The sequence below is a fragment of the Pueribacillus theae genome, assembly GCF_003097615.1.
GTDB classification, from domain to species: domain Bacteria; phylum Bacillota; class Bacilli; order Bacillales; family UBA6769; genus Pueribacillus; species Pueribacillus theae.
The window spans coordinates 1-57,671 of record NZ_QCZG01000021.1 but is presented as its reverse complement, the minus strand read 5'-3'; the positions used below and the strand labels follow the sequence as shown (position 1 = coordinate 57,671).

At 41.3% G+C, this 57,671-nt stretch carries 50 protein-coding genes and 1 pseudogene (1 of these 51 running past the window's edge); 13 read left to right on the top strand and 38 right to left on the bottom strand.

Features of this window, described 5'->3' with window-relative positions; all coding sequences use genetic code 11:
* The 10 genes from DCC39_RS11005 to DCC39_RS10960 form a co-directional block, all read right to left on the bottom strand.
* Positions 1–121, bottom strand: the 5' portion of a protein-coding gene (locus DCC39_RS11005) for an acyl-CoA dehydrogenase family protein (protein WP_116554950.1). The gene continues 1,010 nt to the left of window position 1, outside the view; only the first 121 of its 1,131 coding nucleotides appear in the window; the start codon lies at positions 119–121; its stop codon lies off the left edge, out of view.
* A 13-nt stretch (positions 122–134) separates the two neighbouring features.
* Positions 135–1,322, bottom strand: coding sequence for an acyl-CoA dehydrogenase (locus tag DCC39_RS11000; RefSeq protein ID WP_116554949.1), 1,188 nt, complete (start codon positions 1,320–1,322; stop codon positions 135–137).
* 82 nt (positions 1,323–1,404) lie between these two features.
* A complete protein-coding gene (locus tag DCC39_RS10995) occupies positions 1,405–1,917 on the bottom strand; it encodes a PaaI family thioesterase (protein WP_116554948.1) in 513 nt (170 codons plus the stop codon).
* 221 nt (positions 1,918–2,138) lie between these two features.
* On the bottom strand, positions 2,139–3,125 hold the full coding sequence (locus tag DCC39_RS10990) for an NADPH:quinone oxidoreductase family protein (protein ID WP_116554947.1): 987 nt from the start codon (positions 3,123–3,125) through the stop codon (positions 2,139–2,141).
* Positions 3,126–3,244: 119 nt separating this feature from the next.
* On the bottom strand, positions 3,245–4,414 hold the full coding sequence (locus DCC39_RS10985; protein WP_116554946.1) for an acyl-CoA dehydrogenase family protein: 1,170 nt from the start codon (positions 4,412–4,414) through the stop codon (positions 3,245–3,247).
* A gap of 15 nt (positions 4,415–4,429) precedes the next feature.
* Positions 4,430–5,212 carry an aldo/keto reductase gene (locus DCC39_RS10980; protein WP_116554962.1) on the bottom strand — a complete coding sequence of 261 codons (783 nt, stop codon included), beginning with the start codon at positions 5,210–5,212 and terminating at the stop codon, positions 4,430–4,432.
* Positions 5,213–5,410: 198 nt separating this feature from the next.
* Entirely contained in the window at positions 5,411–6,514 is a 1,104-nt protein-coding gene (locus DCC39_RS10975) for an ABC transporter substrate-binding protein (protein ID WP_240613607.1), read from the bottom strand.
* A gap of 27 nt (positions 6,515–6,541) precedes the next feature.
* The gene (locus DCC39_RS10970; protein ID WP_116554945.1) at positions 6,542–7,321 is read right to left on the bottom strand and encodes an ABC transporter ATP-binding protein; all 780 of its coding nucleotides are present in this window, start codon (positions 7,319–7,321) and stop codon (positions 6,542–6,544) included.
* 16 nt (positions 7,322–7,337) lie between these two features.
* The gene (locus DCC39_RS10965) at positions 7,338–8,162 is read right to left on the bottom strand and encodes an ABC transporter permease (protein WP_116554944.1); all 825 of its coding nucleotides are present in this window, start codon (positions 8,160–8,162) and stop codon (positions 7,338–7,340) included.
* 65 nt (positions 8,163–8,227) lie between these two features.
* A complete protein-coding gene (locus tag DCC39_RS10960; protein WP_116554943.1) occupies positions 8,228–8,413 on the bottom strand; it encodes a hypothetical protein in 186 nt (61 codons plus the stop codon).
* Between the two features lie 61 nt (positions 8,414–8,474).
* Between DCC39_RS10960 and DCC39_RS10955 the strand changes: the two genes are divergently transcribed.
* The 4 genes from DCC39_RS10955 to DCC39_RS10940 all read left to right on the top strand — a co-directional run bounded on the left by DCC39_RS10955 (position 8,475) and on the right by DCC39_RS10940 (position 11,801).
* Positions 8,475–9,710 carry an aminopeptidase gene (locus tag DCC39_RS10955; protein WP_116554942.1) on the top strand — a complete coding sequence of 412 codons (1,236 nt, stop codon included), beginning with the start codon at positions 8,475–8,477 and terminating at the stop codon, positions 9,708–9,710.
* Positions 9,711–9,786: 76 nt separating this feature from the next.
* Positions 9,787–10,131 (top strand): YojF family protein, encoded by a 345-nt coding sequence (locus DCC39_RS10950; RefSeq protein WP_116554941.1) that lies wholly within the window; start codon positions 9,787–9,789, stop codon positions 10,129–10,131.
* A 181-nt stretch (positions 10,132–10,312) separates the two neighbouring features.
* Positions 10,313–10,984, top strand: a complete 672-nt coding sequence (gene bshB2, locus DCC39_RS10945) for a bacillithiol biosynthesis deacetylase BshB2 (protein WP_116554940.1) — start codon at positions 10,313–10,315, stop codon at positions 10,982–10,984.
* Between the two features lie 31 nt (positions 10,985–11,015).
* A complete protein-coding gene (locus DCC39_RS10940; protein WP_240613606.1) occupies positions 11,016–11,801 on the top strand; it encodes an inositol monophosphatase family protein in 786 nt (261 codons plus the stop codon).
* 47 nt (positions 11,802–11,848) lie between these two features.
* Here the strand turns inward: DCC39_RS10940 and DCC39_RS10935 are convergent, their stop codons facing one another.
* Entirely contained in the window at positions 11,849–12,955 is a 1,107-nt protein-coding gene (locus tag DCC39_RS10935; protein WP_116554939.1) for a PRK06851 family protein, read from the bottom strand.
* Positions 12,956–13,088: 133 nt separating this feature from the next.
* Between DCC39_RS10935 and DCC39_RS10930 the strand changes: the two genes are divergently transcribed.
* On the top strand, positions 13,089–14,465 hold the full coding sequence (locus DCC39_RS10930; RefSeq protein ID WP_116554938.1) for an alpha/beta hydrolase: 1,377 nt from the start codon (positions 13,089–13,091) through the stop codon (positions 14,463–14,465).
* A gap of 42 nt (positions 14,466–14,507) precedes the next feature.
* Here the strand turns inward: DCC39_RS10930 and DCC39_RS10925 are convergent, their stop codons facing one another.
* Positions 14,508–15,491 (bottom strand): diaminopimelate dehydrogenase, encoded by a 984-nt coding sequence (locus DCC39_RS10925; RefSeq protein ID WP_116554937.1) that lies wholly within the window; start codon positions 15,489–15,491, stop codon positions 14,508–14,510.
* 158 nt (positions 15,492–15,649) lie between these two features.
* On the opposite strand from DCC39_RS10925, the gene DCC39_RS10920 reads away from it, so the two are divergent.
* Positions 15,650–16,858: an MFS transporter gene (locus tag DCC39_RS10920; protein WP_116554936.1), complete on the top strand. Its 1,209-nt coding sequence runs from the start codon at positions 15,650–15,652 to the stop codon at positions 16,856–16,858.
* A 36-nt stretch (positions 16,859–16,894) separates the two neighbouring features.
* Here the strand turns inward: DCC39_RS10920 and DCC39_RS10915 are convergent, their stop codons facing one another.
* The 9 genes from DCC39_RS10915 to purU form a co-directional block, all read right to left on the bottom strand.
* Positions 16,895–17,641 carry an ATP-binding cassette domain-containing protein gene (locus DCC39_RS10915; RefSeq protein ID WP_116554935.1) on the bottom strand — a complete coding sequence of 249 codons (747 nt, stop codon included), beginning with the start codon at positions 17,639–17,641 and terminating at the stop codon, positions 16,895–16,897.
* An 18-nt stretch (positions 17,642–17,659) separates the two neighbouring features.
* Positions 17,660–18,427 (bottom strand): ABC transporter permease subunit, encoded by a 768-nt coding sequence (locus DCC39_RS10910; RefSeq protein ID WP_116554934.1) that lies wholly within the window; start codon positions 18,425–18,427, stop codon positions 17,660–17,662.
* Between the two features lie 14 nt (positions 18,428–18,441).
* Positions 18,442–19,431 carry an aliphatic sulfonate ABC transporter substrate-binding protein gene (locus DCC39_RS10905; RefSeq protein WP_116554933.1) on the bottom strand — a complete coding sequence of 330 codons (990 nt, stop codon included), beginning with the start codon at positions 19,429–19,431 and terminating at the stop codon, positions 18,442–18,444.
* 79 nt (positions 19,432–19,510) lie between these two features.
* On the bottom strand, positions 19,511–20,314 hold the full coding sequence (locus DCC39_RS10900; RefSeq protein ID WP_116554932.1) for a VOC family protein: 804 nt from the start codon (positions 20,312–20,314) through the stop codon (positions 19,511–19,513).
* Between the two features lie 176 nt (positions 20,315–20,490).
* Positions 20,491–21,687 (bottom strand): M20 metallopeptidase family protein, encoded by a 1,197-nt coding sequence (locus DCC39_RS10895; RefSeq protein WP_407071851.1) that lies wholly within the window; start codon positions 21,685–21,687, stop codon positions 20,491–20,493.
* 2,343 nt (positions 21,688–24,030) lie between these two features.
* Positions 24,031–24,879, bottom strand: coding sequence for a DUF4097 family beta strand repeat-containing protein (locus DCC39_RS10885; protein WP_116554930.1), 849 nt, complete (start codon positions 24,877–24,879; stop codon positions 24,031–24,033).
* 1 nt (position 24,880) lies between these two features.
* Positions 24,881–25,432 carry an HAAS signaling domain-containing protein gene (locus DCC39_RS10880; protein WP_116554929.1) on the bottom strand — a complete coding sequence of 184 codons (552 nt, stop codon included), beginning with the start codon at positions 25,430–25,432 and terminating at the stop codon, positions 24,881–24,883.
* Positions 25,425–25,748, bottom strand: a complete 324-nt coding sequence (locus tag DCC39_RS10875; RefSeq protein ID WP_116554928.1) for a PadR family transcriptional regulator — start codon at positions 25,746–25,748, stop codon at positions 25,425–25,427. The genes DCC39_RS10880 and DCC39_RS10875 overlap by 8 nt, the downstream gene beginning before the upstream one ends.
* Before the next feature lie 145 nt (positions 25,749–25,893).
* Positions 25,894–26,793 (bottom strand): formyltetrahydrofolate deformylase, encoded by a 900-nt coding sequence (gene purU, locus DCC39_RS10870; protein ID WP_116554927.1) that lies wholly within the window; start codon positions 26,791–26,793, stop codon positions 25,894–25,896.
* 168 nt (positions 26,794–26,961) lie between these two features.
* Here purU and DCC39_RS10865 point away from each other — a divergent pair, with 168 nt between their 5' ends.
* Positions 26,962–27,978, top strand: coding sequence for a DUF1646 family protein (locus DCC39_RS10865; protein ID WP_116554926.1), 1,017 nt, complete (start codon positions 26,962–26,964; stop codon positions 27,976–27,978).
* Between the two features lie 100 nt (positions 27,979–28,078).
* Here DCC39_RS10865 and DCC39_RS10860 read toward each other — a convergent pair whose 3' ends face one another.
* Both DCC39_RS10860 and DCC39_RS10855 read right to left on the bottom strand, forming a co-directional pair.
* The gene (locus DCC39_RS10860) at positions 28,079–28,270 is read right to left on the bottom strand and encodes a CstA-like transporter-associated (seleno)protein (RefSeq protein WP_240613611.1); all 192 of its coding nucleotides are present in this window, start codon (positions 28,268–28,270) and stop codon (positions 28,079–28,081) included.
* Positions 28,271–28,279: 9 nt separating this feature from the next.
* Positions 28,280–30,352, bottom strand: coding sequence for a carbon starvation CstA family protein (locus tag DCC39_RS10855; RefSeq protein ID WP_116554925.1), 2,073 nt, complete (start codon positions 30,350–30,352; stop codon positions 28,280–28,282).
* A gap of 432 nt (positions 30,353–30,784) precedes the next feature.
* Between DCC39_RS10855 and DCC39_RS10850 the strand changes: the two genes are divergently transcribed.
* Positions 30,785–31,993, top strand: coding sequence for a CynX/NimT family MFS transporter (locus DCC39_RS10850; RefSeq protein WP_116554924.1), 1,209 nt, complete (start codon positions 30,785–30,787; stop codon positions 31,991–31,993).
* 42 nt (positions 31,994–32,035) lie between these two features.
* Here DCC39_RS10850 and DCC39_RS10845 read toward each other — a convergent pair whose 3' ends face one another.
* Genes DCC39_RS10845 through DCC39_RS10835 form a run of 3 tightly spaced genes read right to left on the bottom strand, consistent with a single transcriptional unit; the run spans position 32,036 to position 34,031 of the window.
* The gene (locus DCC39_RS10845; protein ID WP_116554923.1) at positions 32,036–32,899 is read right to left on the bottom strand and encodes a fructosamine kinase family protein; all 864 of its coding nucleotides are present in this window, start codon (positions 32,897–32,899) and stop codon (positions 32,036–32,038) included.
* Positions 32,900–32,904: 5 nt separating this feature from the next.
* Positions 32,905–33,354 (bottom strand): nucleoside deaminase, encoded by a 450-nt coding sequence (locus DCC39_RS10840; protein ID WP_116554922.1) that lies wholly within the window; start codon positions 33,352–33,354, stop codon positions 32,905–32,907.
* A gap of 59 nt (positions 33,355–33,413) precedes the next feature.
* A complete protein-coding gene (locus tag DCC39_RS10835; protein WP_116554921.1) occupies positions 33,414–34,031 on the bottom strand; it encodes a TetR/AcrR family transcriptional regulator in 618 nt (205 codons plus the stop codon).
* 116 nt (positions 34,032–34,147) lie between these two features.
* Here DCC39_RS10835 and DCC39_RS10830 point away from each other — a divergent pair, with 116 nt between their 5' ends.
* The gene (locus DCC39_RS10830) at positions 34,148–36,391 is read left to right on the top strand and encodes an MMPL family transporter (protein ID WP_116554920.1); all 2,244 of its coding nucleotides are present in this window, start codon (positions 34,148–34,150) and stop codon (positions 36,389–36,391) included.
* A 15-nt stretch (positions 36,392–36,406) separates the two neighbouring features.
* On the opposite strand, the pseudogene DCC39_RS19440 reads toward DCC39_RS10830, so the two are convergent.
* A pseudogene (locus tag DCC39_RS19440) lies at positions 36,407–36,483 on the bottom strand (hypothetical protein); the annotation flags it as partial.
* Between the two features lie 101 nt (positions 36,484–36,584).
* Between DCC39_RS19440 and DCC39_RS10825 the strand changes: the two are divergent.
* Positions 36,585–37,010: a YugN family protein gene (locus DCC39_RS10825; RefSeq protein WP_116554919.1), complete on the top strand. Its 426-nt coding sequence runs from the start codon at positions 36,585–36,587 to the stop codon at positions 37,008–37,010.
* Positions 37,011–37,240: 230 nt separating this feature from the next.
* On the opposite strand, the gene DCC39_RS10820 is transcribed toward DCC39_RS10825, so the two are convergent.
* A complete protein-coding gene (locus tag DCC39_RS10820; protein WP_116554918.1) occupies positions 37,241–39,403 on the bottom strand; it encodes a heterodisulfide reductase-related iron-sulfur binding cluster in 2,163 nt (720 codons plus the stop codon).
* 173 nt (positions 39,404–39,576) lie between these two features.
* Here DCC39_RS10820 and DCC39_RS10815 point away from each other — a divergent pair, with 173 nt between their 5' ends.
* Positions 39,577–41,205: an ABC-F family ATP-binding cassette domain-containing protein gene (locus DCC39_RS10815; RefSeq protein WP_116554917.1), complete on the top strand. Its 1,629-nt coding sequence runs from the start codon at positions 39,577–39,579 to the stop codon at positions 41,203–41,205.
* Between the two features lie 53 nt (positions 41,206–41,258).
* Here DCC39_RS10815 and DCC39_RS10810 read toward each other — a convergent pair whose 3' ends face one another.
* The 9 genes from DCC39_RS10810 to DCC39_RS10770 all read right to left on the bottom strand — a co-directional run bounded on the left by DCC39_RS10810 (position 41,259) and on the right by DCC39_RS10770 (position 52,935).
* The gene (locus tag DCC39_RS10810) at positions 41,259–42,896 is read right to left on the bottom strand and encodes a thiamine pyrophosphate-binding protein (protein WP_116554916.1); all 1,638 of its coding nucleotides are present in this window, start codon (positions 42,894–42,896) and stop codon (positions 41,259–41,261) included.
* Between the two features lie 14 nt (positions 42,897–42,910).
* Positions 42,911–45,742, bottom strand: coding sequence for a bifunctional diguanylate cyclase/phosphodiesterase (locus DCC39_RS10805; protein ID WP_116554915.1), 2,832 nt, complete (start codon positions 45,740–45,742; stop codon positions 42,911–42,913).
* A 23-nt stretch (positions 45,743–45,765) separates the two neighbouring features.
* Positions 45,766–46,515 carry a prepilin peptidase gene (locus DCC39_RS10800; protein WP_116554914.1) on the bottom strand — a complete coding sequence of 250 codons (750 nt, stop codon included), beginning with the start codon at positions 46,513–46,515 and terminating at the stop codon, positions 45,766–45,768.
* Positions 46,516–47,184: 669 nt separating this feature from the next.
* Positions 47,185–47,976 carry an ABC transporter permease gene (locus DCC39_RS10795; RefSeq protein WP_116554913.1) on the bottom strand — a complete coding sequence of 264 codons (792 nt, stop codon included), beginning with the start codon at positions 47,974–47,976 and terminating at the stop codon, positions 47,185–47,187.
* Positions 47,977–47,979: 3 nt separating this feature from the next.
* On the bottom strand, positions 47,980–48,759 hold the full coding sequence (locus DCC39_RS10790) for an ABC transporter ATP-binding protein (RefSeq protein ID WP_116554912.1): 780 nt from the start codon (positions 48,757–48,759) through the stop codon (positions 47,980–47,982).
* A 41-nt stretch (positions 48,760–48,800) separates the two neighbouring features.
* A complete protein-coding gene (locus DCC39_RS10785; protein WP_240613605.1) occupies positions 48,801–49,868 on the bottom strand; it encodes an ABC transporter substrate-binding protein in 1,068 nt (355 codons plus the stop codon).
* Between the two features lie 83 nt (positions 49,869–49,951).
* The gene (gene aspA / locus DCC39_RS10780) at positions 49,952–51,373 is read right to left on the bottom strand and encodes an aspartate ammonia-lyase (protein WP_116554911.1); all 1,422 of its coding nucleotides are present in this window, start codon (positions 51,371–51,373) and stop codon (positions 49,952–49,954) included.
* A gap of 165 nt (positions 51,374–51,538) precedes the next feature.
* Positions 51,539–52,162 carry a cell wall hydrolase gene (locus DCC39_RS10775; protein ID WP_116554910.1) on the bottom strand — a complete coding sequence of 208 codons (624 nt, stop codon included), beginning with the start codon at positions 52,160–52,162 and terminating at the stop codon, positions 51,539–51,541.
* An 83-nt stretch (positions 52,163–52,245) separates the two neighbouring features.
* Positions 52,246–52,935, bottom strand: a complete 690-nt coding sequence (locus DCC39_RS10770; RefSeq protein WP_116554909.1) for a phosphoribosylaminoimidazolesuccinocarboxamide synthase — start codon at positions 52,933–52,935, stop codon at positions 52,246–52,248.
* 441 nt (positions 52,936–53,376) lie between these two features.
* Here DCC39_RS10770 and uraA point away from each other — a divergent pair, with 441 nt between their 5' ends.
* Both uraA and DCC39_RS10760 read left to right on the top strand, forming a co-directional pair.
* Complete coding sequence (gene uraA, locus DCC39_RS10765) at positions 53,377–54,657, top strand: uracil permease (protein WP_116554908.1); 1,281 nt, start codon at positions 53,377–53,379, stop codon at positions 54,655–54,657.
* A gap of 209 nt (positions 54,658–54,866) precedes the next feature.
* A complete protein-coding gene (locus DCC39_RS10760; protein ID WP_116554907.1) occupies positions 54,867–56,342 on the top strand; it encodes a catalase in 1,476 nt (491 codons plus the stop codon).
* An 84-nt stretch (positions 56,343–56,426) separates the two neighbouring features.
* On the opposite strand, the gene DCC39_RS10755 is transcribed toward DCC39_RS10760, so the two are convergent.
* A complete protein-coding gene (locus DCC39_RS10755; protein WP_240613604.1) occupies positions 56,427–57,437 on the bottom strand; it encodes a GTPase in 1,011 nt (336 codons plus the stop codon).
* Positions 57,438–57,671: the final 234 nt, after the last annotated feature.

Here is a 57,671-nt window from a genome sequence, read left to right as displayed (position 1 = left end):
TATTGGAAACCGTTTGTTCCTCCATAAATTTCCGCACATCTTCTGTTTGACAATGTTTCTCCAACATGTTTCTGACACTTTTTTGCACCATTTTTTCTTCTTCTGTAAATCCAAAAAACATGGTAAGCCTCACCTCACTTAGGCATGCCAAGAATCATCTCGGCAATGATATTTTTTTGTATTTGTGTAGAGCCGGCATAAATGGTCGCACCGCGAGAAGTATAGTAAATATCTTGCATTTTTCCACGTCCAACACTCTCTACTCCCCAGTAAGGAGCCTCTTCACCGAGCACTTCCATGGCAACCTCACCGAGTTCCACATGCATTGTCGTCCAAAACAACTTTTGAAGGGAAGATTCTGGCCCAAGTTTTCCTTCATTTAAAAGTTGGCTAATTGTTTTTAAACCGTGAAAACGCAATATTTTTATTTCGTTAAAAACTTCAACCATTTTCTGCCTGTAATATGGATTATCGATTGCTAAAGTGCCATCTGCCAGGCGTTTTTCACTAGCAAGCTTTACCAATTCATTGAATTCATTTTGGAAACGGACTTGTCTGCCAAGTGCGAGAGTGCCGCGCTCAAATCCAAGTGTGCCCATTGCAACTTTCCAACCGTTGTTCACGCCTCCAACAACATTTTCCTTTGGAATTCTCACATTATCAAAAAAGACTTCGTTGAAGTCTCTATTTTCATTTAATTGTACGAGCGGACGGACGGATACACCCGGGCTGTCCATCGGCACAAGAAAGAATGAGATTCCCTTATGTTTTGGCGCCTCCTGATCGGTACGGGCCAATACGAAACACCAATCAGAATGATGGGCGTAGCTTGTCCACACTTTCTGTCCATTGATAACCCACTCATCGCCATCCAGTTCAGCCCTTGTCTGCAGCGCCGCCAGGTCGGAACCTGCATTTGGTTCTGAAAAACCTTGGCACCACACTTCGTCGCCGCGCAGAAGCGGAGGCAGAAATCGTTTCTTTTGCTCTTCTGAACCAAATTGAAGCAACGTTGGGCCTAGGAGCAATTTTCCTAGCACATTCACTCCAGAGGGCGCATTTAATTTTCCAGCTTCTTCATCGAAAATAATTTCTTCCACATGGGTTAATCCTTGGCCGCCGTATTCCTTCGGCCATGAAATTCCTGCATAGCCGCCTTCATACAGCTTCCGGTCCCATTCCCGTTTAAATTTGCCCATTTCTTCTTCTGTTCTCGGCATTTCAAATTCTGGGGTTCCCCAACCTTTTGGAATATTTTCAAGCAGCCATTCCCGTGCACGCGCCCGGTACGCTTCCTGTTCTGGTGTAAAAGATAAATCCACTGCACTTCACCTCATTTTTTAATATTTCAAACTACTATACAACACCGCATTCAATATTGATGATGATGTAGCGAATGGTTTCCTATTTTGGCCAAACTCTAAATGTTCCTGTTGCCTTTGCGACAAGGTCACCGTCTTCATCGCGGACGGCGCATTCCAACACGGCAAGGCTTCTGCCCATTTGTATTAATTCGGTTTCAGCAATTAGTTTTTCCCCTGTTCCACCTTTTAAATAATGAATATTCAAATCAACTGTCACTTGTCGCGTCAATTCGCCGGGATAGCATATGTAGAGTGTTCTCCCCATGGCATTATCAATAAATGTCGCTGTGACCCCACCGTGAATGATGCCAATACCGTTGTACATTTCCCAACGAATAGGAAGAATCGAGATCGTGGATCTCTCACTTTTTTTCTCTAAACTCATATTGAAGAAGCCTCTAATGACTTTTCCTTCTGGCCCGCTTTTTCCTGAAAACCCTTTATCAAGAATAGCCATATAATGATAAAGGCTTTCTAATTGTTCTGGTGAAAACCGATCGATCATCTCCTTCAAATGGTTTCTATCTTCGTATGTCCCCATCACTATTCCCATATTTTTCTTCCCTTCTATCTTAAATCAAACCAAACAACGATGCTTAACTGTTTTTTTGCTATAATTATTTAGCTGTTTCTGCTAAAAAACTAACGAGGCAGGCCTTTTTATAAACTTGGTTATAGTATACAAAATTATCTAAAAACTTTCAAAAAGTTTTTTAGAAATATTTATTTTGAAAGCTCAAAATAAAATCCCTCCGGTTTAAAGGAGGGTTGGAGTTATTGCGAAGGCTTCAAAACCAACTTGCCCCAAGTTTTGCGGCTGCCAAGCATATTCAATGCTTCCGGCAACTTCTCGAAAGCAAATTCGCGGTAAATAAGCGGTTTTATCTTCCCTTCCTCATAGAGCTCGATAAGCTTTTTGTGATTCTCTTTCACGCCTTCTGGATACAGCTTTCTGAATAGCCCCCAATGCACACCGACAATCGAATAGTTTTTCACAAGCGCATGGTTTGCCGGGGCTTCCGGAATTCGTCCGCCTGCAAATCCAATGACGAGAAGCCTTCCGTCAAATGCAATACATTTTCGCGACTTGTCGAACGTATCGCCGCCGACCGGATCGTAAATGACATCGGCACCCCGTCCATTTGTTTCTTTTTTGACAATATCTATAAAGTCTTCTTTCAAGTAATCAATTACAACATCAGCGCCGAGCTCACGGCAGACGTTTGTTTTTTCTGGCCCTCCGGCAGTTGCGATCACCTTTGCACCTGCTGCCTTGCCAAGTTGTATTGCTGACGAGCCAACGCCGCCCGCTCCCGCATGAACTAGCAGAACTTCGCCTTCCTTCAATTGGGCGCGATAATGCAATGCGTAATATGTAGTATGGTACGTGACGAACATAGCAGCCGCTTCATTCCAAGTCATCGAATCTGAAATTTCATAGACGGTGTCTTCATCTACAGCCACGTATTCGGCAAAACCTCCGTTCGGAAGTTTTGGTTGTGTAATGACACGCTGTCCTACTTTGAGGTTGCTTCCTTCTGGAGTCTCTACGATTGTTCCTGAAATTTCAGCCCCTGGCGTAAATGGAAGGGCCGGCTTTTCCTGATATTTCCCCTGACACAGCAAAATATCAAAGAAGTTAAGCGCAGAAGCTTCCACTTTGATAAGCACTTGCCCTTTTGAAATGGCCGGCTTTTCAACCTCAACAATTTGAAGCGCTTCCTCGGGATCTGCCAATTGTGTGACTTGCCATGCTCTCATTGTTAACTACCCCCTTAGTATTCTCCCTTTTACTCTATCAATATTTGAAAAAATAGTAAATGAAAATTTCAGAATAAAACAAGACTTCCGTCATCTATGGATTGCTGACGGAACGGACTTTATTTAAACGATTGAATGGCTGCATCCGCTAATGACGCAATGACCATATCATCCATTGGAGGATTATGCAGCCCCGCGCGGACATCTCTGTAATAGCGCTGCATCGGGCTTGATTGTGACAAACTTCTTGCTCCGACAATGCGCATCGCTTGATCAACAATATCTACGGCACTATTCGTTGCGATATATTTTGCCACTTGCAGCTGCGGCGCCATCCGGTCGCGCTTCTCTGGATCTTCATCCCATTTTTGTGCGGCTGCATAGAGCAATTGGCGTGCTTGGCTTAATTTCAGCTCAATTTCGCCGATTTGCCGTTTGACATTCGGTATCTCACTGATTGTTCCCGTAATGCTGTTCGGACTGTAACTCGTCGCAAACCGGAGAGCTTCATTTCTTGCAGCTAGCGCAATGCCAAGATAGCAAGCCGGGATGTGAAGGAGCCAGCCGCTTGCCTTCACTTTCCGTTTATTGCGATTTTCTTCAACAAGATAGTCTTCAGGAACTGCAGCATCGTTTAAAATTAAATCATGGCTTCCGCTCCCTCTCATGGCAACGGAATCCCAAGTTTCTACAATCATTACCCCGTCAGTATCCCTCGGAATCAGAAATTCACCAACTTCATCACTTCCATCAACTGTTGCTGCTACAAGGAAGTAATTTAAGACTGGTGACATTGTTGTAAATGTTTTTCTCCCAGTAATTAGCCAAGCTCCGTCTTTCTTAACAGCGGTAGTCTCCGGTTTGCCGCCTCTTGTCGGACTTCCCGTTTTCGGCTCTGTTGCGGCGCGGTTCAAAAGAGCACCTGTTTTTACTACATTTCTGCAAACTTCAGCGAAAACTTCCTCTTTCCATGGCCTGCGTTCATTCAAGTCCATCATTACTCCAAGGGACCACCCTAGCCCAAGTGCTGTCGAACCATCAGCTTGTGCAAGCTTCTCTTGAAACAGAACGAGGTCATAAAGTGAAATGTCCCCACCGCCATATTCTTTAGGAACCGTTAGGCCCGGATATCCAATCTTTTTTAAATCATTAATATTTTCAAAAGGAAATGAGCCTTCTTTGTCTACTTCTGCCCCACGCTCTTTAAATGTGTTTTCAAGTTGGTCTAACTTTTCGTAGATTTGTTTTTGTTTTTCCGTTTTTATAAAAATTTCTTCGAGTACCGGCATTGTTCCACATCCTTGTTAAAAGTTAAAATTGTCCGGGTCAGCTCCAAGCCGCTTATTTTTATTCATCGCATCAATTTCCGCGATGTCTTGCTCGGTTAATTCAAAATCAAAAATATTAGCGTTTTCTTTCATCCGATGATCGGTTACCGACTTCGGAATTGTCACAATTTGAAGCTGTATATTCCACCGCAAAATAATTTGTGCGACTGTTTTATTATATTTTTCTGCAAGCCCAGCCAGTGTCGGGTGATCAAAGTTTTCACCTCTCATCAACGGCCTCCATGCCTCGACTTGAATGTTTTGCTTTTTACAATAATGAAGAAGTTCTTTTTGAGTGAGCATTGGATGGAGCTCAACTTGGTTAACCATTGGCTTAATGCTGCAATCAGCCATTAGATCTTCAAGATGATGGATTTGAAAGTTACTAACGCCGATTGCCCGTACCATACCATCCTTGTAAAGCTTTTCAAGCGCTTTCCATGTCTCTTTATATTTCCCTTTTACAGGCCAATGAATCAAATACAAGTCAATATAGTCAAAGCCAAGGTTTTTCCTGCTTTGTTCAAATGCGGCTAATGTAGATTCATAGCCTTGCGCATCGTTCCATACTTTTGTCGTGACAAATATCTTTTCTCTCGGGATGCCTGATTCGGAGACAGCTCTTCCGACTCCTTGCTCATTTCCGTAAAAAGCAGCCGTATCAATGCTTCGGTACCCGTATGAAAGAGCTGTTTTCACCGCATTTTCCACTTCCTCGCCCTCGTTTACCTGATAGACGCCCAAACCAAGATAAGGCATTTTTACCCCGTTATGTAGTGTCGCAACATCCTTTATATTCACTTCCCAAACCTCCTCGCTTTTTCACTACTAACATCGTAATATAGTTCGGTTTGCAACGCAAAGCAGAAGACATTCACTCTCTCACGCGAATGCCTTCTCCCTTTATTAAAGAAAGTCTAAATTTCCTCATTCGAAAATTTAGACCAATCTGGCTTCTTATTCGTATTCCCCAAGAATTTCAACAGCTTTTTCCGTTATTGACGTATCAATTGCGTCTTCGAAATTCAATTCGCCTTTTATCGCACCGTTTTGTTTGTATACGTTGTATTGATTTTTAATATCTTCGATAAACATTCTTCCATTTGGATCAAGACCTGTCACATTGACCTTTTTCCATACTTCTTTATCTTTCAATGACGTATGTTTCGTCATAATGTCAATGATCTCATCGAGATCGCCTTTTCCCTTTACGAAAGCATCGTTGTAATCTCGCACACCTTTCAAATATGCGGCCATAAAGCGAAGTGCCACTTCCTCTTCGTCCTCTAAAAACTTCGGAGATGAAAGCACCATCGCAATTTGTGCTTCCGGAGCGTAGTCTGTTGCATCACCGAACTTGACATGAACGTTTTGCGAGATTCCCTGTGTCAACAACGGCTCAATTTGAAGCGCGGCATCTATCGAACCGTTTCCGATTGCCGCGAGCATGTTTCCAAAGTCAGCCATAAGGACAAATTCAACATCATCTCTTGTCAACCCGCCATGTGCAAGCATTTGTTCAAAGATATAATCGTCTACTCCATTCTTTGTTGAGACGGCGATTTTTTTTCCTTTAAAATCTTCGTAGCCCTTCATTTCATCTTCCAAATCCTTTGCAATGACGAATGAAAAATAAGACTTGCCCGGATTGTTATGGCCTTTGTCCGCGATCATTCTTACATCGATGCCCTGCGCAATGGAGTTAAAAAATGCCGCGGTCGATACTCCGCCTGCCACATCAACTTTTCCAGCCGCAACTGCCGGCAGCATATCATCCGAGTTCGCAAATGTCGCAAATTCAACTTCTATGTTGTAATCAGCAAAATATCCTTTTTCCTTCGCGATATAGAAACCGGCCCCTGATGCAGCGCCGTCTTCAGCAATGACGACTTTTGTTTTTTTCTCAAGCGGCTCCAAATCCCCTGCTTTACTTGCCGGCTGCTTCTCCTTTTGCTCGGGTTCCTCCGCAGCCGGTGCGCCCCCACTGTTCGAACAACCAGCAATAACGGCCAGTAAGAAAAACATGAAAAGAGCGAAACACTTGCTCATTTTCCCTTTCATTTACCAAAACACCCTTTCCCGCTTAAATTAAGCCCTTGCCTTTTGGACTTCTGTCTGCAAATGCTGCCAAATTTCAACGAACTGTTCCGCTACATCGGGGTTAGATCGAATTTCTTCGACACTCCTTGGCCGAGGGAACGTGATTTGTTTATCGGCAACGATTTTTCCAGGCTGTGAACTCATTAAAAGAATACGATCGCTAAGTAAAAGTGCTTCATCGATACTATGTGTAATAAACAAGACTGTTTTTTTCGTCTCCGTCCAAATGTTTAGCAGCTCCTCTTGCAAAAGATATTTATTCTGTTCATCCAACGCTGCAAACGGCTCATCCATCAGCAAAATTTCCGGATCGTTGGCGAATGCTCTCGCGATGCTGACCCTTTGCTTCATTCCGCCCGACAACTCTTTCGGATACCGTTTTGAAAAATCCCTTAGCCCTACCTTTTCTATAAAATATTCCGTGCGTTCCGCGACATACGATTTTGGCAAATGGCGCATCGTAAGCCCAAATGCAACATTTTCCTCGACCGTTAACCAAGGAATAACCCCTTTTTCTTGAAAAACCATTGATTGCAAAGGCCTCTCCTTATCAGACTGAACAATGGTATACTCGCCTGAGCTTGGTTTTTCAAGTCCAGCTAAAATTTTCAAAAGCGTTGTTTTTCCGCAGCCTGATGGGCCGATAAGGCAAACAAACTCACCGTCTTTAACGTCAGCCGTAATATTTTTTATAGCTGTGATACTGTTTCCTTTTTTATAAAAAACTTTCGTTAAATCATCCATGACGATTTTCGTTTCATGTTCCATCCTTTTCCTCCTTCCATCATTTCCAAGGCAGAAGCTTTGTCTGCAGCCATCTGAGCAATAGTGAGAAAAAGTAGCCGAAGAACGAAATGAGGATGAGGCCGACATACATTTCTGTTAAGGAAAAGGCTTTGTACGATGTCCAAATTAAATAACCAATCCCTTGATGGGCGCCCATCATTTCGGCGGCAACAATCGTCAGAAGCGCAATGGCCTGCCCCATTTGGATACCTTCAAGCATAACTGGAAGAGACCCTGGGAGTGCAATTTTGAAAAAAAAGTCTTTCGGATTTGCCCCGTAGTTTTTGGCGACATCAATATAGATCCGGTCAATATTCATTACGCCTGCCGCTGTATTAATGACAACTGGAAAAAACACACTCCCGGCAATCGTGACGAGTTTCGATGTCTCGCCAATTCCAAAAATAATAATGATGATCGGAAGCAAGGCAATGGTAGGAATTGGCATAAGCGCCATGACTAACGGTTGAAAAAAATGCTTAAACGGCGAATACATTCCCATCAACAGGCCTAAAACGATGCCCGGGACAACGCCAAGCAGGAACCCCCCAAAAATCCGAACCAAACTAATCCCTAAATGATCAAAGAGTGTACCATTTAATATCATGTCAAAAAATGTTCCGATGATTGCTGTCGGCGGTGGAAAAAAGCGGGAATCGATAAGCTCTGTACGAGATAAAAATTCCCATAAAAGCAGAATAAATATTGGGGATGCAATCGTAAGTACTTGTTTCAGCCTTTGCTTCAGCCGCTGCTTTTGCCATTCTTCCTGTTCGACTTCCTCAGGGCTTTTGTCAAATTGCGTTGTTTTCGCTTCTTCCATATGCTTTGCACCACCTTTTGTAATGCATCTTATTCAAAGACGCCTAGATGGGTGAAAAACAGAAGTCAGATTTCAGATGCAGGCAGCGGGATCAAAAAAAGACTCTCGAAACCGAGAAGAATTGCAAGAAATGACCATACGACAACATCGATAACGCCATTCAACATTCGTACGGATTGGTCTATTGAAATGGCTGATGCGATATTTCCGGCAATATCATGAAAAAACGTTAATTGCGGGATTTGTTTCAAAGATAGGCTACAATTGTTACAATATAGGTAAAATCTAATGAACAGATAAGGAGTTTTTCGTATGAGTATTGATGGAAGCCAGCTTGAAAAGTATGCTGAACTCGCGGTAAAAACAGGCGTGAACATCCAAAAAGGGCAGCTTCTCGTGATCAACGCCCCAATTATCGCAAAAGACCTTGTCCTAAAGGTAACAAAAGCCGCTTTTGCAGCAGGTGCCGGCAATGTGCATGTGGAGTGGAACGACGACGACTTTTCGAAAGTCAAATATGATCATGCACCTGACGAAGCGTTCAAAGAATATCCGCTCTGGAAAGCAAAAGGCTACGAAGAAATGGTCGAAAATGGTGCAGCGATCATGTCAATCCTTGCACCAAACCCCGAGCTTTTGAAAGACGTTGATCCAGAACGCGTTGCCACGGCACAGCGTACAGCCGGCGAAGCAATGGAGAAATTCAGGCAATATATCCAGTCTGATAAAGTAAGCTGGACGATCGTTGCCTATCCGACGAAGGAATGGGCGGAAAAAGTTTTTCCAAATGTGGGCGAAGCAGAACAAGTTGAAAAACTATGGGAAGCGATTATGAAAGCAACAAGAGTTGACACCGAAGACCCTGTTGAGGCATGGCGAGACCACCAGGCAAACCTTCAACAAAAAGTTGAATTTTTAAACGGGAAAAAGTATAAAAAACTGCACTATAAAGCTCCGGGAACAGCGCTTACGATTGAATTGCCTGAAAAACACATTTGGGTTGGCGGAGGCGGAAAAAGTGAAAAAGGGATTCCCTTTGTCCCCAATATGCCGACAGAAGAAGTATTCACCACCCCGAAAAAAGATGGCGTGAACGGTACCGTCACAAGCACGAAACCATTAAACTATGGCGGTACGATTATCGATGGCTTTTCCTTTACATTTGAAAATGGGAAAATTGTTGATTTTTCCGCAAAGAAAGGCTATGAAACGTTAAAACGATTAATTGAAACAGATGAAGGTTCGCGCTATTTAGGAGAAGTCGCGCTTGTGCCCCATGATTCGCCGATTTCAAAAACAAATCTTATTTTTTACAATACACTATTTGACGAAAATGCTTCTTCGCATGTTGCGATTGGAAGTGCTTATGCGTTTTGCCTGGAAGGCGGCAAAACAATGTCGAAAAAAGAACTGAGTGAACATGGAGCAAATTCAAGCATCGTACACGTTGATTTCATGATCGGTTCTGATCAGCTTGATATTGACGGCGAGAAAGCCGACGGAACGAGAGAACCAATTTTTAGGCAAGGGAATTGGGCGGTTCAATAGCTCCCGAAGCTCCCAAGTTAATCGAAAGGCGTTTTTGCGTTAAAATAAAGATAGCAATTAGAGAGGGGGAGAAAACATGCAACCAATTGAACCACGTGAAGTGCAAAAAGCGGTAGAGCAGCTTTGCGGCAAAGAATTATACATCCATCTTGAAACAACGAACGGCGCCTATGCTTCCCACTACGACACTACGTTTTTGAATGCAGGAGGCTTTATCCGCAATGCGAAAATTCAATATACAAGAGGAAAAATCACTGGAAATGGACCGTATCGCGTTGGTTTAAAAATGGAAAACGGCTGGGTGTATGCTGAGGGGCTAACGGATTGGGAAATTGATGGCAAAGGCCGTCTCTTACTCGCCGGACACAACAGTGACGGCAAGCTTGCTGTCGCCTTGGAGCTCAGCGAAGAACCATTCTAGCAAATCCGCATAGTTTATGATCAATCAATATCCCTTTTTAAGAAAAAACGCTGGCGTGTCTTTGTCAGAGGTCAGAAGCCAGATTGGTTTAAATTTGCGAAGGATCAAGTTTATACTTTCTTAGGAGATCTAAGGTCAGAGGAATTCATACATTACAGGACAAGAAGGGAGAGAGAAACAAATGGAAAAAGAAAAACACGTTCTCGTTATTTTTCCTCATCCTGATGATGAAGCATTTGGGGTGTCGGGAACGATTTTGACGCATACAAAAAACGGAACGCCTGTTACATATATTTGCTGTACACTCGGTGAAATGGGGCGAAACATGGGCAGTCCGCCATTTGCGAATCGGGAAACACTTCCGGCAATCAGAAAAAAAGAACTTGAACATGCTTGCAAAGTGATGGGCATTAAAGATTTGCGCTTGTTTGGCCTTCGGGATAAAACGGTTGAATTCGAAGACATCGATGAACTTGCCGACCGATTCAACTCGGCCATTGATGAACTTCAGCCATCATTAATTATTACATTTTATCCGGGCTACAGTGTCCATCCCGATCACGATGCATGCGGTGCCGCGGTCATACATGCGGTCGGCCGGATGCCGAAGGAGAAGCGCCCTGTTGTCCACTGTGTCGCTTTCTCTAACGGCTGTGAAAAAGAAATCGGCGAGCCGGATATTTTGCGCGATGTGAGTGCAGTCGCTGAGGAGAAAATTTTAGCCATTCAATCCCACCGCTCACAATTTGGCGCCTTTATGCAAGGCAGAGCGTTGAAGCGCGGAATGGAAGATGAGCAAGTAATGAAGCGCATTCGGACAGAGCGTTTTTGGACATACAGGTGGCCAGACTAAGCAGATTGTTTAGTGGCGGGAGGGCGTTAACGTGAAGGAATGGCGTGAAATGGCTAACAAAATGAAAAAATGGATGCGTAAAGCCGGCGAAGTACAAATCAAACGGTTACATGAGCCGAAAAAAATTACGACGAAATCTTCGGAAATCGATCCTGTGACTGAGGTTGATATTTGGACTGAAAATTTCCTGATCCATAAAATCCAAAAAGCCTATCCGACACATCGCCTTTTAACCGAAGAAAGCGGAAATTACGATGGCAACGCCGAATATGAATGGGTGATCGATCCAATTGACGGAACCGTCAACTATGCACACGGATTTCCGCTCTTTTGCATCTCTGTTGCAGTGAAACATAAAAATGAGACGGTCGTCGGACTCGTTTACGTTCCGATGCTGGATGAATTTTATGAAGCCATAAAAGGAAGCGGTGCATTTCTTAACGGGAAGCGCATTTCCGTTTCATCAATCGATAAACTAAAGAAAGCGGTCATTTCCACCGGCTTTCCTTATGATCGGGCAACAGACCCTCTTAACAACGTCGATTACTTTAACGGCGTCATTTTAAATATTGCAGGGATCCGCCGTACAGGCAGCGCGGCCATCGACCTTTGCCAAGTAGCCGCCGGGCGATTTGACGGCTATTGGGAATTTAAGTTGAACGCATGGGATATTGAAGCAGGACTTTTAATCGTTGAAGAAGCAGGCGGCGAAACAAAACGGATCAAGCAGAAAAAAGGCAACTTTGTCCTTGCTGGAAATAAAATGATTTTTCCGCAGCTTGAAGCACTTCTAAACAAAGTGAAACCAATCACGTAATGGAGGCTATCCCCTATAAGAAAAAAGGCAATAAGGAGAGAACATTCTCACTTATTGCCTTTTTCTTTTGCAATCTGTTTGATCTCATCGTCGATTTCTTTTCTTATTTGCCCTGTGATTGTAAAGTCCATTGCATGTATATAGTACCCTTCCAACGTATCACGAAGTGCTTTCGCATGCGCCAACGCGCCTAAGCCTTCTTTCATTTTTGCGGCAAATTGTTCCTCTGCTATTTGAATCTTAAAGCTGTCTTTTTCACTCACATCGGAAACAAGAACTTCCGATTCCAAGTCAATCACTTTATCGTTTTTTCGTTCCGGGGCATACTCATGCGGCGGCGTGCTGTCAAAAATTGCAAGGTCTAATTCCTTTACAACGAGAAGATCAACACGTTCAGGCTCGAATTCACAGTGGTAGATTTCCGTGTCAAAGCCTCGGTTCTCGGCAGCAGAAGCAAGTGATTTTAGCAGCGTTGATTTTCCAACGCCTGGCCGCCCTTTTAAAAGATAGCGGTTTCCCACATCACTCGTTAGTTCACTGATAAAATCTACCGTCCCTGTCGGCGTATTCGCTCCGTGGAAACGATGCTTGATGTGAGGTTTTGCCGACTCCTTTTTTTCTTTAAAAAAAGTCGCTATGAGTTCATTCACTAACACTTCCATCTTCTTTCGATCGATATAAGGGCTCAACCGCTTTTTTCTCTCGTTATGAAAAATAAGTGCATCGCCAAATGCTTCATAAGCGGACTTGAATGCCGCACTCACTTGCTCTGTATGATCTATAATATCCTCTTTGTTTTTTCTTAACTTTTCTGCATCCCATGCAACCCCCAAATTTACATAGTCGTCAATCACACCAGGGAACCGTGGTTCGATGACATGCGGATTTGTTCCGTCCACGATGCCGGTTTTTAACTTTTGTATAATGACACCGTCAACCGACTCTTTATCAGAAGAGCAGTACATATATTCAATGTCATAGCCCCGATTCACCCATTCTTTTCCAATGGTTTTAATTAAAAAAGATTTGCCCGTTCCCGGCCCTCCTTTTAGAATGAAAAGGCGTTTAAGATCATTCAAGTTGGAGGAAAATAAACTGTAAAAACCAACCGATGTATTTCCGCCGGCAAAATAATTCGTTATTTTTCCTTTCACCCAAAACACATCCTTTGTGTGCGAAATCGATTTTCCTTCTACAACTTACTTTATGCGTAAAAAAATGATGGGTGAACACCCATTAAAAAAATGTTCAGAGGCCCGAAGCCGGATTCAGGACTGGAGGATCTTTATGGTTCAAGGAATCATTCATGCTATGATTGCAGCAATTTTTTTGATAAGCCCTACTTTCCCTAATACGAACGGGCAAAACGATGAGATAGAAACGTTTAAACCTGTTTCTAGCGAAGAGACGGACCAAACTTACTTCGTCGATATGATGCAAATGCATTCACTTAAACATTTAAAAGGATTTGAGGACAGCGAAATCTTTAGGGGAATTGAAAATGGTGCAGGCTATTGGATTGAAGTCCCTAAAAAATGGAACGGCAAGCTTGTCTTATACGCCCATGGCTACCGGGGAACAAGTTCAAAGCTTACAATCACTGAGCCGCCATTTCGAAAAGAGCTCCTTCAGGAAGGATATGCCTGGGCCGCTTCCAGCTACAGTACAAACAGGTATGATGTAGAAACAGGTATAAAAGATACTCATGCGTTGAATAGATTATTCCGTAACCATGTAGGGATACCTAGACGCACTTACATCATGGGCCATTCGATGGGTGGACATATTGCAGGCGTTTATGCAGAGCAATATGTGAATGTAGATGGAGCGGTTCCAATGTGCGGCGTGATGGGCGATATTGAGCTTTTTAATTTCTTTACAGCACACGGGCTCGCTGCCCAAGCCCTTGCCGGAATCAGAAAAGAAAACCAACAATTTCCTGCAGATGGTGAATATGATAAGGTAGTCTTGCCTAAACTGCGGGAAAAGTTGGGAAACGGTGTAACGAAAGAGCCATATACAGGCGCCACCGTGTTTAAAGAACTCACAACAGCAGGTGCGAAATTAAGCGTCGTTACTGAAAACCTATCAGGTGGAAAACGCCCATTATTCGATCTTGCCTATCGCCATCGATTCAACGATTTGTTGCTTCAACAGTTTCCTAAAAACCCGTACTTCGAGGTAGCGCCAGGCAATATCATTGATACAACAAATATGATTTATCAACTAGATTACAATCCAGAAATGTCCAAAGAGGAGCAAACGTTTAACGACAGTGTACTTCGCGTGTCCCATAACCCCCTGGCCAAAAATCGCAGCGGGTTCTCAAAAATTCCAAAAGTCACTGGGAATTTACGGGTTCCGACTGTAACTCTTCATACACTCGGCGACTTGTACGTCCCATTCTCTATGGAACAAATTTACAAAAAGAGAGCAATCAAACACGGAAAATCCAACTTGTTAGTCTCAAGAGCGATTCGGGGAGTCGGCCATTGCAAATTTACGTCTCAAGAAGAAATTCAAGCGTTACTGGACCTTGATAAATGGGTTGAGGAAGGGAAAGTGCCTGAAGGGGATGAGATTTTAGATCCCGACGTTGTGGCCGATAAACGCTATGGGTTGAAATTCACGTCAAAACTGCGTGATTACGATCCATTGAAATGAAATAAGAGCAACCGTCCCTTTCGATTCGGTTGCTCATTGATGTTACAGCAATTCTTTTCTTAATTGTTCAGCCGATTTGATGGATACGTATCCGGGCGGTACATCGTAAACCGTTTTTGCGCCTGCTTGCCCTTCTTTGCTCATGCGGTATGCGGCTCTCGCATAAGCAACGAGGACGCTCGCCGTAAATTCCGGGTTGCTTTCAAGCGCAAGTGAGAATTCAATATTTTGCTTATTCCCATCACCCGTTTTGCCGCTATGGATCACCACACCTCCATGAGGCATGTTTGAGTGGTTTTTCTTTAACTCCTCTTCAGTGATAAATGTTACTTTTGTTTCGTAATCTGCGAAATAGTTAGGCATTGTTTTAATATCTCTCTCGATTTTTTCCTTATCTGCCCCTTCTTCCGCGACGACATAGCAATCACGGAAGTGCTTTTCCGCTGTTGATAATTCAGGATTTTCTCCATTTCTTACCCGTTCCATCGCTTCCTCAATTGGAATGGTGTATTGTACACCAGCCTTCACGCCTTCGACTCTTCTGACAGCGTCAGAGTGCCCTTGGCTTAGGCCCTTTCCCCAAAATGTATACGTTTTGCCTTCAGGAAGGACGGCTTCCATAAACATGCGATTAAGAGAAAACAAACCTGGATCCCATCCTACAGAAATAATGCTCGTTTTTCCGCTCGCTTTCGCCGATTCGTTCACCGCCTCGAAATATTCCGGAATTTTTGCATGCGTATCATAACTGTCAATCGTGTTGAAGAGTTTTGCGATGCTTGGCCCTTGTTCGGGTAAATCGGTTGCTGAACCGCCACAAAGAATCATCACATCGATCTTATTTTTATAATGCTCGATATTCGAGATGTGTTCAGCTTTCACATCGTTTACAATCGTTAATGTACCAGGATCCCTTCTTGTAAAGACAGCTACTGCCTTCATATCGGGATTTTGGCTTATCGCAGACAAAACCCCTTTTCCCAAGTTACCGTAACCGACAATGCCAACATTGATTCTATCTTCCAAATGAGTCCCTCCTATATTTTATTTAATAAAAATTTCGTCGAAGATTTGCACTTTACATGTTAACTTTTTTTGGTTTTCTTCGCAATGAAATTCTTAATCATAGGTAGGCAAACTATGTTATAATATTCAGGTGCGGCGAGTAGAAAGGAAGTTTCATCATGACGAATCATAGAAAAGATCCAATATGGACGAAGAACTTTATTGGGATTACGATCACCAATTTTTTTATTTTTTTAATCTTTTACGCACTCTTGACGACATTGCCAATTTACGTCGTTGACAATCTACAAAGATCGGGCTCAGATGCAGGACTTGTTGTCACTGTTTTTTTATTGTCTGCAATACTTATACGCCCTTTGTCAGGAAAGATATTAGACGTTTTCGGAAAGAAAAAAGTATTGATTATTTGTTTGATTTTCTTTCTCCTATCGACCGTTCTTTATATATGGCTTACAGAGTTTTACTTGCTTCTTGCCCTTCGCTTCTTTCATGGGCTTTGGTTCAGCATCGCAACAACCGCGACGGGATCGATCGCAGCCGATCTTGTGCCCATATCAAGGAAAGGTGAAGGCTTAGGTTACTTTGTGATGTCGAATAACATCGCTGTCGTAGCCGGGCCTTTTATCGCGTTAACGCTCTTGCAATCTTCAACATTTACAGTTTTATTTATTGTGTTTACCGTACTTATGATTGGAGGCGTCCTTTTTTCAAGTTCCATTCAGGTTTCCTCTGTTCATCATCAAGCAAGCAAAAGTATGAAAATGTCCTTTGATGACTTATTTGAACGAAAGGCATTTCCTATTGCATCTGTCGGTTTTTTAGTTGCATTTAGTTATTCTACCGTCCTCTCATTTATTTCAGTGTATGCACAACAAAAAGGGTTAATGGCAGCCGCCAGCTATTTCTTTGTCGTTTTTGCTGTTGTGATGCTGCTCTCAAGACCATTTGTTGGCCGTCTGTTTGACGCAAAAGGGCCGAACATTGTCGTCTTTCCTTCGCTGATTCTTTTTACGGCTGGATTAATCGCGTTAAGTTTGGCTAATTCTGCGTTTCTTTTGCTTTTTGCCGGTGCGTTGCTTGGCTTAGGCTACGGAACGCTCGTCCCTTGTTTTCAAACGATGGCGATCCAATCCGCCCGTACCGATCGCAGTGCCCATGCTACGTCAACGTTCTTTACATTCTTTGATAGCGGCATTGCTGCGGGTTCCTTTTTATTGGGAATCGTCGCAACTCATTTTGGCTATGAGAAGCTTTACTTCTCCGCATCAATCATTGCACTCATCGCTTTACTTTTTTATCGAAAAGTAAGTTCTTCCGCAAAACAACAGGTACACATCGCACCCAAACCAACACAAATCAAAGAATAAATTGTATCAAAAAGCCTCCCGGTATGGGAGACTTTTTTATGCGCTCATGATTCGATCCAGTATATTTTTTTCCAGTAATGTCAGCTTTGTATCTGAGAATGCTCGCGGACGCTTCGCTGTATTTTGTACATCAAGCGTGATCTTCCCATCTTCAATCAATATAATTCGATCACCAAGCTTTATCGCTTCTCGAACATCATGCGTGACAAGAAGCGCTGTGAAGCCCTGTTCTAGCCAAAGTTTTTCAATCAGATTCTGCATTTCCATGCGGGTTAATGCGTCCAATGCGCTTAACGGTTCATCCAGCAATAACAAGGTCGGATTATACATCAATGCACGGGCAAGGGCCACACGCTGCTGCTGCCCACCAGATAGATTGGATGGCCACTCATTTTTAAAAGGGAGCAGGCCAACATGATCAAGTGTTTGTTCAGCTTTCTTCTTCCAACCACGTTTTAACCCAAGGCCAACATTGTCTATGACCGTTTTCCATGGAAGAAGCCTTGAATCCTGATACATCATCTTGGCATTCATATCCGATTCTTTTAAAGGGATTCCGTTATACGTAATTTGACCTGTGGTTGGCTCATCCAGTCCAGCTGCCAATCGCAAAAGTGTGCTTTTCCCACTCCCGCTTTTGCCGACAATCGCAATAAATTCTCCTTTTTCAATCGTTAATGACAAGTTTTTCAATACCGTTTGTTCGCCAAAACGTTTTTCAATCTGCTCTAGCCTGATTTGCTCAGTTTTTTCATTTATTGCTGCCTGGGATGACTCGCCCATCCATATCCCTCCAATTCATTAACGAATATAACTTTTATGCCAGCGCAGTGCTCTTCTCTCTCCCCAGCGCGCCAGCATATCCGCCAGTTTTCCAAACAGTGCATAAAGGATAATCGTAATAATAATGACATCCGTTTGCATAAATTCCTGGGCTGTCATAGCCAAATAACCGACACCTCTTTCTGTCGCAATTGTTTCGGCAACGATTAAAGTCAGCCACATGACCCCTAACGCATATCGGATACCGACAAATATGGAGGGTAATGCGCCTGGAAGCAAAATTTCTTTGAATAGCTTCCACCCTTTTAATCCATACATTTTTCCCATTTCAATAAATCCCGCATCGATATTTTTTATGCCGTGGAGCGTATTGATATAAACAGGAAACATGACCCCGATTGCAACGAGGAAGAGTTTGGCTGCTTCGTCAATCCCGAACCATATGATGACAAGAGGAACTAGGGCCAGGTTTGGGATATTGCGCACCATTTGCAATGACGTATCCGTAAAAGAGAATGACAATTTGGATAAGCCATTCGTAATCCCTAAAATGAATCCGATCCCGCCACCAATCAATAAGCCGACAAACGCTCGCAGCAAGCTTCCTTCCATGTGGTAGGCCAATTCCCCTGATATAGCCAGCTCATAAAAACTCTTGATTACCGTGAGCGGAGCTGGAATAAGCCGCGTTGAAATCCACTCATTTGCTGAAACAATTTGCCATCCGGTTAAGAATAATATCGGAAGTAGCCAAGGGATGATTTGTTGTGCGAATCTGTTCTTCACTATTCTGCACCCCTTTATTCATTAATTGGCATGTCTTTTGAAACGTCGACTTTTTCCGGAATCAAGCCGATCTCATAGTAAACATCCGCCTGTTTTTGTTGTGCATCAATCATATCCTGATTGACCCGTTCAACAGCATATTGACGCCGATCTGTAGCACGCTCGATTACTTTTGCATCGATCCCAAGTGCTTTTGAAATTAGCTTTACTACCTCCGGCTTGTTTTTATTCGCCCATTGATCCGACTCGTCGATTGCATTCAAAACGAGATCTACCAATTCAGGATGCTCTTTATTAAAATCTACATTGGCATAGTAAAATGTTCGATTCGGATAGCCATAATCTTTTCCTTCTGTCAGATTGATCGTATCCAAGTCGATTTCCGCACTTGCAAAGAAAGGATCATATGTTGCCAAGGCATCAATTTTCTTTGTTTCAAAAGCTGAACGCAATTGCGCTGCATCTTCCAAAAAGACCCATTCCACATCATCAATGCTCAAACCTGCATCCTTGACCGCAAGAATCGCCAAATAATGATGGTTTCCGCCTTTCAAAGCACCAATCTTTTTCCCTTTTAAATCCTCCACCGATTGGAAACCGGAATCCTTATGAACCAGAACACCTACTCCTTCAGGATTTGGCAAATCTGCACCAACATAAACTAATGGCTTGTTTCCTGCCTGTGCGAAAATTCCAGGCCCATCAGCTGCATGGCCAAAATCAATATTTCCAGTATAAAGAGCTTCCAAAACCTTGCCGCCTTGAACGAATTCTCTCCATTCGACATTGTATCCTTTACCTTCAAGTTTCTCTTCCAATATGCCGCTTTCTTTTAAAATATTGAGCGTATTGCCTTTTTGGTAGCCGATGCTTATCGTTTTCTCATCATCTTTTTTATTATTATCTGAAGCGTTTGATTCGGCTTTCGACCCGCATCCTCCTAGAATAATAGAAAAAGAGAATAATACTGCCATAAATGATACTAAGCTTAATCTGCCTTTCATAATGTTCGCTCCTCTTTGATGATTAATCCAATCTAAATACTTGGATTTATATTTTTAAAAAACAAACTCCCATTTTAGGTTAGTTTACTTTATAAACGCCGCCAAACAATTCAAATGTTTCATTCGTATTTCCAGAAAAATTTGCTTGAAATATGCTTTCACCTTGCCTTTTAAGCACCTCCGATACAACACCTTCTCCATTCGGAGTGCAGAAAACCAAATTTCCACCCGGAAGCTCCAAGGTCTGGCATTTCGCCTGAAGATCCTTGTCAATAAACGCTTTTCCTTCGTTTAGATCCAGCAGATGCGACCATTTTGAAACGGTCTGCTCCAAATCATTCACTGCCAGCGAAAGATGTGAAAAAGTTGCTTTGGATGGATGCGATACAATGGTTTGCCTCTCAATCAAGTCGGTTCTTCTTTCCTCATCGCTTTCATTCCATTGAATAATAAATGGCAATTCTAATGCGCCATTTTCATCACCTGCATACAAAAGCCGCCATTCGATAACACTGCCATCAGGCCTTTGTCGACTTAAAGGAACAGGGCCATTTACGGTCAAGCCTTTCTCCCGGAAACGAGCTGCTACTCCTTCAATATCTGTCGTACGCACCGCAAAACGGACAAAACCTTCTTTGAACTTGTTTTTTACAATGGTTTCTCTCATGCTATGCCGGGGGTGTTTCGTTTGTTTAATTAATTCCCTGTCATAGGTGCCGAGAAATTCGATGTAGCTTAGGTCAAAATAACAAAGTGCATTATACGTTCCGTGATTTTGATGCTTGCCACCTTCAACAGCGTGTATTCCCCTTTTTTCCAATTCCTTTATCACTTTCTTCGGTTTCTCGACAAAGTGAACTAAGTGATCAAATTTAAAACCCATATTTATGCCTCCATTCTTTAAAGGATGTTCAAAAAGTCCGGGAACGATAGGCTGCGAATCTCTTCGTCAGCTTGCTTTTCCGCTCCTCACGTATCCTACAAACATACGCTGCGGTGCTCAAATCTGCGCTTCCTCGACCTTCTTGCCTCTCGTTGTCCTCCTTTTTGTACACGGACTTAAAATAAATAATGTGAAACGATTTTCACAAATGCTTTTTCTATGTTTAATAAAGCTTTCTCATCGATATCAAATTTTGGATGGTGATGCGGATAATGTGTATTCTCGTTTTCATTTTGCGAACCCATTCTAAAATAGGTTCCCGGCTTTTCCTTTAAGTAATAGGCGAAATCTTCCGCTGCCATTGATGGTTCAAAGTCAATGATCGCTTCATCCGTAAAGACATCCGACAAGAGTTTTTGGACAATTTCTGTTTCCTTTTTATGATTAAACAAAGCGGGATATCCGCGAAGGTAATCGATTTTATATGTTGCATGAAATCCGCTTGTGATTCCATTTACAATGGAGTAAATTTCTTCTTCGACCTGATCACGCACCTTCTCATCGAATGTGCGGACAGTACCTTCTATTCTTGCCGTGTCAGGAATAATATTAAACGCATTACCCGCATGAAAAACTCCAATGGTGACTACGGCTGCTTTCAAAGGATCAATTCTTCGGCTGACAATCTTCTGCAAAGAATCGACAATCTCGCTCCCAATAACAAGTGCATCTATCGAGTGATGCGGTCTTCCTCCATGCCCGCCTTTTCCTTCCACGATAATTTCAAATCGATCCACGGCGGCCATTTTGTACCCTGACCCGACAGCTGCTTTACCTAAAGGAATGTCAGAAGCAAGATGTGCACCGAATATGTAATCTACTTCATCAAGAACATTTTCTTCGATCATGGATTTCGCGCCACCCGGTGGTTTTTCCTCGGCATGTTGAAAAATAAAAAGGATTGTTCCTTTTATGTTTTCCCGAAATTTACTCAATGTCTGCGCAGTACCTAATAAAGCAGCGGTATGCCCATCATGTCCGCAAGCATGCATGACATTGGGGTTTTGTGATTTGTATGGAAACGAATTCTCCTCATTAATTGGAAGTGCATCAAAATCCGCTCTTAGCGCAATGGTTTTCCCTCGTTCCTTTCCTTTCAAAATTCCAACGAGGCCATTTCCGCCAATATTTGTTTTCACTTCAAGTCCGAAGCTTGTTAGTTTTTCCGCAATATAAGCTGCGGTTTTTTCTTCCTGAAAAGAAAGCTCTGGATACTGGTGTAAATACCTTCTCCAGTTCTGAACGTCATCAAAGTGTGAGTCAAGCTCTGTAAAAATTGCATCTAAAACATCTTGATGAAGTACGTTTTTCAAACTAACTCCCCCAATTGATTAGTATATTATTCCGATTAGATTTATGTGATTAATTATAACAGTGGTTTTAAAAAGTTCAAGCTTTTTTTAACTCATTCATTTTTATCAAAAAAATTGGTTATGGATTGGCCTAAATTCGCGAAAGAGACAAATTTATACTTTCAAGAAAGAGGGCGCTTTTGGACGCCCCTTATAAAGATCCAAAACAGTTCCAAAAACTAGGCAATCAATGTTATAAAATCAACTGGTACAACTATATGAAAAGAACGGTTGTGGGTAATTGTCCTCTAGTAGCCGTCCCTTGTGTCTGCGAATCACTTGCTGGCTAAAGAGGGCGATTTGGAAACCCTCCTATATTTGGATAAGGAAGTTTGGCCAAAAATCCATAAATCAATCTTTGTCGAGGTTGCCTTTCGTTTAATTGTATAATCTTACCAAATGGACAGTGCCACCTTTGCTTGAAGCTTTACCTTTTTGGCACTTTTTCGGAATAGATTAATCAGAATATTAAAACATTTTTTATGCAATTCTCGTGATAAAAAACATATAAAAAAGATCGCCGATGGAAGCATGGCGATAAGACTAATATAAATGTTGCATCCCTTTTTATTGAACACAATATTTGGTGCATAATATCTGTTAAATGGAAGGGAGGAAAAAAATAATAAAAAAAAGTATTAAAACCGTGGTTAAATAAGATAGATGGATTTTCTTTTTTGTTGTGATACTTGTAGAATATTTATTAATTATCGATAGAACAAGCCAATATATTAAAAATAAAAAATAACAAATGATAAAGTACAAAATCCACCGCCATTCCTGTACCCATTCTGCTAAAGGGCTAGTTATTGCCAAAACGATGAAAATAAAAGTGGAAATGCCAAAAATCAGCAATGAAATAATATGCATTTTACTCCAAATGGGATGCGACATTATTGTTTTTTTTTCATTTTGGAATATTGTTATTAAATAAAAGCAACCTACAACGATTATTATGAAAAGCATTGCCAAAAAAATAGGTTTAAAAATCAAGTATGAATTTGACGACATGGGAACTGCAATATCTTTTTTATACAAATCTGCACAAAACATAGCAATGACTAAAAAGAGTAAGGTAATAATTTGGAAGAATGTCCACTTAGGAAACACGAATTAATCAACTCCAAAATGCCTTGAAAACTTGTAGTAAAAGGTTTTTTATTAAGATCAAATGCTTTTATATCTGCAAGTATTTCTTCACCGCGGTTATTAAAAACGATTCTGCCTTATGTATTGTATTTATCAGCAACCCCTAAATTTTCCTGTCTTTTTATTTATTCCATAATCTTATCAATTATATCAATTTTGTTATTTTTTTACGACAGAAAAAGCAGGCAAAAAAAATAACGATTGGTGGTACCAAGAGACGCAAGTTTGTCTCGATATTGGTTAAATGCCATTGGATACACTAGAAGCCTGCTTATGGTAGTATTTAAAATGGACATATCTACCAAAAATGGAGTGGGAAAATGAAAATACTCAAGAAGTTTATTTTTTTTATTATAACTTTTAACGTAATATTTTTATTAATCTTAAACTTACAGTACATTATTAGATTTAATAATAGGAACTATGATTTCTTTTCATCGTTAATGTATTCGTCTATTCTTTCTATTAGTTTCACTATAATACCTTTAGTTTTTTTTATCTTTAGTTGGTTTATTTCAAATAAATTTCTTATTCAGAAATTACAACTCAGTAACTCTTCTATTTACTGTTATTTTAACCTATGTGTTCATGGAAATAATGACTAATGACTCTTTTTTTTCATTAATGACAATTGTTAGCACTATATTAACTTTATGCCTTTTTTTCTATATATATAGGAAAAATGGTTATGAAAGTAAAAATTCTAACTAGTTTTACGGCAGGAATACACTTTTTTGAGAGTAAGCATACAAAGTTTTTGAATGGAATGGAGGACGCCCACCTCCTGAATAATGGGTAAATAGCTGCTCATCGGGAATGGACTCGACCATTTCATCAATGACACGAGCGGCATGATGTTCAGTGATCAGCTCTTGAAGATTATAAATATAGAAGCTTTGCCGATTGTATGGTTTAAATGTAGGAGTAAGTTTGCCTTTTTTCCTCTTTTACTTCTAAAGAAAGTGTCATTTGTGTGTTATACATATCATTTAGTAATCTTCGGATTGCTCATAAAAAATCGGCCTTTCTGAGTGTTGTTGTGGTAACTTTATTCTACTAAAAAGGGCGATTGTTTGTATGCATTTTTTGATAAAAACAAGGAAAGCTGTCACAGAAAATCATTTTTCAATGACTTTCAGGACAGCCCCCTCTTTTTTAATGCCTAACACTAATCGCACCAACCTCTGTCCTTACTTTTAAAGTCGGGCCATTTTCACCTATGCTTGACTTAATGTTCCCGCCAGAAAGATTGTCAAACCCTGTCAACCCTTTTACTTTGGCCCGGCCGACTTCACTTGCAAGATCAAGTTTTAAATCTGTTGGCACTTCCTTCAACATAACTTTCACTTCACCGACCTCTGATGTTGCATTTAGATTTTCTGTCATTTTTTCCATCGTCACTTCAATCGTGCCCGTTTCCGTACGAACGTCTATTTTCCCTACGGCACTTTTAACTTTTACCATGCCAACGGATGAAGATAATCTCGCGGAATCGCCATTAAATTTTTCAACAACAATTTGCCCAACCTCATTTGCAGCGTTTAACGCTTTCACGTCAATATCGCCGAGATGAATTTCGCCAACATCTGCTTTTATTGCGATTTTTTCAAATGTTTTTTTAGGAACGTGTATATCGAGCGTTGGATAATCTTTGTTATAATCGAAACCAATGTTTAGATATGGGATGTTAAATGTCTCATTTTTACCGATTAAAGCTGTTACATTCAGAGTGCCTGATTCGCTCTTTACGTCAAATTTCTTTTTTGCATGTTTTGCTGTCTTGCCATGAAAATGGACATCAATTTTATCACCTTTACTTTCTTTGATTCTAACCTTTCCAACGTCGACTTTAATATCTAGATTCGTAATGTTATCTGCGTTCATCTGCTTCTCTTCGTCAATTTGCGCTTTTGGACCAACAGAAAAGCTCGTCGTTCCAGTTATGAACATACCTAGGCCGCCTATCACAACGAGCGCGATTCCGATCATCACCAATTTTTTCATATTAATGGACTCCTTTAATCATTTGTACATTAAATTTGATATAATTTAAAATCCACTTGTATAGAAACTTTCCAGCGTAATACATACCGATCCCCAGTAAAATTCCTAATCCACAAAAAGCTACAGCGACAAAGAACCCTAAGATGTTGGGAGAACCTAATAAAAGCGATATGACCCATAACAACGGAGAAAGGGTTAATATGATCGCACTTGCACATAATCCGATATAAGCCCCGAAAATGCCGACGACTGGCCCAAGAACGAAAACGATATTGAAAAAACTAACGCTAAGTGTCGCGATGACCGCGTAGGTAATATTTTTTACAGAGCGATCGGTTTCCGCTTTTGAAATGCGATAGTCGACAAGCAGCTCTTTTGCGATCGTTTTTGGATTTCCCAAATTGCGTGAAATGTCTTCTTCTTTTTCCCCATTTGCCAAAGCGATTTCAAAATGTTCTTCAAAGTCATAGAGCATTTCTTTGCGGTCATGTTCAGGAACCTTCTGTAACTCCAACTCCCGCCCTAAACTTTTCAGAAAATCTTCTTTAGTCATTGCCGATAACCTCCTCGATCAATTCATTCACACTCTTGCTGAATTCGTTCCATTCATTGATTAATTGATTCATATAGGCTCTGCCTTTATTTGTTAATGAGTAGTACTTTCTTGAAGGGCCTTCTGAAGATTCAGCGAGGTACGTCGTGAAATACCCTTCTTTTGTCAAACGGCGAAGCAGCGGGTAAATCGTCCCTTCTGCTACATTGATGCGTTTTGAAATGCTTTGCGCAAGTTCATAGCCGTATTGGTCTTTATTAGAAATAAGAACGAGTACACACAGTTCAAGCACACCTTTTTTAAATTGAACGTTCATTGTTTCCCAACTCCTACTGTTGTTAAACCACTACTAAATAATGTTTAGTACCGACGTAAAAAAATACCTTATCTATAAGATAATATATACTACTGTATATTGCAAGATAGTTTTTTAAGAATAAAGCGCCCAAATTAGGACGCTGTTAAAACACAATTGTTTTATTCCGGTGGACAAGGATGCGGTCTTCCAAATGCCATTTCACCGCGCGAGCCAACACGCTGCGTTCGATCGAACGGCCGATTTTCTTTAAATCTTCGACGTCGTTTCGATGGTTTACACGCTCGATATCTTGCTCAATAATCGGCCCCTCATCAAGGTCATTCGTTACATAATGCGACGTGGCACCTATTAATTTCACACCTCTGTCATAAGCGCGTTCATACGGCTTGGCGCCAACAAAGGCAGGCAAAAACGAATGGTGAATATTAATGATCCGGTTTGGATGGGCCGCAACGAAATTCGGTGTAAGAATTTGCATATATCGGGCGAGTACGATGACATCGATGTCAAATTCTTCAAGCAGCTTCATTTGCTTCGCTTCCGCTTCGGCGCGGATATCTTTATTCGCAGGAACATGGTAATACGGAATGCCAAGCGGTTCGACAATTTGCCGAGCATCTTCATGATTGCTCACTACAAGTGCAATATCTGTCATTAAATCTCCGCTTTGCCATTCCCATAACAGTTCAAGCAGGCAGTGCAATTCTTTTGAAACGAAAATCGCCATTTTCTTCACTTCAAAGACGTATGTAAATTTAAAGTCCATTGAAAAGCGCTTCGCAATTGGCTGGAACTCGGCTTCGATTTCATTGGCTTTTTCCTTTAAGTTTGGGCATTCAAAAACAAAACGGATGAAGAAACGCCCGCCTTCCGGATTTGTCGAATATTGGCTTGATTCGATAATATTGGCGCCTTGCTTATATAAAAATTCAGATACTGCCGCAACGATCCCAGGCTGATCAGGGCAGTCAATCAATAAGCGCCCTCTATTTTGGCTTGCTTTTTTAAATGCTTCGATTCTTTCTTTGATATATGGCGTCATGCTCTATCCCTCTTCTTTAAATCGTTCATGACTATACTATACTGCAAATAACAAAAGATTGAAATGGTGGTGAAAATTTTTATGACGAAAAAAAGGTTTTTTTGTTATAATATATGAAGTTGTTTATTTAAAAAGTCCGAATACTTACATATGTAAAGGAAAATGCTTATGATTATTGGATTAACGATTATTCTTATTTTAGTCTTACTTTTGCCGTTTACTGTCAAACAAGTCGAACATAATTTGGAAGCCTTTTTATTTGTAATGGGAATCGCTGCCGCCTTCATAAGTCATGTTCTCGATAAATCGTTATGGTTTAAAGCACTCGAAGACCCGATTCATATTACGATTGCTGTTTTTGTTGCCGGCCTTTTATTCAAGTGGCTGGAATCCCCATTGGAAAAAGGGTTTCTCGGTATTAGCCGAATCATTCCATTCCGTGTCTTTCTTGCCCTGATTGTCATCGTGTTGGGGCTGATTTCGAGTGTCATCACAGCGATCATTGCTGCGCTTGTGCTCGTGGCAATCGTTTCCGTATTGCCTTTAGATCGGGAATCCGAGCTTCGCCTCGTGATTCTTGCTTGTTTTTCAATTGGACTAGGAGCAGCTTTAACACCAGTCGGTGAACCGTTAGCGACGATCGCAGTCAGCAAATTGGATGCCGATTTCTTTTACTTGCTGCGCTTAATTGGGCCAGATGTTATCTCTGCTGTCGTTCTCTTCGGAATTTTAGCGGCTATTCTTATCAAGCCGAAGGATAATGGTAGTGGATTAAAAAGCGAAAAAGTTGGGGAATCCTACGGAGAAATCATCGTTCGCGCTTTGAAAGTATACCTTTTTGTTATGGGATTAACGCTTCTCGGCGCCGGTTTTGAACCATTTATTGAACGGTATTTACTCGGTTTAAGCCCATATATTTTGTACTGGATCAATATGATTTCAGCTATTCTCGACAATGCAACACTTGCAGCGGCTGAAATTAGCCCGGCGATGGACGAGCCCACGCTGAAAGCCATTTTACTTGGGCTTCTCATAAGCGGCGGAATGCTTATTCCTGGTAATATCCCTAACATTATTGCAGCGGGCAAACTGGACATTAAAAGTAAAGAATGGGCCCGCTTCGGTGTCCCTGTTGGTCTTATCGCAATGGTTGTTTACTTCTTAGTCATTGTCTTCATTGGATAGGATTTTGCGAATAGAAAGAGATAACTCTTTTATGTATGCGAGTTATCTCTTTTTTCATTTCTGGCTGATAATTGAACAAATTAGCAGGCTGACCTACTAGTTAACAACATCGATTTACTTTTCCACTTTCATACCTATCCTTCAACACGAAGACATAATATTCTTTTTCAGACATAATCGGTTCATTCGGGTACTTCCGCATATGATGCTCCACATATCTTTCGTAGTTGGGCATGCCAAAAATTGTTTTAATATTACAACGCACGTGTTTGATAAATTCTTTCATCTCCATCACTTGTTATTACCTCCGATCACCGACTGAAATTGTTGACTGAACAAACGGTGTTTCATGTAATTCTATTTCTTTCTTGCGAATTAGAATATCGTACCAAGTCCGAAAGGAATCTAATATTAGCAAAACAACAATGACGATAAAGAAAATCGTAAAGACCGCATCTAATCTATCATTAAAGACAATTTGTTTCATTACTTCCATGTTAGGTGCCGGGGCAAGGACTTCACCTGTATTAATCGCATCTTGATATATTTTCGCATGGGCAAAGAATCCAATTGCAGGAACGGATGAGAATAGCTTCATGAATGCAGCCGTTAATGTAGTAATGCATAAAAATACAAACGGTATCATCGTGACCCACATGGCACGGGCTTTACCCATTTTAATAATAATCGTTGTACCGACAGCAAGTGCAATCGCTGCCAACATTTGGTTCGATATTCCGAACAATGCCCATAAAGAATTAATTCCCCCAAATGGATCAATGGCTCCTTGGTAAGTAATATACGCCCAAGCAATGGTAATAAGTGCAGAAGCAATCACATTGGATAAAAGATTATTCGTCCTGCCAAACGGTTTATAAAAGTTCCCAACTAAATCTTGCAGCATAAATCTCCCAATCCTTGTTCCGGCATCAATTGTTGTCAAAATAAAAACAGCTTCAAAAAGAATCGCAAAATGATACCAAAAAGCTTTTGCCCCTGCTAGAAAACTTGTGAAAATCTCAGCCATTCCGACAGCTAATGTCGGTGCCCCACCTGTACGGGATAAAATCGTTGCTTCGCCAATATCCGCTGCCGCATTTGTTATTTCATCGGGAGTGACTTGGAAGCCCCATGAAGAAATGGCCGTTGCCGCCTGAGCAGCATCTGCTCCAATTACAGCCGCTGGAGCATTCATCGCAAAGTAAAGGCCTGGGTGCAATGCACAAGCAGCGATTAAAGCCATGATTGCAACGCCTGATTCCATTAACATCGCGCCGTAACCAATCATTCTTGCTTGCGATTCTTTTGTAATCATTTTTGGCGTAGTCCCCGAAGAAACAAGGGAATGGAAACCGGAAACGGCTCCGCATGCAATTGTAATAAATAAAAATGGGAATAGATTACCAGCAAATACCGGTCCAGTCCCATCAATAAATCGGGTTATCTTTGGCATTTGCAATTCAGGTAAAACGATTAAAATGCCTGCTGCCAATAAGAAAATAACTCCGATTTTCAAAAAAGAACTTAAATAATCTCGCGGTGCAAGCAAGAGCCAGACTGGCAGGATCGATGCAATAAACCCATAAATTCCGATTAAAACCGCTAATTGTCCCCCAGTAAAAGTAAACATTTTTGCCAATGTTGGGTCAGCAGCTACATATTGCCCTCCCCATAATGCGAGCATTAATAAAACAAAGCCAATTAATGAACCTTCCAGCACCTTGCCGGGGCGAATAAAACGCATATAAATCCCCATCAAAATTGCAATTGGAATTGTAGCCGCAATCGTAAAAACGCCCCACGGCGAGTCAGCAAGTGCCTTTACAACGACTAGTGCCAACACAGCAATTAAAATGATCATAATCGCGAGAATGCCGATGGAAGCAATAATTCCTCCGAACGGGCCTACTTCCTCCTTTGCGATTTGACCCAACGATTTCCCATTTCGACGCATAGAAGCCATTAAAATAACAGCATCTTGTACAGCGCCTGCTAACACGACACCAATAATTATCCATAGTGCTCCCGGAAGATAACCCATTTGAGCTGCAAGTATAGGTCCTACAAGCGGCCCCGCACCGGCGATCGCTGCAAAATGGTGTCCGAACAATACCCATTTATTTGTCGGGACATAATCCTTCCCATCATCATGAATCTCAGCAGGCGTTGCTCGATTATCGTTCAATTTAAAGATTTTATAGGCAATATATTTACTATAAAAACGATAGGCGACAGCATAAGTACAAATTGCTGCAATAACGAGCCATGCTGCAGAAATCGTTTCACCATTAGCAAGGCCTAATATAGCGAAGGCGGCAGCTCCAACAATCGAAATGGCAGTCCAAATAAGTACAGATAAAATGCCTTTCTTCATGCTTTTTTCCTCCTAACCAATCCTTAATACTGTAATAAAGAACACGCCTTTCAAACCTTCTTTACCTTTCCTATCGTATAATCATTTAAAACGCGAATGGCAGCGACAAGAATCATATGCTTCTTTACATACTATTCAACAATTTCCGCAAATAAAACTGGTTTTAAAAGACTGTTAACGTTAGTACAGAAAATCCTAATTTGAGTATTAAACGCGGCTGCCTATGTTTTTGGTGAGATCCATCTTTAATTCGATTGCGCATGAACCAAGAAATACAACAAAGAAATACCTCTTTTTTAGTTAGCAGGTTTATTATATCAAATATTCGAAAAAAATCATTAATTCATTTTATTTATATTTTGTTGTTTGCATTCGTTTTCTATGGTAAAACAAACTGAGTAACTCATTTTGTAAAAAGAAAGGCTAATAACTATGCAATCGCCAGCAAATGATGCTCGTCGAGCGTTTCTTATCATTGGAATTATTTTTGTTGCTTTTAATTTGCGCCCCGCAATTACATCTGTTGGCCCACTTATTCCATTCATTCGTAATGATTTGGGCATTTCAAACGGTGTCGCGGGTTTCATTACGACGCTTCCTTTACTTTCTTTTGCGGCCCTATCCCCGCTTGCCCCAAAGATTGGAAAAAGGATCAGCAATGAAAGAACGATTTTCCTTGGGCTGATTCTTTTGGCGGTTGGAATTGGCATCCGTTCCATTGGTTTAATTGAAACCTTGTTATTAGGAACATTTTTAATCGGATTGGGCGTTGCAATTTGTAATGTCCTTCTTCCTAGTATTGTAAAAGAAAGGTACCCTACGAAAGTTGGCGTTGTAACGAGTGTATATTCTACATCTATGGGGATTTTTGCCGCTTCAGCATCTGGAGTAAGCGTTCCTTTAGCCCAAACGTTTGGCCTTGGCTGGCAAACATCTCTAGCCATATGGGCTGCTTTGGCTTTCATTGCATTGCTTTTATGGTCACCGCAACTAGGCAAGCAGAATAAAATCGGCCAGATACGCCAGACAGTACAAAAGCGGCAATCCCTCCTTCGTTCGACACTTGCATGGCAGGTTACACTTTTTATGGGACTGCAATCTTTTTTGTTCTACTGTACGATCGCATGGCTGCCGGATATTCTCCATTCCCAGGGAATAACCGTCGCCGCAGCGGGTTGGCTTTTGGCTATCATGCAATTTGCAGGCTTGCCATCGACATTTATAACACCTATGCTTGCGGACAAGCTTTCGAATCAAAAGGGGATTGTTGTCACAGTGAGCTTCCTCTATATCATAGGTTTGGTCGGTCTCTTTATAAGCAGCAACTTGATGTTTGCAGTTTTATCTGTTATTTTCATTGGTTTTGCCCAAGGATCAAGCATTAGTCTTTCACTTGCTTTTCTCAGCCTTCGGGCGGCGGATGCAAGCGAGGCAGCTTCGCTTTCAGGAATGGCGCAATCTTTTGGTTACTTGTTGGCCGCAGTCGGGCCAATTTTCATCGGGTTTCTTTTCGATAAAACCTTGTCATGGACAGCTTCAATGATGACCTTGGTTATTGTTGCTGTTGCAATGTGTGGAGCCGGAATCGGCGCGGGTCGAAACGAATTTGTATCTGTTCCATCGAAAGGAGAGTCATCATAAAGAAAGAAGAATGAGCTGAATCAAGTAAGCCCATTCTTCTTTTTATGGCACGTATTTATTTAAAATCGCATCAACACTTGGACCGTACGCTTCACCGAACATATTTAAGTGTACTAACAAATAGTAAAGTTGATAGAGAGATTTAATTTCGCCATAGTCCGAAGACAAAGGAAAGCTCGCTTGATAAGCATCGTAAAAATCACGAGAATAGCCGCCGAAAAGCTCAGTGAATGCAATCTCAAATTGCCGATCGCCATACAAAAATGACGGATCAATAACATACGGCTCCCCTTCTGGGCCGACTAGCCAGTTTCCATTCCACAAGTCACCATGCAAATAAGAAGGCTTCACTTCATTTGGAATCCAATTTCCCAAGTTTTCCACTAACTTAACAAGTTGCTTCTTCCGCTTCCCGCCTATGTGGTTTCTTTCGATTCCTAGCTTTACTTGCGCTTTTAACCGTTTGTCCCTATAATAATCAAGCCAACTTATGTACAAACCGTTCGGTTGCGGCAAATGGCCGATAAACGTATCGTCTTCAAAACCATGTTTCTTGCCAAAAGTGGAATGAAAAGCGGCAAGCTGTTCGCCAAGCCTTTTCTCCGTGCCGTCATTCTTTTTGCCGTCGATCCATTCCAATGCAAGAAATCCATTGCTCTCTTCATCGGAAAAGGAAAGAACGTCCGGTACTTTTATCGTGTCCGTTTTCCTAATTTGCTCCAATCCTTTTGCTTCCATTTCAAAAAAACGTTCGGGAGACCTTTTATTATATTTAATAAAATATTTGCGTTTCTCCGTTTCGATATAATAGCTATCATTGATTGAACCGCCGTGCACCCTCTTTGCCTGTATTAAAATGGAGGCATCCCCGGCTTTTTGCAGCGCTTTTTTTATGGCTGGATCCATTACGCTTAACCTTCAATCCATAGCTTCATCGGGCTCTTTTCTTTCTTTTCCAGCGGCATGTGGGCAATATCAATTGAGCGTTCCTCTTTCGTTTTTTTTAATTCCTCATAAATGAAGGTTGATTTGCCGAGTCCTGCGGCAGCCGCATCTTCAATTGATTCACAGTAATACACTTTAGTGATCCCTGCAAAATAAATCGCCGTCAAGCACATCGGGCACGGTTCTCCGCTTGCATACATGATGCAGTCTTCTAAAGTAGCAGCTTGCAGCTTTTCTTGGGCTCGGCGGATTGCGAGCAATTCTGCATGACCACTGACATCATAGGTTTTGTGTAATTCATTCACGCCTTCTGCAATGATTTGTCCATTTTTCACAAGCACCGCGCCAAACGGCTGCCCGCCCTCATTGACATTCCTGGCAGCAAGCTGAACTGCGCGCTCCATAAATTTATCCACCGTTTATTCCTCCTTTTGCTACAGCTAGTATATCATCTTACAAAATGTTTTAAGTAAGGTTAATTTCCTAAACCATTCCAATAAAAATTAACAATTTGTTCTGCCATTTCATCTAATGACGGAAAAATAGGTTGTCCGCCAGCATCCTTATAATTTCCGATTGTTAGCATAGCTACAAAGGCATGCGCTCCTAAACGAGAGGAACCTTGAGAAATTTCTCCCTTCTCCATCGCATCCTTTAAAGCTTGCTCCAGTACTTCATACATTTTTTCTTCTGTTTCTTTTATCTGCTGTAATTGCTCATCAGATAAGAAATTTTGGGGTTCTTTCATAAAGGCGTTTAAATCAATATTAATTGTTGCTTCCAAATGTGCCTTGGCAATTTCTAGTAATCGTTCTTTGAGAGGTTTGCCTGCGGAAAGAATTTCATCAATTCTTTTCCTAATCCGGATCATCATTTGGATCATCGCATCGGTAAAAAGATCGGCTTTCGTTGCATAGTAGTAATAAACAGTTGCCTTGGTTACTCCACATTTCTTTGCAACATCATCCATGGAAACTACCTGATAGCCTTGTTCAAGAAACAATTGAGTAGCTACGTCTAAAATCATTGCTTTTGTTGGCTTTGCCTGTTTATCGTGACGCGGTCTCCCAAGGGGGCGGTATTCCCGTTGCATTGATGTCTCTCCTAACTTAACAATAGTCAAAAATAGTATAACACACCTTGAATAATTAACTATCCAGTATATATAATTATCTATAACCGCAAATTAGCGAAAGGAATGACACTTTTATGAAAAAACATCCTCTAGATTCATGGGGAACATTCGTAGGAGGTGCAAAAACACGGTGGATCACGCTCTTAATCTGGGTACTTCTAACCGTTGTTTTATCTTACACATGGCCAGCTATCAATAAGGTCGAAGACGATACAGCAGCAGACCTTCCTGATACATCCGCGTCACAACAAGCAAACAAACTTATCAAAAAGGAATTTCCAAACGATGCCGGGAATCCCGTACTGATCGTATGGCACAGAGATAATCAGTTAAACAATCAAGACTATGAAGCGATACAAAACGTTTATAAACAGCTGAAGGCAAATCCAATAAAAGAACAAAGCACTCTACCGCCATTTGATACGATTCCCGAACAAGCACTTGCGCAAAGTGTTTCAAAAGATGGTACGACTTTAGTTACTCCAGTATTTTTTAATGAAAATGCGGGAACGGAAATTCTTCAAGATAATATGGATGAACTTAAGAATATCGTCAAAAGCACGGTTAACGAAGATCCTTTTAAAAGAAAGCTATCCGATTCAGGTTTACATGTTCGTTTATCAGGGCCAGTAGGAATTCAAACGGATGCAGTGAATTTATTTAGTCAAGCCGATGTAAAATTATTAGCAGCAACTGTACTTCTCGTTTTAGTTCTATTAATTCTTCTCTACCGTTCACCTCTTTTGGCGGTATTGCCTTTGATTGTAGTGGGGTTTGCTTATGGGATCATTAGCCCAACCCTTGGTTTTTTAGCCGATAATGGGTGGATTACGGCTGATGCCCAAGGTATTTCGATTATGACCGTCCTTCTGTTCGGAGCAGGGACAGATTATTGTTTATTCCTGATCTCTAGATACCGGAAACTTTTGCTTTATGAGGAAAACAAATTCAAGGCATTGCAGCATGCGGTTAAAGAATCAGGTGGAGCCATTATAATGAGCGCTTTAACTGTTGTTATTGGGTTAGGGACATTATTGCTTGCGCATTACGGTTCTTTCCATCGGTTTGCCGTGCCATTTAGTCTCGCTGTTTTCTTGATGGGGATTGCAGCCTTAACACTTCTTCCAGCGTTGCTTGCCATTTTTGGAAGAGTGGCGTTTTTTCCGTTTATTCCAAGAACGGAAATAATGACCGAAGAACTTGCTAAAAAGAAGGGAAAACCGATAAAGGTTAGAAAATCGGAAGGGTTTTTCAGCAAAGGGCTTGGTCGCCTCGTAACCGATCGGCCATGGACAGTTATCATTGCAACACTGATTCTATTGGGAGGTTTAGCTTCAGTTTTTCCACGTATTCATTATACGTACGATTTATTAGAATCTTTTCCTAAAGACATGCCCTCAAGAGAAGGGTTTGATTTAATCTCCAATCATTTTTCTCCTGGAGAACTAGCACCTGTACAAATTGTTGTAGATACTGATGGAAAAGACATCCCGTTAAAAGAAGAATTGGAACAACTTTCTTTCGTAACGGAAGTCACCAGTCCAATGAAAGGAAAGTCTAACCATCAATTGCAAATGTACGAAGTATCCTTGGATGAAAATCCCTATTCAATGAAAGCGATAAGCTGGATCCCAGAGATAAGAAGTCATTTAAAAAAAGGGTTAACAAGTGCAGATATCCAAGATGCCGAAAGCCATTTTTGGATCGGAGGAGAGACAGCTTCATTATATGATACAAAAATAACAACAGAACGGGATCAATCTGTTATTATCCCTGTTATGATTTGTATTATCTCTTTGTTGTTGCTGTTATATTTACGCTCAATCATCGCAATGATTTATCTCGTTTTAACTGTTGTTTTATCATTCTTCTCTGCACTAGGTGCAGGTTGGCTCATTCTTCACTTTGGGTTGGGAGCTCCTGCTATTCAAGGTGCAATTCCTTTATATGCTTTTGTCTTCCTTGTTGCATTGGGTGAGGATTATAATATTTTTATGGTTTCGGAAATATGGAAGAAGAAACATACTCAAACCCATCTTGATGCTGTCGCCAACGGTGTATCCCAAACTGGAAGTGTCATCACATCGGCAGGTCTCATTTTAGCAGGAACATTCGCTGTTTTGACGACCCTACCCATACAAGTGCTTGTTCAATTTGGTATTGTTACAGCAATAGGTGTGCTTTTAGATACATTTATCGTTCGTCCACTTCTCGTGCCTGCAATTACTGCCGTTCTTGGCCGTTTCGCCTTTTGGCCGGGTAAACGATGGAAGAAGGACAATGTTCAAAAAGCAAGTACTGAATATAACCTGGAATAAATCGTTAAAATCCTGATGTTTTGCATCAAGTAAATGATCAACATGATGAAATTTCGTAACTTTCCATACTCTGGTTCCCCAAAATGTTCAATATGTTCACCTAATTATGGAAAAGGTATTTTATTTTTCGATATTTTATCCTTTATGTATCTTTTTCCATTTTTTGAAAATACTAGTATAGAGGTGAATGATATTGATTAAATTAAACTCAGCTATTGAAGGAAAAAAAGCCTATTTTGGTATTGTTCGAGATATATTTCAGTCCCATGGGTGTAGTTTTTGCAGTAATTTTGACTATCATCAAGGGAAGTTTGATGGAATTTTATGGAGAGAAGGCGGGGAAACGATCTATTTAAGAATCCCTTTTAAGGTATTGGATGGAGCCTTGGATCATTCTAAAGCATATATCGAATTTGAAACGCCCTATGTCATTAAGCATGTTGTAAATATCGGTTTAGATTACAATGAAAATTCATTACTAACCACCACCGGATTCAATCAATTTCAAGAGCCTTTGGATAAAGACGGACAAATAAGGGATAAGAGCAAATGGGAAAAAGAAGGTGAAGAAGCAATCGAACACTTATTGAATTCGGCGAGTGAATTATTACACTCGTAAACGATATCGGCATATACTAGTATAGAGTATTTTTATTAACATATAAGCGAAAAATTAAGAAAAATAATAATATGTTGCTCGTCTTTTTTACTGAATGAAAAAGAGGCTTTCTTAAAAGTCGACTTTGAGCAAAATCAAAAACCCAAGAATGTTGTTGATATATAACCATTCTTGGGTTTTACTTTTTACCGTTTCGATTTGAAACAGCTTTTCGGTCTGTCCCCTTAATTTTAACCCATCGCTTTGACGACAAGCTCCGCCAGATCAAATGTCCCAACATTCTGTGCATCCAACGCTTTTACCCCATCGCTCATCATTGTTAAGCAATACGGGCAATTCGAGCCGATTATTGTCGGTTCCCTGTTCATTGCTTGCTTCACCCTTGTTTCATTCACCCGTAGCCCTTCGTCTTCTTCCATCCACATCCGGCCTCCGCCTGCACCGCAGCACATGCCGTCTTCTTTATTCCGTCCCATTTCAAGAAGGGTGACGCCGGGAATGGATTTCAATATGCTTCTTGGCACGTCATAAATCCCGTTATAACGGCCAATATAGCAAGAATCATGATAAACAACCCGTTCGTTTACTTCTTTCGTTAATGGCAACTTATTTTCTTTAAGTAAACGTTCAATTAATTGTGTATGATGATAGATCTCAACATCCTTTAGCCCAAAATCGGGGTATTCGTTTTTTAAAACGTTATAAATGTGAGGGTCAATCGTAACAATTTTCTTTACGTTGTACTTTTCAATCGTTTTAATATTTTTCTCCGCCAAATCTTGGAACAGATACTCATTTCCAAGTCTTCGTACCGTATCGCCCGTGCTTTTTTCCTGGTTTCCAAGGATGGCAAACTTAATTCCGGCTTCATTCATAATTTTTACAAAGTCAAAAGCGATTTTTTTGGAACGATCATCATAAGAAGCCATTGAACCAACCCAAAAGAGATACTCAAAATCGTCTGTTTCTTTAACCGTTGGAATCGTAAGATCAGGCCGCTCCTCCCGCCACTTTACACGGTCTTTTCGGCTCAAACCCCACGGATTGCTTTGCCGTTCAATATTGCTCATCATCCGCTGTGCTTCTGCCGGCATGCTGCCTTGTGTCAACACAAGATGGCGGCGCATTCCGTAAATGAGTGACAGGTGTTCATTGCCCACCGGACATTGATCCTCACAGTTGCGGCATGTCGTACAAGCCCATATTTCCTGCTCCGTAACAACATCGCCGATCAAATTGATTTTCATCACATCTCCGTCTTTTAAGTGAAAAGATTTTGCTTGATTGTGAAGTGTCGGGCGAATGTCAGTGTGCAGCTCTGGATCAGGCTGGAATCCGTCAGGCGCTCCGTGGGCAAACGGAACATCTTCCATCGCATGAACCATGCCTTTCGGATTGCCTAATATTCTCCCTGTCGTCCAAGGGGATTTCGATGTAATGACCTCTCCTTTTTCATTCAAATGGTCGCGGATTTTCGTCATAATATGCATTGGAGAAAGCATTTTTCCAGTATTCGAACCTGGACACATATTCGTACAGCGTCCACACTCCACGCAAGCATACGTATCCAGCAGTTCACCTCTCGTAAACTGTTCAACACGTCCGACGCCAAATTCTTCTGCTGTTTCATCTGTGAAATCAATCGGCTGCATTTTGCTCGGCGGCCCCATCCTCGAAAACAGTATATTAAATGGCGCAAACAACAAATGGGCATGCTTTGACTGCGGCACGTAAACCATAAAGGAGAGCAAAATAAGCAAATGAGCCCACCAAAAGAAATAAAAGAGCCAATGCGCAGCACTCGGCGGGAAAAAACTGAATAGCAGCTGGAAAACGGAGCTGAATGGACGTATCCAGCTCGGTTCAAGTCCAAGCCAAATCGCTTCAAATGCTAAACTGAGAAGAACGCTCAACATAAGGCCAGCGATAAAATAAATGACAAGCGTTGCTTTCAAATTTGGTTTCAAACGTGGCAGTCTTTCAATAAAACGTCTATAAGCAGCATAAAGAATGGCTACGATAACAGCCATGACCGTAAATTCCTGTGATAACGTATAAAACGGATACAAACCACCAAACGGCCAGCGGAAATCAGGCACAAATCCTTTAATAATAAGCTCAAATGCACCCAGCTGAACAACAAAAAAGCCGTAAAAGATAAAAAGATGCATGATTCCGCTTTTTCGATCTTTTAAAATTTTCGAATGGCCTAACACTTGACGAAAGGTAACCCGTAACCGCTCGTCCCAATCATGGTGTTCTTCAGATTTTTGTCCAAGTGACATGTACCGGTATCTAATGTAAATACTGTAAACAAAAGCATAAACACCGTAAGCAATCACAGCGGTCGCCGCAAGCACAAAAATAACAAACAAAAGAGTCGAACCGGGCATAGCTCTTACACTCCTTTTCACTGTTCGGCTAGTTTCTTTCTATACCATACCCAAATTTTTCAAAATGCATGTATTTAATTGCTCTTTCATACACTCCAATTCATTGACTAACTACCATAAATCGCTTAAGCTTTGCTGTAGTTATCTATTTTAATTTGGAGGATTATACGTTTATGCTAACTGTTGCGAATGTAAGTTTACAATACGGCGATCGAAAACTGTTCGAAGATGTGAATCTTAAATTTACACCTGGCAATTGCTATGGTTTAATTGGTGCAAATGGTGCAGGAAAATCGACGTTTTTAAAAATTCTTTCAGGTGAAATTGAACCACAAACAGGAAATGTCAGCCTAGGGCCAGATGAACGCCTCGCAGTTTTAAAACAAAACCATTTCGAGTATGAAGAGTATGAAGTACTAACTGTTGTCATTATGGGGCATGAGCGTTTATATAAAGTGATGAAAGAGAAAGATGCTATTTATATGAAGCCTGACTTCTCTGATGAGGACGGAATAAAAGCGGCTGAGCTTGAAGGTGAATTTGCGGAATTGAATGGTTGGGAAGCGGAATCGGATGCCGCTGTCCTTCTAAAAGGGCTTGGCATAGATGAAGACTTGCATACGAAAAAGATGGCCGAGCTTACTGGAAGCCAGAAAGTAAAAGTGCTTCTTGCGCAAGCGCTGTTTGGCAATCCCGATATTTTGCTGCTTGATGAGCCGACAAACCACCTTGATATCAAAGCAATCAGGTGGCTTGAAGAGTTTCTCATTAACTTTGAAAACACAGTCATCGTCGTTTCGCATGACCGCCATTTTTTAAATAAAGTGTGCACCCATATCGCTGATCTCGACTTTGGCAAAATTCAAATTTATGTCGGGAATTATGACTTCTGGTACGAATCGAGCCAGCTTGCGTTAAAAATGGCACAAGACCGGAATGCGAAGAAAGAAGCGCAAATCGAGGAATTAAAAAAGTTCATCGCCCGCTTCAGCGCCAATGCGGCAAAATCGAAGCAGGCGACATCAAGAAAGAAACTGCTTGAAAAAATAACACTTGAAGACATTAAGCCGTCTTCCCGCCGTTATCCGTACGTTGCGTTCACCCCCGGGCGTGAAATCGGCAATGATCTGCTTACTGTAAAAGGACTATCAAAAACGGTTGATGGAGTTAAAGTGCTTGATCACATTAGCTTTACATTGAACAAAGGCGACAAAGTGGCACTCGTTGGAAAAAATGAAATCGCAAAAACAACGCTGTTCAAAATTTTAATGGGTGAAGTTGAACCGGATGAAGGCGAATTCAAGTGGGGCGTAACGACTTCGCAATCCTACTTCCCGAAAGATAATGCGGAATACTTTGATGGAAGCGAGCTTACCCTTGTGGAATGGCTGCGGCAATATTCACCCCATGATCAAACGGAAAGCTTTTTAAGAGGATTTCTCGGCCGAATGCTTTTTTCAGGAGAAGAAGCGTTGAAAAAAGCAAATGTATTATCCGGGGGCGAAAAAGTCCGCTGTATGCTTTCGAAAATGATGCTTTCTGAAGCGAACGTCCTTTTGCTTGATGAACCGACAAACCATCTCGACTTGGAATCAATTACAGCTTTAAACAATGGGCTAATTAAATTTAAAGGCTGCATCATCTTTGCTTCCCATGATCATCAGTTTATCCAATCGATCGCAAATCGTATTATTGAAATTACGCCGAACGGGCTAATTGATAAACAAATGGCGTATAATGACTATCTCGAAGACACTGCGCTTCAGCAGCAGATCGAAAAGCGATACAGCCAATCCGTTTAAAACAAACCAAAAACAAGGGATAACCTCTCAAATTGAGCAGTTATCCCTTGTTTTTACTTTCCAAACGAAGATAGAAATTTCACGCGATCACCCATTGGCGGAACGTTGTTGTCAACTAAGTCAATTTCTAAAATTGCCGGGCCGTGTAAGTTGTTTAATAGATTTATCACAGGATATTCGTGAAAATCTTCCATTTTTTCAATTCGTACGGAAGGGATATCCATTGCCTCCGCCATCGCAGACAGATTGATTGGCTGCTGCTCAAAACGTGAATGTGTACGGTTGTATTGCAGTGAATGCCCGTGATAAACCATGCCTAGCCTTGAATTATTCATAACAACAAACAAAATGGGAAGCCCATATTCTTTTGCTGTCAATACTTCCATCCCATGCATGAAGAAACAACCGTCCCCTGTAATGCTGACGACAGGGCGGTTTGGTTCTGCAAGCTTTGCGCCAATCGCTGAACCAATTCCGCTCCCCATTGCGCCGAAGTGGACATTAATGTCAAATGTATCTGATTCAACAACGTCCATGTAATGGATAACATATGACATAAATTCCCCAATATCGACGGTATAGCGTGTCGATGAAGGAAGTGCATCCTGTAATTCAAGCAGTACATTTTGTGTATTGTATTCATTTCTGCTTGCATTGGCAATGCCTTGCTTCTTTCCATAGCTTTTTCTCGTAAATCCGAGCAACTTCAATTCCTCAATAAGCCAAGACAAGCTTATCGAAATATCTCCTAAAATCGGCTCATCCACTTCATATTTGCGATGAAATACCGTTTCATCAAAATCGAATTGGACAGCATAGCGATCCTTGACAATATTTTGATTGTAATTGCTTGTCGCTGTTTCACCCAAGCTTGTCCCGATGAGCAAAATTGCATCCGCTTTGTTGTCATTGATAAACGCCGAGGCGTTCTCATTTCCTGCGAACCCAAAAACGCCGAGAAGCAGTGGGTGATCATCTTTTATTAACCCTTTCGCTTGTGGGGTTTTGACGATGGGCCAGTCCAATAGTTCAGCCAATTCAATCACTTGCTGGGCGGAGCCTCTTATTCCTTGTCCAACAAAGAGGCATCCACTCTCTTTGTTTGCAATTTCAACTGCTACTTTTCTTATCGTGTCTTTATCCGGCTCGACTGGCCGCCTAATTGGAAAAGGCGGGATAGGCACCGGCTCCATTTCAGTGAGTTGTACATCAATCGGCATCGCGACATGCACAGGCCCTGGAACTCCTGATAATGCAATTTCTGTTGCTTTTGCTACCTCTTCAAGCAACTCGTGAGCGTTCGATACGGTAACGCTATACTTCGTTACCGGGCGGTATACCGGCTCTACATCCAGTTCTTGCGAGGCATTTAATCCTCGTGTACCAACCGGGACTCCTCCTGTTAGAAACAAGATTGGCAAGTGTTCTCTCATGGCATTGGCTGCGCCGGTAATAAAGTTCGTTCCTCCCGGCCCGCTGCTCCCAATGCAAACGCTTAGCCCATTTGTATACTTTGCATAGGAAGCCGCCATATACGATGCCGCTCCTTCATGCTTTGTCACGATTGGGGTCATTTCATTTACATCGTAAAGCTCATCAAAAAATGCGTTAACAGAACCGGCGGGAATACCGAAAATGTATTGCACGCCCCCAAGCTTCAAATAATCAATAACAGCTCTTACTGCTTTCATTTCATACATCCCCTTTATTTCGTAATTTTGAATAAGCCTTTATCCTTTTGTAAAAACGACTTTTCAAATTCCTCTATACTTAAAGGCGGACTAAACAGATAGCCTTGCATGTAATGGCATCCTTTTGATAAAAGAAAATTCGCTTCCTCCATTGTTTCGACGCCTTCCCCAATGACATTAAGCTTTAAGTTTTGGCCTAAATGGATGATTGTCGCTAAGATTGCACTGCTGTCAGTATCTTCTTCTACATCGCGTATAAAAGATTTATCAATTTTCAGCGTATCAATTGGAAAGTTTTTTAAATAGCCTAATGAAGAATAGCCTTTGCCAAAATCATCAATGGATATCGTAATTCCGAGAGCAATTAATTGCTGTATCGTTGTATAAGTTAACGATTTGTTTTTTATAATAAGATTTTCTGTCAGTTCAAAGCCAAGAAGTCTTGGCGGCAATTTGGTTTCGTCCAAAATGCTTTGAACAACCTTGACAAAATTTCTCTGTTCAAACTGGAGCGCCGATAAGTTAACCGCTACTTTGAACTCCCCGAATCCGTCATCATGCCAATTCTTCACTTGTTTACAAGCGTTTTTAAGCATCCACTCGCCAATCGGTATAATTAATCCTGTTTCTTCGGCAAGCGGAATAAATTCTTCGGGTGAAATCATCCCTTTTTTCCGGTGATTCCAACGAAGCAATGCCTCCACACCAAACAATTTCATTTCTTTATAATCGACTTGCGGCTGAAAGTAAATTTCAAATTCTTCTCTCTCAAGCGCTTTATAAAGGTCGTTTTCAAGCTGTACATTTTCGATTGTTCGATTATTCATTTCTCGAGTATAAAAACAATAGTTATTGCCTGCCAATTCTTTCGCTTTATACATCGCAGTATCGGCATTTTTCACTAAAGAATCAACACTGCTTCCGTCATGTGGGTACATACTAATTCCAATACTCGTCTTAACAAATACTTCGTTTTGTTTTAATAGAAAAGGCTCGTCAAATGAGTGGAGGATTTTCAAAGCCAAATTTACCGCGTCTTGAGAACTGTGAATATCGGGCATAATAATCGTGAATTCATCGCCGCCTTGCCTTGACACTGTTACGCCCTTTGGCATACATTGCTTCAACCGATCAGCCACTTGTCTTAACAGCCGATCTCCGTAGCTGTGGCCAAATGTATCATTAATCTGTTTAAAGCGATCCAAATCTAAAAACATGACCGCCAATTTCTTATTGTGAAAATGCGCATACGACAGCGCATGCTCCAGCCGGTTGTGAAACAGCAGCCTGTTGGGAAGATCGGTTAAACTATCATGGTATGCATGGTATTTAATTTTTTCTTCTAACTGCTTTCTTAATGTAATATCCCTGAACGTCACGACATAACCCGTCGTGTCCTCCCCATCTTTAATCAATGAGATGACATATTCTACCGGAAAGCTTGTCCCGTTTTTTCTAAAAAATTGTTCGTCCGCTTCATGTTTGTGCTTGCTTTTTTCCATGAAAAGAGCAAAACTTTGTTTATTCATTACATTTTCCAGGTCTACGTTGTTTTTAAAAATCGATTTGTATGACTTTCCAATCAGTTCCTCTTTGTTTTCATAGCCTAGCATTGCCGCCCCAGCTGGGTTGCTAAAGGTAATGTTTCCTTCAAGGCATAGCCCGAAAATCCCATCTCCTGCTGAATTTAGAATGAGTTCCTTTTCTTTGCTAAGCTTCTTCAGCTCGTGCACAGCTTCTTCTAACTCTTTGTTTTTTTCAGTTAAGGCCAGCGTCCGTTCCCGAATGATTAAATCTTGTTTTTCAAGCCTGAGCAAGTTTGAGAGAGTAGAAGCTGTCGCATTGACAATCGATTCTGCAAGCTGCATTTCAGCCCTCGTATAAACATGCCCGGCTTTCTCAAGATTTACAACAGCGATAATGCCTAAAACCTCTCCCATCGCTACTAAAGGAAGCATAAATAACCCTTTTATTCCAAACCTTCGGCACGCGTCTTGGCTTGGCCTCGGATCAACTGAAACGTCTGGAACTAAGATTGCTTCTTTCGTTCGAATGACTTCTTTAAACAGCAGATCTTCTTGATGGTTTACCCTCACTTTGCTGTGAGTCTTCTTCCAATCTTCTTCCGTCCAATCGCTTTCCTTGCTTAATTTTGCAGGGCTAAAATTGCTTTCAGCAACCGGGTCAAGAAGATGGACGCCAATATTGCCGTTATGAAGCACTTTTGCGATATATGAAAATGCTCGATCGAGCGCTTCTTGCATCGTAGAACAGAGAGACAAATCTCGGGTAGCGTTCAATAGCAGCTGTTTTTCCTGAATAAGCGCTTCCTTACGTTCAAATTCCTTTGTATTTCGGATTGCAACAGCTGCCATGTTGACGTACGCTTCCGCCGATTGAATTTCAGATTTCGATAAATTCATCGAAATACCATAATCAAATAAGTATACTAATCCATATAATTCCTCTTCATAAAAAATGGGAAGCGCAAAAAGCGATTTAATTTTGAATGATTCAACTGCCCTTTTGTCAGGTCGGTTATCTACCGAAGTATCCGGAATATAGATCGCTTTTTTCGTTTCGATTACCTCTTTTGCAAGACGATCGACTTTTGGATCGACGATATGCATATCCAACGTCATTCCGTTAATCACTTCTGGTTTGCCCACATAGCCTCTGAACGTTCCATCCTCTTGCGGCAAATAAATCCCAACTGAATCACACTGTACAATTTCTTCCGATATTGCAATGACGACGTGTTCGAGAACTTGGCGCAAATCGAATTTTGTATTGATTAGCTTCGTTAAATTCGCAAGACGAGAGTATCTCGTTTGTTCTTCTCTCATGACATGACCTCCATTGCTAAGGGTTAGATTAAGAAAAGTGATAAATACACGTCCATAATTGACTCATAAAAAAAGAATGATAATAACGTTCCAACTGCAATAAAAGGCCCAAATGGGACAACACTTTTCTTTTTCATCTTGCCGAATAGAATGCCAAAACTTCCGTATATTGCGGCAAATAACGTTGCTAGAAAAAAAGATAATAAAAACACTTTCAATCCAACAGCAAAACCAATAAGCGTAAACAGCTTAATATCACCGCCTCCCATCCCTCCTTGACTTACAAAAGCAATCACGTAAAGAACTAAGAACGCCACCACCCCTCCCATAAGTGAATTCCACCAAGGATCCAATGGATAAACCAATCGTTCTGCAAAGAAAAGCAAAAAGAAAAAGAATAAAAGTTTATCAGGGATCATTGTATATGTAAGGTCGGTTATCGTAATGATGACAAGCAGTGAAATAAGTGTAAGCGCGACGACTAGGCCCATGCTAAATCCAAAAACAAAATAAGCGAAAACGAATAGTACTGCTGTCAATAGCTCAATGGTTGGATAAAGAGGGGAAATCGGCTGCCCACACTTGCGGCACGTTCCTTTTTGCATCATGTACGAAAAAAACGGGATGAGTTCAATCCATGATAGTTTCTGACTACACTTAGAACAAGCGGAACGCGGGCTTACGATTGATTTCCCTTTGGGTATTCGGAATCCGACGACATTAAAAAAAGAGCCAAGAAGAAGACCATAAATTCCAATGATTATGTACATCATGTTGACCACTCTTTATTAGAGGATGTCCAAAAAGTCTTGGAGGCTTACAGGAGGTACGTCAGTTCAACGTGTTCACAGGACGTGATGCATTTAGTCGAACTTTCCTTAATAGACTGCGAATCTCTTCGTCAGCTTGCCTTCCGCTACTCACATATCCTACAAACATACGCTCCGTTTCTCAGCGGCTACGCTTCCTCGACCTTCTTGCCTCTCGTTGTCCTCCTTTTAACCATATTTTATTAGTCAATATTTCCCAATATTTTTATTAATCCATTATACCTAATATTGAAAAAACTTTCACTACTTTCGTTCATTCGAAATTGAAATAAACGTATGTTATGATGTAACCCGAAGCAGGGAAAGAGGATGAACTTTCATTTTACAAGGTAAAAACCGCTTCGTTCAACATAAAACTTGCTTTTTTAAAAAAATTGGAGGAAATCTTTTTATGGCGTTTAATAATAGCCGTCTTGAAAGAAAAGGCACCTGAAGCCTACAAACTTTATTCCAATATGACATTAACTCTTGATGAAATCGAAGAATGGCAGCTAAAAATGGAACAAGAAGAGAAAAAAACTTGGAGAACTAGCCGAAGAGTGGGTAGCAAATCACGGAGATCGGGTAAATGAATGGTTAGAGAAATAAGAAAGAACGCGTTAGCGTTTTTTCTTATTTCCAAGGCAAAAGCTTATATTCTATCCATTGAAGAACCCTATTAAATGTTAAGCCAAGTAAAGAAAGGATTAATACGCCAACCATAAGCTTTGTCGTAATCATTAAGTTCCCGTAATGCAGTACCATGGATCCGATCCCTTTCTGTGCGGCGATCATTTCTGCGGCAACAAGCAAGAGAAGCGATGTTCCTGCAGCAAGCTTAAGGCCGGCAAAAATCATAGGAAGTGCGCCGGGTAAAATGACTTTTCGAATGACATTAAAATAATTCGATCCAAATGTAACCGCTGCTTTAATCAGCATTTGATCAACACTTTTAACCCCTGAATACGTATTAATGACAACGGGAAAAAAGACGCCTAGCGCGATAATTGTCACTTTCGACAATTCTCCGATGCCAAGCCATAAAATAAACAGCGGCAACAAAGCAATTTTTGGAATCGGATAAATGGAATAGACAATTGGGGTGCCAATTGCGTCAAACCATCTTGAAAAACCGAGAATAAGTCCAACTAAAATCCCTACCGTTGCACCAATGGAATAACCAATAACAATCCGGTACAAGCTGGCTAGCAAGTTATCAACGAGTTCACCGTTTGTCAGCATATCCCAACCCGCAAGAATAATGGCTGACGGGGCAGGTAAAAAGAGCGGGGGAACAATGCCAAGTTGGCAAACGGCTTCCCATAAGATGATTAATCCTGCTATACCAAGCACAGAAGCATAGAGAGGAATCTTTTGTTCTAGAAAGGCGACGCGGTTTGTAATTTTTTTCTTTTCTACACTCACCGCTTATCCCTCCTTCAATGCTTCTTGGGCATCATGGCGAATGAGCTGCCAGATGTCATCAGCATACTGCTCAAATTGTTCACGATATTGGTCGTCATTTCTTCCTATTTTCGGCAAATCGATCGTAATAATGCTTTTTATACGCCCCGGGTGCCGCGATAGTACAATCACACGATCCGCTAAATAAACGGCTTCATGAATATTATGTGTAACATAAAGCGTACTTAGTTTTGTTCGATTCCATATCGTTAGAAGTTCTTCTTGCATTAATGTGCGCGTCTGCGCATCAAGGGCTGAAAACGGCTCGTCCATGAGAAGCAAGTCTGGTTCAATCGCGAGCGCTCTTGCAATCCCCGCTCTTTGCTTCATTCCGCCTGACAGTTGTTTCGGATAAGCCTTTTCAAAGCCGGTTAACCCCACCATATCGATGTAGTATTGGCCTTTTTCTTTTTGTTCTTGTTTGCTTGCTTTCTGTTCTTGCAAACCGTAGACGACATTTTCAAATACTGTCCGCCATGGGAAAAGAGCAATTTCCTGAAAGACAATCCCCAAATTCGGATTTTTATTTTTTAACCCTTCCCCTTCAAAATAAACCGAACCGCTCGACGGGGAGAGCAGCCCCCCGACGATGTTCAGCAATGTTGATTTTCCGCACCCGCTCGGGCCTACAAGCACGACAAATTCCTGATCGGCAATTGTAAAGTTAATGTTCTCTAGTGCAGTTACTTCTTTTTTCTTTGAATCAATAAACGTTTTTCCAACATTTTCGATGACGATGTTCATAGGTGCTTCACTTCCCTAGTCCTTTAAAAGGTTGATGAACGTTATTCTTTAAGCGCTTCGTCCAACAACTCTGTGTTTACAATTTCACTTGCATCAAATGATTTATCGATCAATTTTTCTTTTGCATACCAGTCTACTTGCGTTTGGATGTCGTCAGCAAGCAGCTTTCCGTCGCGATCCATATAAGGAAGGCCTTTTTTAATCAGATCAGGCTCTTGATCCGTATATTTTGCAATAATCTCAATGACTTCATCATAGTTCTCGCCAGGTACGATTTTATCGCCTTCTTTAGTTAAGACAGCGTCATAATAGTATTGGGTCGCTTTTGCGTAAACTTTTAAGAAACGCTTCGCAGCTTCTTCATTGTCGGCAAGCTTTTTCGAAAGAAAAATACCGGATGTTTGATACTCAATTTCGTCGCCAATCTGTACGATTTGTTTACCGTAACCTTCTTCTTCAACGATCGAAATATTCGGTTCATTCAGAAGAACTGCGTCAACCTGTTTGCTTTTTAACGCTTCCATTAAGCCAGGAATGCTGTTAAGCGGAACAAGCTCTACGTCTTTTGTAGATAAGCCATGCTTTTCCAACACCCTGCCTGACATGTAATGGTATGTTGAACCAGTCTGTGTAATCCCGATTTTTTTACCTTTTAATTGTTCAATTTTCTCGATATCCGAGTCATTCGGAACTAAAAACGCAGTTGAAGAATAACCGGCTTGTTCTCTCCCTTTATCCGCAACAATGACGAGTTTTTCACCGCTGGCAACCATATTATACAAGCTTGCTGTAATGCCAGTTGCCCCTACGTCAACATCTCCTGAAGCTGTTGCGACAGCGATGGGCTGTGCAGCTTCAAACCATGTCGCTTTTGCATCAATGCCTTCTTCTTCAAAAAAACCTTTCTCAAGTGCTATGAAGAGCGGTGCAGAGCTCGTTAATTTCAGCATGCCGATATCAATGGACACCTTTTCTGGGCTTTCTTCTTTGTTTGCATTTGCGCCATCATTATTTTGAGATCCTTCCGAATTTTTGTTCCCTCCACAAGCGGTAAGAACAAGCACGACAGCCATTGCCATAACCAATCCTAAGATGTTTTTTCTTAACACTTCTTTACCTCCGCGTAATGAATAATTTTTCGCATTTTCTTGGCCCATTTAATCAAATGCGCCCAACTTTTGAATAGATTTTGTTATCTTGAGGGAACCGCCGCACCGGAAATTCCCGGGTTCGTCATTTCGAATGGGTTTAAAATTTCATTCAATTTTTCTTCTGTCAGAAGGTTGTAATGAAGGCAAAGCTCGCGAACCGATCGCCCAGTTTCCAATGCTTCTTTTGCAACTTTCGTTGCAGATTCATACCCGATGTGTGGATTAAGTGCTGTTACAATTCCGATGCTTCTTTCCACATAATTTTTGCACACTTTTTCATTCGCTTCAATGCCATCGATGCAATAGTCTTTAAAAACTTTGAAGACGTTCGCCATCATGCTTAATGACTGATGAAGATTAAAGACAAGAACAGGTTCCATGACATTTAATTCAAACTGGCCCGCTTCAGATGCAAAGCTAATTGTATGGTCATTTCCGATAACTTGAAACGCCACTTGGTTTACAACTTCACACATGACGGGGTTCACTTTACCCGGCATGATGGAAGATCCTGGCTGGCGGGCCGGAAGGCGAATCTCGCCTAAACCGGCACGCGGACCTGAAGCCATCATTCGAAGATCGTTCGCAACCTTTGACATGTTAATCATACAAACTTTTAACGCAGAAGATACTTCTGTATAAGCATCTGTATTTTGTGTGGCGTCAACAAGATGCTCTGCATTCACAAGTGGATAACCGCTAAATTTGCTTAGCAATTCAACGACTCGTTTTATGTATCGTGGTTCTGCGTTCAAGCCTGTACCGACTGCTGTCGCACCCATATTCACTTCGTATAAGTTCTCGCATGTCTGCTTTAATCGTTTCATATCACGGCTAAACACACGAGCATAAGCTTCAAATTCTTGTCCAAGGCGAATCGGAACAGCATCTTGCAAATGCGTTCTTCCCATTTTAATCAGGCCGCTGAATTCTTCGCCCTTTTTCTTAAATGCATCACGTAATTCTTCCATTGCAGCTAATAATTTATCTATAAGGGAAAGTGTTGAAATGTGAATCGCTGTCGGACAGGCGTCATTCGTTGATTGCGCCATATTCACATGTGTGTTCGGGCTCAGCCTTTGGTAATTGCCTTTTGTGTCTCCCAACAGTTCAAGCGCGCGATTCGCAATTACTTCGTTTGCGTTCATATTAATTGACGTTCCGGCCCCGCCTTGAATGGGGTCAACGATGAACTCGCCATCAAATTTGCCATCAATTACTTCATCTGCAGCCTTGACAATGACTTCGCTCAATTGGCGATCGAGCAGTCCAATTTCAGCATTTGCTGTGGCAGCAGCTTTTTTCACAATTGCTATAGCCCGGATAAGTTCTGTATGAATTCTATACCCTGTAATCGGGAAATTTTCAACCGCACGCAACGTTTGTATCCCGTAGTAAGCATTTATCGGCACTTCTTTTGCTCCAATTAAATCTGATTCAATTCTGGTTTTACGCTCTCCCATGATTCTCTCCTTTTGGACAAACTTCAGTTTTTTAAAATAAAAAAACACCTACACGTATCCTATTTCATTTAAGTTACATGAATTACATAAAAATTTCAAACGACAATTTCAAAAAGGAAAAAGGGAACCCTATTGTTTAGGTTGCCCTTTTATAACCATCATATTTCATTGTGCAAACACATGATTTCCGATTTCCCCGGTTGTTTGGCGGGTAGATATCCATTTATTCGTTGCGATCCTCGGATTGTAATAGTATGTCGAACCGTTCGTAGGATCATGTCCTTTCAACGCGTGGATTGCGGCCTTATATGCATCATTTCCTGGGGTAAGATGATATTGGCCGTCATGAACAGCTGTAAATGCGTTTCTTTGAAAAATAACGTCCCGAATGGTATTCGGAAAATGCGGGGAGTCCTTTCTGTTCAAAATAACCGCCGCAACAGCTACTTTTCCACCATATGACTCTCCTCTTGCTTCCCCGTGAATGACTCTAGCCATCATTTCAACGTTGCCAAGCTGGTTTCTCGTGCTTATGCCAACGATTCCATCTGCCCATAGGCGTGTTTCGTACTGGAAATCCTTGACTGCCCGTTCTGTCAACGGGCCGTAGAAACCAGTAGGATTCGTATGCAAATAGCCCATCCTATGTAATTTCGCTTGGACATCGTACACTTCTTGTCCTGTGCTGCCAAGCTTTAATAAACTTGCCGCTTTCCCATTCGAAGCTTCGGCGAAAAAGAAAAATGTTCCCAAAAATAAAATAATGCCGTGAAATAAGATTTTTTTCATTTTCCCCTCCTATAGAAATGAATGATTCTTACATACATTTCTTACTATACCAAAGGGTTCGGCAAAAGGTAACATTTTCCTTTTTATTGTGCATCTATGATCATTTTTTCCAAATCTAGAGGTTTGATTGGCTCCCCATTTTTATAAGCCCGCATATTGCCTCCTGAAATTTCATCGATTAAAGCAATATGCTTATCTTTGCCCACTCTTCCAAATTCGAATTTAATATCGTAGAGCTTAATGTCTCTTTTGGCAAGTTCATTTTTCACGATATTTGCGATCTCAACCGTTAATTGTTTAAGTGTGGCATATTCTTCTCTTGAGAGGATGTTTAACATAGCGAGCGCATCTTCGCTAATCGGGGGATCGCCTCTTTCATCATCTTTCAGCGTAACTTCAACGAATGAATCGAGGGCTTGCCCCTCCTTCACATATTTTCCGTAACGGCGTAGAAAGCTGCCAACTGCTTTGAAACGGCAAATCACTTCAAGCCCTTCGCCAAAAACCTCCGCAGGCAAAACCGTCATCGTCGCTTCATCAAGATTGGCGTCCACATAATGGGTTGGGATGCCTTTATCCTTTAGAATTTCAAAAAAATACTTCGTTAGACGAAGGCCAGCTTGTCCAGCCCCTTCCATTGTCAGACCGACAGTATTTGCACCAGGATCAAATACGCCGCCCTCCCCCGTCATGTCATCTTTAAATTTAAGTAAGTAGTTCCCATCTTCAAGCGCGTACACGTTTTTCGTTTTGCCAGTATATATAAGTTTCATGTTTCCCCACCATTCCTTGAGCAAAGTTTTCTTTCATTATGCAATAGCACGCCCCTTTAAATCAACTTGATCCATATAAAAATGGCTCACCTTTCAATTCTTCTTATGTTTTCTTTACCAAGAATCATCCAGCGTTTATCCATCCTTTCTTTTATTTTGATTTTCAAGAGTTGTAGAGCAATTCGTCAAACTAAGATCAGGGAACATAAGTTCCTTTTCCAAAGGAAAAAAAATTATGTATTGACTTTAGATAAAGGGATTTGCCATAATATCTAAGACAATTGAAAAGCTGCCTTTAAAAAGTCCAGTGAGGCTTTCAAGGTTCGTGAAGCACTTCATTCCATCTGTGTACCTAGGAATCACTATGAAAAAACTGTGCACCTTGCGATCATTGGCAAGGTGCTTTTTTGTAGTCTACATTTAGTTAGGAGGGAAACTTTCATGAAACAACGAGAAATTCAAGTAGACGAGCGTTTGCCACTACTCCAAAGCTTGCCGTTAAGCATCCAGCATTTGTTTGCAATGTTCGGCTCAACCGTATTAGTCCCGATATTATTCGGAGTCGATCCAGCAATTATCTTGCTCATGAACGGAGTCGGGACTATTTTGTATCTTTTCATGACGAAAGGGCAAATTCCCGCTTATCTCGGTTCGAGTTTTGCTTTTTTGTCACCGGTTTTTTTTGTTCTGTCAAAATACGCTGGTATTGAAGGATACAGCCATGCATTGGGAGGATTCCTTGCGGTCGGCATCGTACTCGTCATCGTGTCGTTTATCGTAAAAGTTGCCGGTACCGGGTGGCTGGACGTTATTTTCCCGCCAGCCGCAATGGGGGCAATTGTTGCAGTCATTGGACTTGAGCTCGTCCCAACCGCCGCACAGATGGCAGGGTTTGTGAAACCGTCCGATGCGCCGGAAACTTGGACAATTGACATGAATGTCATTGCCGTTTCCACGCTGACTTTATTTCTTACGATCATTTTTTGGGTCATGCTTCGCGGCTTTCTCAAAATTATTCCCATCTTGCTTGGCATTATTGCAGGGTATATCATTGCTTACTTTTTTGGAATGGTCGATTTCACGAAAGTTGGTGAAGCAGATATACTTTCTTTGCCTACCTTTTATGCGATGAAGTTCAATTGGTCTGATGTTTTTATTATCTTGCCTGCTGCCCTCGTATTAATTCCTGAACATATCGGCCATCTCGTTGTAACAGGCAATATTGTTAAAAAAGACTTAATGAAAGACCCCGGGCTTGATCGCTCGCTAATGGGAAATGGGATTTCTACGATTCTATCAAGCTTCGTTGGTTCGACACCGAATACGACGTACGGTGAGAACATTGGGGTCCTTGCGATTACCCGCGTATACTCGACTTGGATAATCGGAGGAGCAGCGGTGATAGCAATTATTCTGTCGTTCTTCGGCAAATTGGCTGCACTTATTTCATCAATCCCACAGCCTGTTATGGGCGGTATTTCATTGCTTTTGTTCGGCATCATTGCAGTGAGCGGCATCCGCATGCTTATTGAGTCAAAAGTCGATTACAGCAACTCACAAAACCTTATTTTAACTTGCGTCGTTCTCGTTATCGGGATTAGCGGTGCGGCCATCCAGATCGGGACAGTCGAATTGAAAGGAATGGGGCTCGCCACGATTATTGCCATTTCGCTAAGTTTGTTCTTCAAACTGCTTGATCTTTTGAACCTGTCAAATGAATAACCGAAAGAAATGATCAGTGAATGTTTTCACTGGTCTTTTTTTTTGGTCTAAGGGTTGAAGTGACTGCATATGTTGTAATGATACTTGTCCTTTAAAATGGTTTTCCAAAAAGAAACAGATTACATTTATAGCAAAATTATAATGCCTATGTTATTATAATTATTGTAAATAAAGAATGATTTTCATTATTACTCGGGGGTGTTAATGTAATGAATAAGAAAGACAATAAGAAAAAACTGACGACTGCAGCGGGGGCTCCGGTCGCAGACAATCAGAATGTACTTACAGCAGGCCCAAGAGGCCCTATGCTACTGCAAGACGTTTGGTTTTTGGAAAAGCTCGCTCATTTTGACAGGGAAGTCATACCGGAAAGGCGAATGCATGCAAAAGGCTCAGGAGCCTACGGTACATTTACCGTAACGAATGACATTACGAAATATACGAAAGCGAAAATCTTTTCAAAGGTTGGCAAGAAAACTGACATGTTCGCGCGATTCTCAACGGTTGCAGGAGAACGCGGCGCAGCAGATGCCGAGCGGGACATTCGTGGATTTGCTCTGAAGTTTTATACTGAGCAAGGAAACTGGGATCTTGTCGGCAACAATACACCTGTATTCTTCTTTAGAGACCCGTTGCAATTCCCAGATTTAAACCATGCCGTCAAACGTGATCCGCGCACAAATTTGCGTAGCCCTAAAAACAACTGGGATTTCTGGACATCATTGCCTGAAGCGCTTCACCAAGTTACAATCATCATGAGCGATCGTGGAATTCCTAAATCTTATAGACATATGCACGGGTTCGGAAGCCATACATTCAGCATGATTAATGATAAAAACGAGCGACACTGGGTGAAATTCCACTTCCGCACACAGCAAGGCATTGAGAATTTAACCGATGAAGAAGCCGAGGCACTCATTGGAAAGGACCGCGAAACCCATCAACGCGACTTATATGAAAGCATTGAGAACGGAGACTTTCCAAAGTGGAAAATGTACATTCAAGTCATGACGGAAGAAGAAGCATTGAACATGCCTTACAATCCGTTCGATCTTACGAAAGTATGGTATAAAAAAGACTTTCCTCTTATTGAAGTCGGAGAATTTGAGCTGAACAAAAATCCTGACAACTATTTTGCTGAAGTCGAGCAAGCCGCGTTCAGTCCTGCTAATATTGTGCCTGGCATTGGTTTCTCGCCTGACAAAATGCTGCAAGGAAGATTATTCTCCTATGGGGATGCGCAGCGTTACCGTTTAGGAGTGAACCATCACCAAATCCCTGTAAACGCTCCTCGCTGCCCATTCCATAGCTTTCATAGAGACGGACAAATGAGGACAGACGGAAACTTGGGAAGCACGATTCATTACGAACCGAACAGCTACGGAGAATGGGAAGAACAGCCTGATTTCAAAGAGCCGCCTTTGGCGCTGCACGGTAATGCATACCAATGGGATTTCAGGGAAGATGACGACCAATACTTTACACAGCCTGGCCGGCTTTTCAATCTCATGGACAACGGAGAAAAGGAAAGGCTATTTGCGAACACGGCACGCAACATGGGCGATGCTCCGAAAGAAATAAAAATCAAACATATCGTTCATTGCTACAAAGCTGATCCTGCATACGGCGAAGGTGTTGCGGAGGCTCTCGGCATTCCAATGAGTGATGTAAAAATAGATGAATAACATGTTTTTTATTCTCATTTAAAGAAATTAATTGAGAAAAAAGATAGCAGCTTGCCACAACAAGTTAGCTATCTTTTTCATTTTTTACCGTTTTTTTCTTTTCCTGAATTGATGAAAAAGCGCTGTAATTTTATCAAAATTGATGTCAATGTCATTTTCATAGGCATGCTTAACGCCGTAACCGAGTGCAAGCGTTAAAGAAGAAGCGATCACGCCCCCGGCGGCTGAGCCTGCTCCCGGGATAAACTTCACGACTTGCCGGTATAGCGTTTGGCCGACAGTTTTTGCCGCTGTAATGATAATTAAATCTTTCGCGTCTTTGAGTGACAATTGTTTTCCGTACAAAGCCGACAGCTTTAAAAGCAATCCCACTTGTAATGCAGTGAGCGGCACGACGTCAGAACCCGGAATCGGTACAGCTCCGATGGCACCGGCTGATACACCTGCCGCTACAATCCACCGGTTCGCCGCTGCCGATTTATCACTCATGCTTTTTGCGAACAGAAGGTCCTTTCCTCTTTTTTTTAAAAGGTCAAGAATTTGGTTTTTAAGCTCGTCTATATTTTCGCCAGTTTTGGACGAGATCGGAATGACATCGTATTTATTTTCCGTATAACTTTTTATAAATTGGACAAGGCCATCAATATCCTCTGCGGCGTCAATCTTATTCAGCACAATAAGGATATTTTGGTTATGCTGTTCTATCTCTTGAAACCGCTCTTTCTCGCTTTCAGAAAAAACCGTCCCCGCCGCATTTGTAAAAAATAAGATGATATCCGCTTTTTTAATAAACTCAAGCGTTTTTTTAGGGTTTTCATCATTTGGATCGTTCAAACCAGGGGTGTCCATAAACTTTATTTTTTCAAGCCCTTCGTGATTGTAAGGATCGATGCTTACCGTTTCACCTGGCCTTGGGTTCGTTCTGGCGACATTTTTACCTAATATTTGATTGATCGTCGTTGACTTTCCTGCATTTACCTCGCCAACCAAGGCGATGAGCAGTTCCTTGTCAAGCTGGTCGTTTATCTTCTTCATTTCTTCAGCATAAGCCTTATTAACTGCCTGGATAAACTCTTCCCTCCTGCTTTCATCCACACACATCAACTCCCTAGATCAGAAAACTACATTCATATCTTAACTAATTCCCTTTTTTATTAAATTAATTCCATAATGATTACTTCAGTTAATATATTTTACTACAGCAATAGCAAAATACCAAAAGCGCCAGATGCAATAGCAAACCTGGCCTGCCTTTGGATTAGATTTCCGCCATGTACCTAGTTGTTCTGCTTTTTTATATAATCAAAACCACCCGTGTGAACGGGTGGT

Bases quoted from the DNA above. Each gene is read 5' to 3' on its own strand.
- DCC39_RS10810 (WP_116554916.1), bottom strand. From the start codon at position 42,896: ATGAAAGCAGTAAGAGCTGTTATTGATTATTTGAAGCTTGGGGGCGTG.
- DCC39_RS10980 (WP_116554962.1), bottom strand. From the start codon at position 5,212: ATGCCTTATCTTGGTTTGGGCGTCTATCAGGTAAACGAGGGCGAGGAA.
- DCC39_RS10995 (WP_116554948.1), bottom strand. From the start codon at position 1,917: ATGGGAATAGTGATGGGGACATACGAAGATAGAAACCATTTGAAGGAG.
- DCC39_RS10885 (WP_116554930.1), bottom strand. From the start codon at position 24,879: ATGAAAAAATTGGTGATGATCGGAATCGCGCTCGTTGTGATAGGCGGC.
- DCC39_RS10975 (WP_240613607.1), bottom strand. From the start codon at position 6,514: ATGAAAGGGAAAATGAGCAAGTGTTTCGCTCTTTTCATGTTTTTCTTA.
- DCC39_RS10920 (WP_116554936.1), top strand. From the start codon at position 15,650: ATGACGAATCATAGAAAAGATCCAATATGGACGAAGAACTTTATTGGG.
- DCC39_RS10770 (WP_116554909.1), bottom strand. From the start codon at position 52,935: ATGAAACTTATATATACTGGCAAAACGAAAAACGTGTACGCGCTTGAA.
- DCC39_RS10760 (WP_116554907.1), top strand. From the start codon at position 54,867: ATGAATAAGAAAGACAATAAGAAAAAACTGACGACTGCAGCGGGGGCT.
- DCC39_RS10915 (WP_116554935.1), bottom strand. From the start codon at position 17,641: ATGGGCGAGTCATCCCAGGCAGCAATAAATGAAAAAACTGAGCAAATC.
- DCC39_RS10820 (WP_116554918.1), bottom strand. From the start codon at position 39,403: ATGCCCGGTTCGACTCTTTTGTTTGTTATTTTTGTGCTTGCGGCGACC.
- DCC39_RS10850 (WP_116554924.1), top strand. From the start codon at position 30,785: ATGCAATCGCCAGCAAATGATGCTCGTCGAGCGTTTCTTATCATTGGA.
- DCC39_RS10790 (WP_116554912.1), bottom strand. From the start codon at position 48,759: ATGAACATCGTCATCGAAAATGTTGGAAAAACGTTTATTGATTCAAAG.
- DCC39_RS10860 (WP_240613611.1), bottom strand. From the start codon at position 28,270: ATGGAGATGAAAGAATTTATCAAACACGTGCGTTGTAATATTAAAACA.
- DCC39_RS10985 (WP_116554946.1), bottom strand. From the start codon at position 4,414: ATGCCGGTACTCGAAGAAATTTTTATAAAAACGGAAAAACAAAAACAA.
- DCC39_RS10965 (WP_116554944.1), bottom strand. From the start codon at position 8,162: ATGGAAGAAGCGAAAACAACGCAATTTGACAAAAGCCCTGAGGAAGTC.
- DCC39_RS10955 (WP_116554942.1), top strand. From the start codon at position 8,475: ATGAGTATTGATGGAAGCCAGCTTGAAAAGTATGCTGAACTCGCGGTA.
- aspA (WP_116554911.1), bottom strand. From the start codon at position 51,373: ATGGGAGAGCGTAAAACCAGAATTGAATCAGATTTAATTGGAGCAAAA.
- DCC39_RS10855 (WP_116554925.1), bottom strand. From the start codon at position 30,352: ATGAAGAAAGGCATTTTATCTGTACTTATTTGGACTGCCATTTCGATT.
- DCC39_RS10970 (WP_116554945.1), bottom strand. From the start codon at position 7,321: ATGGAACATGAAACGAAAATCGTCATGGATGATTTAACGAAAGTTTTT.
- DCC39_RS10815 (WP_116554917.1), top strand. From the start codon at position 39,577: ATGCTAACTGTTGCGAATGTAAGTTTACAATACGGCGATCGAAAACTG.
- uraA (WP_116554908.1), top strand. From the start codon at position 53,377: ATGAAACAACGAGAAATTCAAGTAGACGAGCGTTTGCCACTACTCCAA.
- DCC39_RS10805 (WP_116554915.1), bottom strand. From the start codon at position 45,742: ATGAGAGAAGAACAAACGAGATACTCTCGTCTTGCGAATTTAACGAAG.
- DCC39_RS10845 (WP_116554923.1), bottom strand. From the start codon at position 32,899: ATGGATCCAGCCATAAAAAAAGCGCTGCAAAAAGCCGGGGATGCCTCC.
- DCC39_RS10990 (WP_116554947.1), bottom strand. From the start codon at position 3,125: ATGAGAGCATGGCAAGTCACACAATTGGCAGATCCCGAGGAAGCGCTT.
- DCC39_RS10875 (WP_116554928.1), bottom strand. From the start codon at position 25,748: ATGAACGTTCAATTTAAAAAAGGTGTGCTTGAACTGTGTGTACTCGTT.
- purU (WP_116554927.1), bottom strand. From the start codon at position 26,793: ATGACGCCATATATCAAAGAAAGAATCGAAGCATTTAAAAAAGCAAGC.
- DCC39_RS10905 (WP_116554933.1), bottom strand. From the start codon at position 19,431: ATGAAAGGCAGATTAAGCTTAGTATCATTTATGGCAGTATTATTCTCT.
- DCC39_RS10930 (WP_116554938.1), top strand. From the start codon at position 13,089: ATGGTTCAAGGAATCATTCATGCTATGATTGCAGCAATTTTTTTGATA.
- DCC39_RS10800 (WP_116554914.1), bottom strand. From the start codon at position 46,515: ATGATGTACATAATCATTGGAATTTATGGTCTTCTTCTTGGCTCTTTT.
- DCC39_RS10835 (WP_116554921.1), bottom strand. From the start codon at position 34,031: ATGCAACGGGAATACCGCCCCCTTGGGAGACCGCGTCACGATAAACAG.
- DCC39_RS10880 (WP_116554929.1), bottom strand. From the start codon at position 25,432: ATGACTAAAGAAGATTTTCTGAAAAGTTTAGGGCGGGAGTTGGAGTTA.
- DCC39_RS10950 (WP_116554941.1), top strand. From the start codon at position 9,787: ATGCAACCAATTGAACCACGTGAAGTGCAAAAAGCGGTAGAGCAGCTT.
- DCC39_RS10830 (WP_116554920.1), top strand. From the start codon at position 34,148: ATGAAAAAACATCCTCTAGATTCATGGGGAACATTCGTAGGAGGTGCA.
- DCC39_RS10865 (WP_116554926.1), top strand. From the start codon at position 26,962: ATGATTATTGGATTAACGATTATTCTTATTTTAGTCTTACTTTTGCCG.
- bshB2 (WP_116554940.1), top strand. From the start codon at position 10,313: ATGGAAAAAGAAAAACACGTTCTCGTTATTTTTCCTCATCCTGATGAT.
- DCC39_RS10900 (WP_116554932.1), bottom strand. From the start codon at position 20,314: ATGGGTTTTAAATTTGATCACTTAGTTCACTTTGTCGAGAAACCGAAG.
- DCC39_RS10775 (WP_116554910.1), bottom strand. From the start codon at position 52,162: ATGAAAAAAATCTTATTTCACGGCATTATTTTATTTTTGGGAACATTT.